General features: G+C 70.5%; 54 protein-coding genes and 2 pseudogenes (2 of these 56 running past the window's edge). 30 read left to right on the top strand and 26 right to left on the bottom strand.

Going from position 1 to position 56,735, the window contains the following annotated elements; all coding sequences use genetic code 11:
• The 5 genes in view from ABD086_RS15575 to gcvT are tightly spaced (at most 22 nt apart) and all read right to left on the bottom strand, a layout consistent with a single transcriptional unit that may run on beyond the window.
• On the bottom strand, positions 1 to 767 hold the 5' portion of the coding sequence (locus tag ABD086_RS15575) for a thymidylate synthase (protein ID WP_343908486.1). It extends 28 nt beyond the left edge of the window; only the first 767 of its 795 coding nucleotides appear in the window; its start codon is at positions 765 to 767; the stop codon falls past the left edge of the window.
• A 10-nt stretch (positions 768 to 777) separates the two neighbouring features.
• Positions 778 to 1,614 (bottom strand): PhzF family phenazine biosynthesis protein, encoded by an 837-nt coding sequence (locus ABD086_RS15570; protein ID WP_343908485.1) that lies wholly within the window; start codon positions 1,612 to 1,614, stop codon positions 778 to 780.
• A gap of 20 nt (positions 1,615 to 1,634) precedes the next feature.
• A complete protein-coding gene (locus tag ABD086_RS15565; protein ID WP_343908484.1) occupies positions 1,635 to 3,161 on the bottom strand; it encodes a sigma factor-like helix-turn-helix DNA-binding protein in 1,527 nt (508 codons plus the stop codon).
• 22 nt (positions 3,162 to 3,183) lie between these two features.
• Positions 3,184 to 3,441: a hypothetical protein gene (locus ABD086_RS15560; protein ID WP_343908483.1), complete on the bottom strand. Its 258-nt coding sequence runs from the start codon at positions 3,439 to 3,441 to the stop codon at positions 3,184 to 3,186.
• On the bottom strand, positions 3,442 to 4,560 hold the full coding sequence (gene gcvT, locus ABD086_RS15555) for a glycine cleavage system aminomethyltransferase GcvT (protein ID WP_343908482.1): 1,119 nt from the start codon (positions 4,558 to 4,560) through the stop codon (positions 3,442 to 3,444).
• 43 nt (positions 4,561 to 4,603) lie between these two features.
• Between gcvT and ABD086_RS15550 the strand changes: the two genes are divergently transcribed.
• Complete coding sequence (locus ABD086_RS15550; RefSeq protein WP_343908481.1) at positions 4,604 to 6,103, top strand: leucyl aminopeptidase; 1,500 nt, start codon at positions 4,604 to 4,606, stop codon at positions 6,101 to 6,103.
• Here ABD086_RS15550 and ABD086_RS15545 read toward each other — a convergent pair.
• Positions 6,100 to 6,462, bottom strand: a complete 363-nt coding sequence (locus ABD086_RS15545; protein WP_343908479.1) for a hypothetical protein — start codon at positions 6,460 to 6,462, stop codon at positions 6,100 to 6,102. The genes ABD086_RS15550 and ABD086_RS15545 overlap by 4 nt on opposite strands.
• Before the next feature lie 74 nt (positions 6,463 to 6,536).
• Between ABD086_RS15545 and lpdA the strand changes: the two genes are divergently transcribed.
• The 3 genes and pseudogenes from lpdA to ABD086_RS15530 all read left to right on the top strand — a co-directional run bounded on the left by lpdA (position 6,537) and on the right by ABD086_RS15530 (position 10,874).
• Complete coding sequence (gene lpdA, locus ABD086_RS15540; RefSeq protein WP_425571638.1) at positions 6,537 to 7,937, top strand: dihydrolipoyl dehydrogenase; 1,401 nt, start codon at positions 6,537 to 6,539, stop codon at positions 7,935 to 7,937.
• A 36-nt stretch (positions 7,938 to 7,973) separates the two neighbouring features.
• Positions 7,974 to 9,757, top strand: a pseudogene (gene sucB, locus ABD086_RS15535) (2-oxoglutarate dehydrogenase, E2 component, dihydrolipoamide succinyltransferase).
• 220 nt (positions 9,758 to 9,977) lie between these two features.
• A complete protein-coding gene (locus ABD086_RS15530) occupies positions 9,978 to 10,874 on the top strand; it encodes a TIGR01777 family oxidoreductase (protein WP_343908477.1) in 897 nt (298 codons plus the stop codon).
• On the opposite strand, the gene ABD086_RS15525 is transcribed toward ABD086_RS15530, so the two are convergent.
• Positions 10,852 to 11,256 (bottom strand): hypothetical protein, encoded by a 405-nt coding sequence (locus ABD086_RS15525; RefSeq protein WP_343908476.1) that lies wholly within the window; start codon positions 11,254 to 11,256, stop codon positions 10,852 to 10,854. The genes ABD086_RS15530 and ABD086_RS15525 overlap by 23 nt on opposite strands.
• Positions 11,257 to 11,322: 66 nt before the next feature.
• Here ABD086_RS15525 and ABD086_RS15520 point away from each other — a divergent pair, with 66 nt between their 5' ends.
• The 4 genes from ABD086_RS15520 to ABD086_RS15505 are packed head-to-tail and all read left to right on the top strand — an operon-like array spanning position 11,323 to position 14,644.
• A complete protein-coding gene (locus tag ABD086_RS15520; RefSeq protein ID WP_343908475.1) occupies positions 11,323 to 12,213 on the top strand; it encodes an alpha/beta hydrolase in 891 nt (296 codons plus the stop codon).
• Positions 12,210 to 12,914 carry a lipoyl(octanoyl) transferase LipB gene (lipB, locus tag ABD086_RS15515; RefSeq protein ID WP_343908474.1) on the top strand — a complete coding sequence of 235 codons (705 nt, stop codon included), beginning with the start codon at positions 12,210 to 12,212 and terminating at the stop codon, positions 12,912 to 12,914. Before ABD086_RS15520 ends, lipB begins: the two co-directional genes overlap by 4 nt.
• A gap of 18 nt (positions 12,915 to 12,932) precedes the next feature.
• The gene (gene lipA, locus ABD086_RS15510) at positions 12,933 to 13,892 is read left to right on the top strand and encodes a lipoyl synthase (RefSeq protein WP_343908473.1); all 960 of its coding nucleotides are present in this window, start codon (positions 12,933 to 12,935) and stop codon (positions 13,890 to 13,892) included.
• 32 nt (positions 13,893 to 13,924) lie between these two features.
• Positions 13,925 to 14,644 (top strand): DUF4191 domain-containing protein, encoded by a 720-nt coding sequence (locus ABD086_RS15505; RefSeq protein ID WP_343908471.1) that lies wholly within the window; start codon positions 13,925 to 13,927, stop codon positions 14,642 to 14,644.
• Positions 14,645 to 14,812: 168 nt separating this feature from the next.
• Here the strand turns inward: ABD086_RS15505 and ABD086_RS15500 are convergent, their stop codons facing one another.
• Together ABD086_RS15500 and ABD086_RS15495 are read right to left on the bottom strand one after the other, a co-directional pair.
• Positions 14,813 to 15,685 (bottom strand): SCO4651 family lipoprotein, encoded by an 873-nt coding sequence (locus tag ABD086_RS15500; protein WP_343908470.1) that lies wholly within the window; start codon positions 15,683 to 15,685, stop codon positions 14,813 to 14,815.
• A gap of 83 nt (positions 15,686 to 15,768) precedes the next feature.
• Positions 15,769 to 16,182 (bottom strand): RDD family protein, encoded by a 414-nt coding sequence (locus ABD086_RS15495; protein WP_343908469.1) that lies wholly within the window; start codon positions 16,180 to 16,182, stop codon positions 15,769 to 15,771.
• A 190-nt stretch (positions 16,183 to 16,372) separates the two neighbouring features.
• Here ABD086_RS15495 and glnA point away from each other — a divergent pair, with 190 nt between their 5' ends.
• The 13 genes and pseudogenes from glnA to ABD086_RS15430 all read left to right on the top strand — a co-directional run bounded on the left by glnA (position 16,373) and on the right by ABD086_RS15430 (position 27,481).
• Positions 16,373 to 17,791, top strand: a complete 1,419-nt coding sequence (gene glnA / locus ABD086_RS15490; RefSeq protein ID WP_343908468.1) for a type I glutamate--ammonia ligase — start codon at positions 16,373 to 16,375, stop codon at positions 17,789 to 17,791.
• 383 nt (positions 17,792 to 18,174) lie between these two features.
• Positions 18,175 to 18,447 (top strand): helix-turn-helix transcriptional regulator, encoded by a 273-nt coding sequence (locus tag ABD086_RS15485; RefSeq protein WP_343908467.1) that lies wholly within the window; start codon positions 18,175 to 18,177, stop codon positions 18,445 to 18,447.
• A 159-nt stretch (positions 18,448 to 18,606) separates the two neighbouring features.
• Positions 18,607 to 19,740 (top strand): site-specific integrase, encoded by a 1,134-nt coding sequence (locus ABD086_RS15480; protein WP_343908466.1) that lies wholly within the window; start codon positions 18,607 to 18,609, stop codon positions 19,738 to 19,740.
• Between the two features lie 242 nt (positions 19,741 to 19,982).
• Positions 19,983 to 20,573 (top strand): hypothetical protein, encoded by a 591-nt coding sequence (locus tag ABD086_RS15475; RefSeq protein ID WP_343908465.1) that lies wholly within the window; start codon positions 19,983 to 19,985, stop codon positions 20,571 to 20,573.
• 376 nt (positions 20,574 to 20,949) lie between these two features.
• Positions 20,950 to 21,264: a hypothetical protein gene (locus tag ABD086_RS15470; RefSeq protein ID WP_343908464.1), complete on the top strand. Its 315-nt coding sequence runs from the start codon at positions 20,950 to 20,952 to the stop codon at positions 21,262 to 21,264.
• A 98-nt stretch (positions 21,265 to 21,362) separates the two neighbouring features.
• Positions 21,363 to 22,712, top strand: a complete 1,350-nt coding sequence (locus tag ABD086_RS15465; RefSeq protein ID WP_343908463.1) for an ATP-binding protein — start codon at positions 21,363 to 21,365, stop codon at positions 22,710 to 22,712.
• A gap of 592 nt (positions 22,713 to 23,304) precedes the next feature.
• Positions 23,305 to 24,018 (top strand): hypothetical protein, encoded by a 714-nt coding sequence (locus tag ABD086_RS15460; protein WP_343908462.1) that lies wholly within the window; start codon positions 23,305 to 23,307, stop codon positions 24,016 to 24,018.
• A gap of 7 nt (positions 24,019 to 24,025) precedes the next feature.
• Positions 24,026 to 24,964, top strand: coding sequence for a helix-turn-helix domain-containing protein (locus ABD086_RS15455; protein ID WP_343908461.1), 939 nt, complete (start codon positions 24,026 to 24,028; stop codon positions 24,962 to 24,964).
• A complete protein-coding gene (locus tag ABD086_RS15450) occupies positions 24,961 to 25,485 on the top strand; it encodes a thermonuclease family protein (RefSeq protein WP_343908459.1) in 525 nt (174 codons plus the stop codon). The genes ABD086_RS15455 and ABD086_RS15450 overlap by 4 nt, the downstream gene beginning before the upstream one ends.
• A 19-nt stretch (positions 25,486 to 25,504) precedes the next feature.
• Positions 25,505 to 25,954, top strand: a complete 450-nt coding sequence (locus ABD086_RS15445) for a hypothetical protein (protein WP_343908458.1) — start codon at positions 25,505 to 25,507, stop codon at positions 25,952 to 25,954.
• Between the two features lie 117 nt (positions 25,955 to 26,071).
• On the top strand, positions 26,072 to 26,302 hold the full coding sequence (locus tag ABD086_RS15440) for a hypothetical protein (RefSeq protein ID WP_343908457.1): 231 nt from the start codon (positions 26,072 to 26,074) through the stop codon (positions 26,300 to 26,302).
• A 46-nt stretch (positions 26,303 to 26,348) separates the two neighbouring features.
• Positions 26,349 to 27,294 (top strand): annotated as a pseudogene (locus ABD086_RS15435) (IS5 family transposase).
• A 10-nt stretch (positions 27,295 to 27,304) separates the two neighbouring features.
• Positions 27,305 to 27,481: a hypothetical protein gene (locus ABD086_RS15430; RefSeq protein WP_343908456.1), complete on the top strand. Its 177-nt coding sequence runs from the start codon at positions 27,305 to 27,307 to the stop codon at positions 27,479 to 27,481.
• Between the two features lie 34 nt (positions 27,482 to 27,515).
• On the opposite strand, the gene ABD086_RS15425 is transcribed toward ABD086_RS15430, so the two are convergent.
• On the bottom strand, positions 27,516 to 28,382 hold the full coding sequence (locus ABD086_RS15425) for a hypothetical protein (protein ID WP_343908455.1): 867 nt from the start codon (positions 28,380 to 28,382) through the stop codon (positions 27,516 to 27,518).
• A 220-nt stretch (positions 28,383 to 28,602) separates the two neighbouring features.
• Between ABD086_RS15425 and ABD086_RS15420 the strand changes: the two genes are divergently transcribed.
• Both ABD086_RS15420 and ABD086_RS15415 read left to right on the top strand, forming a co-directional pair.
• The gene (locus ABD086_RS15420; RefSeq protein ID WP_343908454.1) at positions 28,603 to 28,968 is read left to right on the top strand and encodes a hypothetical protein; all 366 of its coding nucleotides are present in this window, start codon (positions 28,603 to 28,605) and stop codon (positions 28,966 to 28,968) included.
• A 91-nt stretch (positions 28,969 to 29,059) separates the two neighbouring features.
• Entirely contained in the window at positions 29,060 to 30,481 is a 1,422-nt protein-coding gene (locus ABD086_RS15415) for a hypothetical protein (protein WP_343908453.1), read from the top strand.
• A gap of 133 nt (positions 30,482 to 30,614) precedes the next feature.
• Here ABD086_RS15415 and ABD086_RS15410 read toward each other — a convergent pair whose 3' ends face one another.
• The 7 genes from ABD086_RS15410 to ABD086_RS15380 form a co-directional block, all read right to left on the bottom strand.
• Positions 30,615 to 31,649, bottom strand: coding sequence for a hypothetical protein (locus tag ABD086_RS15410; protein ID WP_343908452.1), 1,035 nt, complete (start codon positions 31,647 to 31,649; stop codon positions 30,615 to 30,617).
• A gap of 304 nt (positions 31,650 to 31,953) precedes the next feature.
• Entirely contained in the window at positions 31,954 to 32,982 is a 1,029-nt protein-coding gene (gene dprA, locus ABD086_RS15405; RefSeq protein ID WP_343908451.1) for a DNA-processing protein DprA, read from the bottom strand.
• Positions 32,979 to 33,143 carry a hypothetical protein gene (locus tag ABD086_RS15400; protein ID WP_343908450.1) on the bottom strand — a complete coding sequence of 55 codons (165 nt, stop codon included), beginning with the start codon at positions 33,141 to 33,143 and terminating at the stop codon, positions 32,979 to 32,981. The genes dprA and ABD086_RS15400 overlap by 4 nt, the downstream gene beginning before the upstream one ends.
• A 13-nt stretch (positions 33,144 to 33,156) precedes the next feature.
• Complete coding sequence (locus ABD086_RS15395; protein ID WP_343908449.1) at positions 33,157 to 34,185, bottom strand: DUF4192 domain-containing protein; 1,029 nt, start codon at positions 34,183 to 34,185, stop codon at positions 33,157 to 33,159.
• 16 nt (positions 34,186 to 34,201) lie between these two features.
• On the bottom strand, positions 34,202 to 34,591 hold the full coding sequence (locus tag ABD086_RS15390; RefSeq protein WP_343908448.1) for a single-stranded DNA-binding protein: 390 nt from the start codon (positions 34,589 to 34,591) through the stop codon (positions 34,202 to 34,204).
• Positions 34,592 to 34,716: 125 nt separating this feature from the next.
• Positions 34,717 to 35,133 (bottom strand): hypothetical protein, encoded by a 417-nt coding sequence (locus ABD086_RS15385; protein ID WP_343908447.1) that lies wholly within the window; start codon positions 35,131 to 35,133, stop codon positions 34,717 to 34,719.
• Positions 35,134 to 35,294: 161 nt separating this feature from the next.
• The gene (locus tag ABD086_RS15380) at positions 35,295 to 35,750 is read right to left on the bottom strand and encodes a hypothetical protein (RefSeq protein ID WP_343908445.1); all 456 of its coding nucleotides are present in this window, start codon (positions 35,748 to 35,750) and stop codon (positions 35,295 to 35,297) included.
• Between the two features lie 308 nt (positions 35,751 to 36,058).
• Between ABD086_RS15380 and ABD086_RS15375 the strand changes: the two genes are divergently transcribed.
• The 6 genes from ABD086_RS15375 (at position 36,059) to ABD086_RS15350 (ending at position 40,195) form a co-directional block, all read left to right on the top strand.
• Entirely contained in the window at positions 36,059 to 37,636 is a 1,578-nt protein-coding gene (locus ABD086_RS15375) for a ParB/RepB/Spo0J family partition protein (protein WP_343908444.1), read from the top strand.
• A gap of 112 nt (positions 37,637 to 37,748) precedes the next feature.
• Entirely contained in the window at positions 37,749 to 38,753 is a 1,005-nt protein-coding gene (locus tag ABD086_RS15370; protein WP_343908443.1) for a DUF932 domain-containing protein, read from the top strand.
• A gap of 77 nt (positions 38,754 to 38,830) precedes the next feature.
• Positions 38,831 to 39,298 (top strand): hypothetical protein, encoded by a 468-nt coding sequence (locus tag ABD086_RS15365; protein WP_343908442.1) that lies wholly within the window; start codon positions 38,831 to 38,833, stop codon positions 39,296 to 39,298.
• Positions 39,295 to 39,597 carry a hypothetical protein gene (locus ABD086_RS15360; RefSeq protein ID WP_343908441.1) on the top strand — a complete coding sequence of 101 codons (303 nt, stop codon included), beginning with the start codon at positions 39,295 to 39,297 and terminating at the stop codon, positions 39,595 to 39,597. Before ABD086_RS15365 ends, ABD086_RS15360 begins: the two co-directional genes overlap by 4 nt.
• Positions 39,594 to 39,845, top strand: coding sequence for a hypothetical protein (locus ABD086_RS15355; protein ID WP_343908440.1), 252 nt, complete (start codon positions 39,594 to 39,596; stop codon positions 39,843 to 39,845). Before ABD086_RS15360 ends, ABD086_RS15355 begins: the two co-directional genes overlap by 4 nt.
• The gene (locus ABD086_RS15350; protein WP_343908439.1) at positions 39,842 to 40,195 is read left to right on the top strand and encodes a hypothetical protein; all 354 of its coding nucleotides are present in this window, start codon (positions 39,842 to 39,844) and stop codon (positions 40,193 to 40,195) included. Before ABD086_RS15355 ends, ABD086_RS15350 begins: the two co-directional genes overlap by 4 nt.
• 61 nt (positions 40,196 to 40,256) lie before the next feature.
• On the opposite strand, the gene ABD086_RS15345 is transcribed toward ABD086_RS15350, so the two are convergent.
• Both ABD086_RS15345 and ABD086_RS15340 read right to left on the bottom strand, forming a co-directional pair.
• Positions 40,257 to 40,784 (bottom strand): hypothetical protein, encoded by a 528-nt coding sequence (locus tag ABD086_RS15345; RefSeq protein ID WP_343908438.1) that lies wholly within the window; start codon positions 40,782 to 40,784, stop codon positions 40,257 to 40,259.
• Positions 40,765 to 41,151 carry a hypothetical protein gene (locus ABD086_RS15340; RefSeq protein ID WP_343908437.1) on the bottom strand — a complete coding sequence of 129 codons (387 nt, stop codon included), beginning with the start codon at positions 41,149 to 41,151 and terminating at the stop codon, positions 40,765 to 40,767. The genes ABD086_RS15345 and ABD086_RS15340 overlap by 20 nt, the downstream gene beginning before the upstream one ends.
• Positions 41,152 to 41,464: 313 nt before the next feature.
• On the opposite strand from ABD086_RS15340, the gene mobF reads away from it, so the two are divergent.
• A complete protein-coding gene (gene mobF / locus ABD086_RS15335; RefSeq protein WP_343908436.1) occupies positions 41,465 to 47,383 on the top strand; it encodes a MobF family relaxase in 5,919 nt (1,972 codons plus the stop codon).
• A 21-nt stretch (positions 47,384 to 47,404) separates the two neighbouring features.
• Here mobF and ABD086_RS15330 read toward each other — a convergent pair whose 3' ends face one another.
• The 7 genes from ABD086_RS15330 to ABD086_RS15300 all read right to left on the bottom strand — a co-directional run.
• Positions 47,405 to 50,101 (bottom strand): ATP-dependent DNA helicase, encoded by a 2,697-nt coding sequence (locus ABD086_RS15330; protein ID WP_343908435.1) that lies wholly within the window; start codon positions 50,099 to 50,101, stop codon positions 47,405 to 47,407.
• Positions 50,098 to 51,423, bottom strand: coding sequence for a DUF6884 domain-containing protein (locus ABD086_RS15325; protein ID WP_343908434.1), 1,326 nt, complete (start codon positions 51,421 to 51,423; stop codon positions 50,098 to 50,100). The genes ABD086_RS15330 and ABD086_RS15325 overlap by 4 nt, the downstream gene beginning before the upstream one ends.
• An 11-nt stretch (positions 51,424 to 51,434) precedes the next feature.
• Positions 51,435 to 52,211, bottom strand: a complete 777-nt coding sequence (locus ABD086_RS15320) for a TatD family hydrolase (protein WP_343908433.1) — start codon at positions 52,209 to 52,211, stop codon at positions 51,435 to 51,437.
• Positions 52,208 to 53,506, bottom strand: a complete 1,299-nt coding sequence (locus ABD086_RS15315; RefSeq protein WP_343908432.1) for a hypothetical protein — start codon at positions 53,504 to 53,506, stop codon at positions 52,208 to 52,210. The genes ABD086_RS15320 and ABD086_RS15315 overlap by 4 nt, the downstream gene beginning before the upstream one ends.
• Entirely contained in the window at positions 53,503 to 53,943 is a 441-nt protein-coding gene (locus ABD086_RS15310; RefSeq protein WP_343908431.1) for a hypothetical protein, read from the bottom strand. The genes ABD086_RS15315 and ABD086_RS15310 overlap by 4 nt, the downstream gene beginning before the upstream one ends.
• 382 nt (positions 53,944 to 54,325) lie before the next feature.
• Positions 54,326 to 56,137 (bottom strand): KAP family P-loop NTPase fold protein, encoded by a 1,812-nt coding sequence (locus ABD086_RS15305; RefSeq protein WP_343908430.1) that lies wholly within the window; start codon positions 56,135 to 56,137, stop codon positions 54,326 to 54,328.
• Between the two features lie 476 nt (positions 56,138 to 56,613).
• On the bottom strand, positions 56,614 to 56,735 hold the 3' portion of the coding sequence (locus ABD086_RS15300; protein WP_343908429.1) for a hypothetical protein. The gene runs 586 nt beyond the window's last position; only the last 122 of its 708 coding nucleotides appear in the window; its start codon lies off the right edge, out of view; its stop codon occupies positions 56,614 to 56,616.

Genomic DNA, 56,735 nt, shown 5'->3' with positions numbered 1-56,735 from the left:
GGGTGCGGGTCGTACCCCTCGATCGCGATGTGCTCGAGGTCGAACGCGTCGAGCTCGGTCACCGAGGGGTCGAGGACCAGCGTGGGCAGGGGTCGCGGCTCGCGGGTGAGCTGGAGCTGCGCCTGCTCCAGGTGGTTGAGGTAGAGGTGTGCGTCGCCGAGCGTGTGCACGAAGTCGCCGACCTCGAGGCCGGTGACCTGGGCGACCATGTGGGTCAGCAGCGCGTAGGAGGCGATGTTGAACGGCACGCCGAGGAACACGTCCGCGGAGCGTTGGTAGAGCTGGCAGGACAGTCGTCCGTCGGCGACGTAGAACTGGAACAGCGCGTGGCAGGGCGCGAGCGCCATGTCCGGGATGTCCGCGACGTTCCAGGCGGAGACGATGTGCCGGCGCGAGTCCGGGTTGTCCCGGATCTGCGACACCACCTGGGCGATCTGGTCGACGTGCCGGCCGTCGGGCGTCGGCCAGGAGCGCCACTGGTAGCCGTACACCGGCCCGAGGTCGCCGTTCTCGTCGGCCCACTCGTCCCAGATCGTGATGCCGCGGTCCTGGAGCCACTTGACGTTCGTGTCGCCGCGCAGGAACCACAGCAGCTCGCCGAACACCGACCGCGTGTGGATCTTCTTCGTGGTCACCAGCGGGAAGCCGGCGGCCAGGTCGAAGCGCATCTGGTGGCCGAAGACCGAGCGGGTGCCGGTGCCGGTGCGGTCGCCCTTCTCGACGCCCTCGTCGAGGATGCGCTGGAGGAGGTCGAGGTACTGCTGCACGGCTCCGACCTTAGTCCAGCGAGACCGTCCCGGAGATCGTCGTCCGCGTGTCGCCGCCGACCCAGATCGTCCCGTCGACCAGCTCGACGTGCACCCGCCCGGCCCGCTGCAGCACGGTCCCCTGCGAGGCGACGTACGACGCGGGCAGCCGGTCGCCCGCCAGCCACTGCCCGAGGCCCGCGTTGAGCGAGCCGGTGACCGGGTCCTCGGTGATCCCGTGACCGGGGCAGAACGCGCGCACCTCGACGTCCGCGGGACCGCCCGCGGGGTACGGGCCGACCACGCCGATCTCGAGGTCGCCGAACGCCGCCCAGTCCGGGCGCAGGTCGAGCACCGCCTGGGCGTCGCGCAGCAGCACCCCGACCCAGCCCGGCCCGTTGTCGATCCACGCGGTGTCGAGCAGCTCCGAGCGCGGGACCCGCAGGGCGGCGGCGATCGCGTCGACGTCCGCCTCGTCGACCGGTCCCGACCGCGTCAGGGGCGGCGCCGCGAAGGACAGGCGGCTCTGCCCCTCGCCAGGGGCGCGGCGGATCCGCACCAGCCCGGCGCCGCACTCCTGCACGAGGTCCTCGGCCGCCGGCGCTCCGCCGGCCTCGAGCCAGGCGTGCGCGCTGCCGAGCGTGGGGTGGCCGGCGAACGGCAGCTCCCCGCCCGGCGTCCAGATCCGCAGCCGGTAGTCCGCGGCGGGGTCGGTGGGCGCGAGCAGGAACGTCGTCTCCGAGAGGTTCGTCCACCGCGCGAACGCCGCCATCTGCTCGTCGCTGACGCCGTCGGCGTCGTGGACGACGGCGACCGGGTTGCCGAGCAGCGGCTCGGCGGAGAAGACGTCCACCTGGCTGAAGCGCATGCTCGCAACCTAGCGGGAGCTCACTGCGCGAACATCGCCCGGTCGGCGGCGGAGCGGACCGGCGCCACGTCGCTGCAGACGTTCGCCTCCAGCTCGCAGGTGCGCAGCACGTACAGCCGCGCCCGGGCGCCGTCCAGGTCGACCCCCTGGAGGTCGCTGAGGTTCGCCACCAGGTAGTCGACCTCGTGGTTGCTCCCGAACGCGGCGTCCACCACCCGCTCGTCCGGAGCGATCCCGGACGGCAGCCGGTCGCCGGAGCGCGTGCTGTAGATCAGCGGCGTGTACGGCGCGCCCGGCGTCCAGGGCCCGGGGATCCGGGTGAGCACGAAGTTGCCGCCGGGCGACACGATCGCGCCCTCGCCGCGCCGGACGAAGGAGACGCTGAAGAACGGCTGGACCATCTCGATCCGCCGGCCCTGCTGGTAGACCCGGGTCGCGGTGCCGACGTCGACCAGCCCGGGGTCGGGCAGCGGCACGGGCTGCTCCTGCGTCGGCTGCCAGGCGACGCTCCCGTTGTCGCTCGTCGAGTACACCCGGTCCTGGTCGATGGCGATCAGCCGGGTCTCGGGCGGGACGAGCAGGCTCCCGAGCTCTGCGCCGAGACCGATCGACCACACCACGATCCTGGTGCCCGGGTCGCCGGGCTCGAGCCAGGCCGCCCAGCCGTTCTCGGCCGACCCCAGGATGGTCGAGCCCACGCTGGTCCGGCCGACCATGTCGACCTCGCCGGCCGGGGAGACGATGCCGACGGCGCCCCCGGTGTCGACGAAGACCGCGCTCTCCCCGATCCCCGCCAGCGCGGTCACGCCCGGGATCTCGACCGTCACCTGCCGCAGGTGCAGGCGGCCGTCGTACCAGCCGATGTCGATCGGGTTCCGCGACGGGACGACGTGGAAGTCCGGCTCCGGCCGGGCGGGCTCGCCGGAGCGGTTCGCCAGCCACGTGGCACCGCCCAGCACGACGGCCCCGGCCGCCACCGCGGCGACGACGATGCGCAGCCGGCGCCGGCGCTGCTCGCGGGCGCGCGCCACGACGGCGTCGTAGGGCGCGGGCGAGACGTCGACGGCTCCGGCCGCCGTGCGGAACGCCGTCTCGGACCGCAGCGTGGCGGGCTGGATGAGCGCCAGGCCGTCGCGGAGGTCGTGGGCGACGCCCTCGAGCGGGACGTCGAGGACGTCCGCGACCTGCTGCTCGTCGAGGCCGGCGACCAGGTGCAGCACCACCGCCTCGCGCTGCGCGGGGGCCAGCAGCGCCAGCTGCTCCTCCAGCTGGTGGCGCAGCGCCTCCGCCTCCGTCGGGAGGTCGGCGGGCACGTTGGCCGCGACCGCGACCGGCCGGGGCAGCCCGTCGAGCACGAGTCCGTAGGCGTGGGCGTCGACGTCGTCGACGTCGTGCAGCCGCCGCCAGGCCGTGCGGCAGCGCGCCATGCCCGTGACGACGACGTCCTCCGCCTCGCCCGGCGGCAGGCCGATCAGGACCAGCGAGCGCACCAGGGACGGCCACCGCGCGGCCAGGTACGCCTCGAAGTCAGCGTCGTCCCCGGGCATGGGGACATTGTCCGCCCCGGGGTCAGGCGTGGAGGGACATCGGCCCGTAGACCTGGCGGTCGTGCTCGAAGAGCGTGACCGCGTCGACGCCGTGCTCGGCGAGGTCCGCCCAGATCTCCCCGACCCACGACTCGGCATCGGCCTGCGAGGCGAACCGCTGCCCGGCGAGCTCGCCGGGCACGCTCACCTCCGCGCCGGCGCCGTCCTCGAGGCGCCACCACCAGGGCCGGTCGGCGTTCGCGGGCTGGCGGAACGTGGTCGGGTGCTCGGGCAGGTTCATTCAGGACTCCCGGACGGACGGATCGAGGAACGGGGGCTTGGTGAGCTGGAAGATCTCGCGCCGACCGCGGATGTCGACACCGACCTCCGCGTCCGGGTTGACGACCGACGACACCAGGGCCAGTCCGATGCCCTTGCGCAGCGTCGGCGAGAACGTGCCCGAGGTGACCTCGCCCAGGGGCACGTCGGGGGTGAGGCTGACGGTCATGTGCGGGCGCGGGATGCCGCGGCCGACGGACACGATGCCGCGCAGCACCCGCTTCGGGCCGGCCTCCCGCTCGGCCACCAGCACGTCACGGCCCCAGAAGGCGTCCTTCTGCCAGCCGACCGCCCAGCCCAGCCGGGCCTCGTTGGGCGTCACGTCGAGCGAGATGTCCTGGCCGTGCAGCGGGTAGCCCATCTCGGTGCGCAGTGTGTCCCGGGCACCCAGGCCGCAGGCGAGGATGCCGTACTGCTCCCCCGCCGCCATCAGCGCGTCCCAGAGCGGGCCGGCGACGGCGTTGGGTGCCACGACCTCGTAGCCGCGCTCGCCGGTGTACCCGGTGCGGCACACGACGACGGTCTCGCCGCCGACTCCCTCGATCTCGGGGGCAGCTTCAGCGAACGACATGTAGTCGTGCCCGACCGGCAGCCCCACGGCCGCGAGCACCTCGTCGGAGTTCCTGCCCTGCACCGCCAGCACCGCGAAGTCGCGGTGCCGGTCGGTCACGGTGACCCCCGCGGGCGCCTCGGCCGCGAGCCGGCGCACCACCTCCGCGGTGTTGGCGGCGTTCGGGATCAGGAACACCCGGTCGTCGCCGTACAGGTAGGCGATCAGGTCGTCGACGATGCCGCCGGAGCCGTCGTCGCAGCAGAGCGTGTACTGCGCCTTGCCGGGCAAGATCCGCCGGAGGTCGTTGCTGAGCGTGCGGTTCACGAAGTCGGCGGCGCCCGGCCCCTCGACGACGGCCTTGCCGAGGTGGCTGACGTCGAAGATGCCGACGGACTCGCGGACGGTGGTGTGCTCCTTCACGACGCCCGCGGGGTACTCCAGCGGCATCGACCAGCCGCCGAACTCCGCGAACTTCGCGCCCAGCGCCTCGTGGCGGTCGTGGAGGGGGGACTGGAGGAGCGCTGCCATGGCCCGGAACCTACCTGACTCGCCACGTGACTATCGTGGCCCGGTGACCTCGTACACCCTGCGCAGCGCCAACCCCGCCAAGACCCGATGCGACGCCGTGGTCGTGGGGGTGGTGCAGGGCGCCAAGGGTCCCGAGCTCGCCGACGGAGGCGCCGAGGTCGCCGAGGCCTTCGGCCGCAAGCTGCGCCCGCTGCTCTCCGGGCTCGGCGTGACCGGCAAGTCCGGCGAGGTCGTCAAGATCCCCACCGCCGGCGCGATCGCGAGCCCGCTGCTGGTGCTCACCGGCCTGGGCAAGCGGCAGGACGCCACAGCGGTTCGCCGGGCCGCCGGCGTCGCCGCGCGCGCGGTCACCAACGTCGCATCGGTCGCGGTCGCCCTGCCCGCCGGCACCCCCGAGCTGGTCCGCGCGGCGACCGAGGGCTGGGAGCTCGGCGGCTACACGTTCACGACGTACAAGAAGGAGCAGGCGAAGGACGCGCCGGCCGACGTGGTCGTGCTCAGCCCGGTGGCCCGCAAGAAGGACGCCGTCGCGGCGTTCGAGGAGTCCCGCGTGGTAGCCCGTGCGGTCGCCGGCACCCGCGACTGGGTGAACACCCCGCCCGGTGACCTGACGCCGCCGGCGTTCGCCGACGCCGTCGTCGCGGCGACCAAGGAGGTCACCCAGGGCCGGGGCGCCCCGAAGATCGGCGTCCGGGTGCTCGACGAGAAGGAGCTCGCCGCCCTCGGCTGCGGCGGCATCCTCGGCGTCGGGATGGGCTCGGCCGCGCCGCCGCGGCTGGTCGAGCTCACGTACGCCCCGAAGGGCGCCGAGCGCCACCTCGCGCTGGTCGGCAAGGGCATCACCTTCGACTCCGGCGGCCTGACCATCAAGCCCGCGACGAGCATGCACGAGATGAAGTCGGACATGGCCGGTGCGGCCGCCATCGTCCAGGCGACGTACGCGATCGCCCGGCTGGGCCTGCCGATCAAGGTCAGCGCCTTCGCGCCGATGGCCGAGAACATGGTGTCCGGCTCGTCGGTGCGTCCCGGCGACGTGCTGACGATGTACGGCGGCACGACCGTCGAGGTGCTCAACACCGACGCCGAGGGCCGGCTGATCCTGGCCGACGCCCTGGTGCGCGCCACCGAGCAGCAGCCCGACGTGATCCTCGACGTCGCCACGCTGACCGGGCACATGGTGGTCGCGCTCGGCGACCGGGTGTCGGGCGTGATGGGCTCCGAGAACGTCGTCGCCGACGTGCTCGCCGCCGCGCAGACGGCGGGCGAGGAGATGTGGCCGATGCCGATCCCCGAGGCGATGTCGGAGCGGGTGCACAGCAGCAAGATCGCCGACCTCGCGCAGCACGACTGGATCCGGTGGGGCGGCGGGCTGTTCGCGGCGGCGTTCCTCCGCGAGTTCACCGCCGGCCGGCCGTGGGCGCACCTCGACATCGCCGGCCCGTCGTTCAACTCGGGCGGGGCCTGGGGCCACCAGACGCCGGGCGGCACGGGCGTCGCGGTCGCGACGCTCGTGGACTTCGCGCGGGCGCTGGCCGGCCGTTAGGCGTCGCCCATGAGCTTCTTGCGGCGGTTGTAGTCGCGCATCCGCTGCGGGATCCCGACCACGGCGGCGTCGTACGACGGGATCTGGTTGCGGTTGCAGAAGTCGTGCGCCCACTTCACCGACGGCACCCGGCGGCGGGTCCACTCGCCGTCGTGCGCGACCAGCAGCAGCGTGACGTCGCTGACCGCGGTCCGGGGCTCGACGAACCCCTCGACGCCGCGGCGCTCCGCGGTCCAGGTCTGCAGGTGCTCGAGGTCCATCGAGTCGGCCGCGCGCACCCGCGTCGATCCGGTGCGGAACCCGTCGCGCGCCGGGCGGCTCATCTTCGGGGCGCGCCGGAACCGGTCCATCCATGACATGCGGACAAGTGTGCCCTGCGGGGCTACCGGAGCGTAGGAACCTCGGTGTGGACACGTTGACGCCAGGTGCAAGGATGGTGCCCGTGGCCGATCCCGACTTCGACGTACTCATCCTGGGCGCCGGCTCCGGCGGCTACGCGTGTGCGCTGCGGGCGGCACAGCTGGGACTGACCGTCGGACTGGTGGAGAAGGGCAACGTCGGCGGTACCTGCCTGCACGTGGGCTGCATCCCGACCAAGGCGCTCCTGCACGCGGCGGAGGTCGCCGACCAGACCCGCGAGTCCGAGCAGTTCGGGGTGCGCGCCAGCCTCGAGGGCATCGACATGGCGGGCGTGAACGCCTACAAGGACGGCGTCGTCCAGCGGCTGTTCAAGGGTCTCACCGGCCTGATCAAGGGCCGCGGCATCACGGTCATCGAGGGCGCCGGCCGGCTCACCGGGCCGCGCGAGGTCACCGTCGACGGCAAGGCCTGGACCGGCCGGCACGTCGTGCTCGCCTCGGGCTCCTCCTCGCGCAGCCTGCCCGGCCTCGAGGTCGACGGCGAGCGGGTGATCACCTCCGAGCACGCGCTGCGGCTCGACCGGGTGCCGGCCTCCGTGGTCGTGCTCGGCGGCGGCGTGATCGGCTGCGAGTTCGCCAGCGTGTGGCGCTCCTTCGGCGCCGAGGTCACGATCGTCGAGGCGCTCCCCCGGCTGGTCCCGGCCGAGGACGAGGCGTCGTCGAAGGCGCTGGAGCGGGCGTTCCGCAAGCGCAAGATCGCCTTCCGCACCGACACGCGCTTCCACAGCGTCAAGGCCGGCGACTCCAGCGTCGCCGTGACCGTCGAGGGCGCCGGTGGTGAGCAGAGCGTGATCGAGGCCGACCTGCTGCTGGTCGCGGTCGGGCGCGGCCCGGTCACCGAGGGCCTCGGCTACGACGAGCAGGGCGTCACCATGGAGCGCGGCTTCGTGCTCACCGACGACCGCTGCCGCACGAACCTCGAGGGCGTGTACGCCGTCGGCGACATCGTCCCCGGCCTCCAGCTCGCGCACCGCGGCTTCCAGCAGGGCATCTTCGTCGCCGAGGACATCGCCGGGCTCGACCCGCGGCCGATCGACGAGGCGGGCATCCCGCGGGTGACGTACTCCCACCCGGAGGTCGCCTCGGTCGGCCTCTCCGAGGCGGACGCCGCGACGGCGTACGGCGCCGACGGCATCGAGACCGTGAGCTACGACCTGGGCGGCAACGGCAAGAGCCAGATCCTCAAGACGCAGGGCTTCGTGAAGCTGGTCCGCCGCAAGGACGGGCCGGTCGTCGGCGTCCACCTGGTCGGCGACCGGGTCGGCGAGCTCATCGGCGAGGCGCAGCTGATCTACAACTGGGAGGGGTACCCCGAGGACGTGGCCCCGCTCGTCCACGCCCACCCGACGCAGAACGAGGCGCTCGGCGAGGCCCACCTGGCCCTCGCGGGCAAGCCGCTCCACGCACACTCCTGACACCCGATCGAGACGAACCAGAAGCGAAGGAACTCCATGGCCACCGAAGTCAACCTGCCGGCACTCGGCGAGTCCGTCACCGAAGGCACCGTCACCCGCTGGCTCAAGCAGGTCGGCGACACGGTGGCGGTGGACGAGCCGCTCCTCGAGGTCTCCACCGACAAGGTCGACACCGAGATCCCGTCCCCGGTCGCCGGCACGCTGCTGGAGATCAAGGCGAACGAGGACGACACCGTCGAGGTCGGTGCGGTGCTCGCGCTGATCGGCGACGAGGGTGAGTCGTCGGGCGGCGGCGAGGACTCCGGCTCGCAGGAGCAGGAGTCGGCCCCCGAGCCGGAGCCGGAGCCGGAGCCCGAGCCGGAGCCCGAGCCGGAGGAGCAGAAGGCCGAGGAGCCCGAGGCCGCCGAGGAGCCCGCCCCCGCGGCCGAGGAGGCCGAGAAGCCGGCCGCCGAGACCAAGCCGTCCGGTGGCGGCGGGACGGCGGTGACGCTGCCCGCGCTGGGCGAGTCGGTCACCGAGGGCACGGTCACCCGCTGGCTGAAGTCGGTCGGCGACGAGGTGGCCGTGGACGAGCCGCTGCTCGAGGTCTCCACCGACAAGGTCGACACCGAGATCCCGTCGCCGGTCGCCGGCACGCTCCTGGAGATCAAGGTCCAGGAGGACGAGACCGTCGAGGTCGGCGCCGAGCTGGCCGTGGTCGGCGAGGCCGGCGCGGCCCCGGCCCAGGAGGAGAAGCAGCCCGAGCCGGAGCCCGAGCCCGAGCCCGAGCCGGAGCCGGAGCCGGAGCCCGAGCCCGAGCCGGCGAAGGAGGAGCCGGCCAAGGACGAGGAGACGCCCGCGCCGGCGTCCGCCCCCGAGCCCACGCCCGAGGCTGCCCCCGCGGCCCAGCAGGGCGAGCCGTCCGGCGACGGACCCGGGTACGTGACCCCGCTGGTCCGCAAGATGGCCGCCCAGCACAACGTGGACCTGTCGCGGATCACCGGCACCGGTGTCGGCGGCCGGATCCGCAAGCAGGACGTCCTCGACGCGGCGGCCCGGGCCCAGCAGCCCGCCGCCCCGGCGGCCGCACCGGCCGCGGNNTGCCGAGCGACGCGACGACGCCGTCGCCGCTGCGCGGCAAGACCGAGAAGCTGTCGCGGCTGCGCAAGATCATCGCGTCGCGGATGGTCGAGTCGCTGCAGAACTCCGCGCAGCTGACCCAGGTGATGGAGGTGGACGTCACCAACATCGCCCGGCTGCGGGACAGCGTCAAGGAGGACTTCCTGGCCCGCGAGGGCGTGAAGCTGACCTACCTGCCGTTCTTCGCCAAGGCCGCGATCGACGCGCTCAAGGTGCACCCCGCCCTGAACGCGACCATCGACACCGAGGCCGGCGAGGTGACCTACTTCGACCGCGAGCACCTCGCGATCGCGGTGGACACCGAGAAGGGCCTGCTCACCCCGGTGATCAAGGACGCGGGCGACCTGTCGGTGGCCGGCCTGGCCAAGAAGATCGCCGACATCGCCGGCCGCACCCGGTCGAACAAGATCGGTCCGGACGAGCTGTCCGGCGGCACGTTCACGATCACGAACCTCGGCAGCTTCGGCGCCCTGTTCGACACCCCGATCATCAACAAGCCGCAGGTCGCGATCCTCGGCCCCGGCGCGGTGGTCAAGCGCCCGGTGGTCATCGACGACCCGAACCTCGGCGAGACGATCGCGGTGCGCTACATGGTCTACCTGTCGCTGACCTACGACCACCAGCTGGTCGACGGCGCCGACGCGGGCCGGTTCCTGCGCGACGTCAAGGAGCGCCTCGAGGCCGGTCAGTTCGAGGTCTGAGCACAGCCGGTCGCGACGAAGGAGCGTCCGGCGTCGTGCGAAGAGGTTGAGGAGGCCGGTGGGCAGTCCCGAGCGGAGCGAGGGACTGCCCACCGGCCGTCTCGAAACCCCAGTGCGCGAGCCGTCGGTGGCGCCCGTCCCCTGGGCGACCAGGTGAGACAGGGCCGGTGACCAGGCCGCGACGCGCCCGGCACTTGTCGCCCCATGGCACGCTGACCGCATGCCGAAGACCGTCGTGATCGCCGGGGCGTCCGGCTTCCTGGGCACCCACCTCACCGAGGAGCTGACGAGCCGGGGCCATGCGGTGATCGCCCTGGTCCGCCGCCCGACGTCCGCGCCGGACGAGTCGGCGTGGGACCCCTACGCCGGGGTGTACGACCGCGACCTGGTCGAGCGCGCCGACGTGGTGGTCAACCTCGCGGGGGCACCGACCCTCGGCAACCCGCACTCGACGAAGTGGCAGCGCGAGCTGCGCGAGAGCCGGGTGACCACCACGCGGGTCCTGGCCGACGCGGTCGCGGCCAGCGACCGGAAGCCGGCGTTCCTCGCCGGCAACGCCATCGCCTGGTACGGCGACCACGGGGCCGAAGTCGTCACCGAGGAGTCGGACAGCCGCGGCGACAGCTTCATGACCGACGTGACCCGGGAGTGGCAGGACGCCGCGACCCCGGCCGTCGGCGCGGGCGCGCGGGTCTGCTTCCTGCGCACCGCGCCCGTCATCGACCGGCGCGGCGCACCGCTCAAGCAGCTGCGGGTCCTGACCAGGCTCGGGCTCGCGGCGCGGCTCGGCAGCGGCCGCCACTACATGGCGATGATCAGCATGCGCGACTGGGTCGGCGGGGTGACCCACCTCGTCGAGCACGACGACGTCAGCGGGCCGGTGAACCTCTGCAGCCCCGAGACGCCGACGAACCGGGAGTTCACCGACGCCCTCGCCCGGGCCCTGCACCGCAAGGCGGTCCTCGCGGTCCCGTCGTTCGCGATCGAGATCGGCGCCGGGAAGCTCTCCCCCGAGGCGCTCGGCTCGATCAACATGCGCCCCGCCGCGCTGGAGGCCGCGGGCTACCGGTTCCGGGACCGCACCGTCCACGAGGTCATCCGGACCGGACTGAGCTGACCCGCCACTCCCCCGCCACCCGCCGGAACGTCACGACGTGCCCGGTCGGCCGGTCCCGCGGCAGCGGCACGGCACCGGGGACGGCGACCCCGCCGATGACCCGGTCGGTCACCTCGAGCACCAGCCGGGCCGGCGCCTGGGCCCGCACCGAGACGCGCAGCAGCTGGGTGCGCATGCCGGCCACCCGCAGCCCGCGCGCCGTCCACACCCGGAGCATCGCCACGTCCCGGCGGCCGGCGACGGACCCGCTGGTGTAGAGCGTGCGCAGGCCGGCGGCGTCACCGGCCGACCACGCGGCCGCCCGGCGTTCGTCCCACGCGTGCAGGACGTCGGCGGGCTGGGGGCCGAGCGCGAGCACGGCGGGGAGCAGCAGCGGCAGCACGAGGAGGGCCTACCCGTTCCGCGGGTCGTCACCGCGGTCCTCCACAGGCAGTGGGACACTCGGCGGGTGCTGAGCCGTCGCACGCTCCTGCTCGGGGGCACCGCCGCCGCCGTGGTCGCCGGCACTGCCGTCGGAGTCGAGCAGGGTGTGCTGCCCGGGCGGCCCTGGCTGCAGGCCACGCTGCACCTCAACGGCGCCGCCGGGACCATCCCGGACGTCGAGCCGGGCCCCGTCGAGACGGGGACCTTCGTCTCGGCCGCCCGGCTCGGCGCCGAGACCGACTGGATCCTGATCCACCCGCCGGGCCACCACCAGCACCTCCCGCTCGTCGTCGCCCTGCACGGCCTCGGCGAGAGCCCCCGGACCCTGACCGGACCGACGTTCGGCCTGGATGGCTACCTCGCCGCGGCCGTCGTCGACGGCGTCCCGCCGTTCGCGATCGCGGCGGCGGACGGCGGCACGTCGTACTGGCACCAACGCCCGGACGGCGAGGACGCGTCGGCGATGGTCACCGACGAGCTGCTGCCGCTGCTCGGCCGCCACCACGGCGTGCGCACCGACCGGTTCGGGCTGCTCGGCTGGTCCATGGGCGGGTACGGCGCGCTCCGGCTGGCCGGTGAGCTCGGCCCGGACCGGGTGGCGGCGGTCGTCGCGGCGAGCCCGGCGATCTGGAGCGACCCAGGCGACGCGTCGCGATCCGGGTTCGACGACGCGGCCGAGTACGAGCGGTACTCGGTCGTCGGCCACCAGGACGACCTGGACGGCATCCCGGTGCGCGTCGACGTCGGCACCGGCGACCCGTTCTACCGCGACGTGCAGGACTACGTGGACTCGTTCCCCGACGGCGCGGACGTGACGAGCACCTTCGAGCCCGGGGCGCACGACCCGGCGTACTGGCGCCGGATGCTGCCCGACGAGCTGGCCTTCCTCGGCCGCGCAGTACGCTCGGCGTCGTGAACTTCGAGGAGGCCGGGCTCGTCGACTACCTCGCGGCGTGGGACCTCCAGCGGGAGGTCCACCAGCGGGTGGCGGACGGCGCGCAGGACGACACCGTGCTGCTGCTCGAGCACCCTCCGGTCTTCACCGCGGGCAAGCGCACCGAGCCCCACGAGCGGCCGCTGGACCCCGGCGGCGCGCCGGTCGTCGACGTCGACCGCGGCGGCAAGATCACCTTCCACGGGCCCGGCCAGCTGGTCGGCTACCCGATCGTCACCCTGCCCGACCACGTGAAGGTCGTCGACTACGTGCGCCGGGTCGAGGAGGCCCTGATCCGCGCCTGCGGCGATCTCGGCGTCGTGACCGCGCGGGTCCCGGGCCGCTCCGGCGTGTGGCTGCGGGCCGACGACCGCGGCCCCGAGCGCAAGGTCGCCGCGATCGGCATCCGGGTCAGCCGCGGCGTCACCATGCACGGCTTCGCGATCAACTGCGACGTCGACCTGGGGTGGTACGACCGGTTCGTCCCGTGCGGCATCGCCGACGCCGGCGTCACCTCCCTGAGCCGCGAGCTGGGCCGCGACGTGACCGTCGCCGAGGTGACGCCGTACGTCGAGAGGCACCTGCGCGAGTACCTCGCGTGGACGCCGTACGACGCCACCCCGGACTACGACCCGCGCCCCGAGCCGGGACGCCACCCGCGGATCGAGCTCGTCACTCCCTGACGCGTACACTCGGTCCACGTGACGCAAGCACCTGGCACCTCCCAGATATCGGCTCAGGGTCGCAAGCTGCTCCGGCTCGAAGTGCGCAACGCGGAGACCCCGATCGAGCGCAAGCCCGAGTGGATCAAGACCCGCGCCAAGATGGGACCGGAGTACAAGCACCTGCAGAGCCTGGTGAAGTCCGAGGGACTCCACACGGTCTGCCAGGAGGCCGGCTGCCCCAACATCTTCGAATGCTGGGAGGACCGCGAGGCGACGTTCCTCATCGGCGGCGACCAGTGCACCCGGCGCTGCGACTTCTGCCAGATCGACACCGGGAAGCCGCAGCCGCTCGACCGCGACGAGCCGCGCCGCGTCGCCGAGTCCGTGCAGACGATGGGCCTGAAGTACGCCACGATCACCGGCGTCGCGCGCGACGACCTCGAGGACGGCGGTGCCTGGCTGTACGCCGAGACCGTGCGCGCCATCCACGAGCTGAACCCCGACACCGGTGTCGAGAACCTGATCCCCGACTTCAACGGCAAGCCGGACCTGCTCCGCGAGGTGTTCGAGTCGCGGCCGGAGGTGCTCGCGCACAACGTCGAGACGGTGCCGCGGATCTTCAAGCGGATCCGGCCGGCGTTCCGCTACGAGCGCTCCCTCGACGTGATCACCCAGGCCCGCGACTTCGGCCTGGTCACCAAGTCGAACCTGATCCTGGGCATGGGCGAGACCCGCGAGGAGGTCAGCCAGGCGCTGCGCGACCTGCACTCCGCGGGCTGCGAGCTGGTCACGATCACCCAGTACCTGCGCCCGTCGGTGCGGCACCACCCGGTCGAGCGCTGGGTGAAGCCCGAGGAGTTCGTCGAGCTCAAGGACGAGGCCGACCAGATCGGCTTCTCCGGCGTGATGTCCGGTCCGCTGGTGCGTTCGTCGTACCGCGCCGGCCGGCTGTACCGTCAGGCGATGGACGCCCGCGCGGGCGTCGCGACCGCCTGAACCTCCTGACCCAGAACGAGGCACTGCAGAAGATGGCCAAGGAACCGAAGCCCGTCGACCCGGAGAAGATGAGCCGGACGGCGCAGTTCGTCGAGACCTACCGGATGGCCAAGCGCTCCGACCCGCGCCTGGGCCTGTGGGTCTTCGGGTCCCTGCTCCTCGGCCTGGTCATCGGCTTCGTCGTCTTCTGGGTGCTGCTGCCGACCGACGGCGTGCTGGGCGTCATCATCTCGGTCGTCGGCGCGCTGCTGCTCGGCACGCTGCTGGCGATGATCGTGTTCGGCCGCCGCGCGCAGAAGGCCGCCTACACGCAGATGGAGGGCCAGCCCGGCGCCGCCGCGGCCGCGCTGCGGATGCTGCGCCGCGGCTGGAAGTCCGACCCGGTCATCGCGTTCAACAAGCAGCAGGACGTCGTGCACCGCGTCGTCGGCCCTCCGGGGATCGTCCTGGTCGGCGAGGGCAACCCGAACCGGCTGCGCGCGCTGCTGACCTCCGAGCGCCGCAAGCACGAGCGGGTCGCCGCCGAGACGCCGATCCACGAGGTGATCTGCGGGAACGGCGAGGGCGAGGTCCCGCTGCCGAAGCTGGTCAAGCACGTCCAGAAGCTCGGCCGGCAGGTCAAGCCCGCCGAGATGACCGACATCCTGAACCGGCTCAAGGCGCTGGACGCCAACCGCTCGAACATCCCGCTGCCGAAGGGCCCGGTGCCGACCAGCATGAAGGGCATGCGGCAGAACATGCGTGGTAGGTGACGCGCCAGCGGCACCTACCGTCGGTGGTCGAGCAAGCCGCGCGACCGAGCTTGCGAGGTCGCGACCGGCGTGTCGAGACCCAGTGAGACGAGAGCAGGGCGGTGACCACGGTGGTCACCGCCCTGCGTCACTTCTGGGGTCTCGATGAGCTCAACCGACGACCCGCGATCACGCGCTGGGCGCGCCCGTCGCTCCCATCATCGAACCCAGGTCCGGCATGTCGGTGACCTGGTCGGCCGGCGGGGCCGCGATGTCGACGTCCTTGCCCCAGTCGGAGACGGTCATCTCCATCGAGGCGTCGGTGCCGCCCATCGGCAGCTGGTCCATGCTCATCTTCGTGAAGCGGTTCTGGTCGTCGAGCCAGAGGTCGTAGCTCACCGAGTCCGGCAGCTGGGCCTGGGCGCCCTCGGGCAGGTTGCCGCCCATCGAGGCCATCATCTTCTTCATGTCGACGGTGAGCTCGTAGTGGTCGAGGCCGTCCTCCTCTCCGACGTAGGTGACCTTCGAGATGCCGTCCTGCATCGTCTCCAGCGCCTTGGCCGGATCCATCTGGTCCATCATCTTGTCCAGGCCCATCGCGGCCAGCGGGCCCTTGGGGTCGGACGGGTCGATCTTCCAGAACTTGCCCTGGGTCAGCGGGCCCATCGACAGGTAGATGGTCCCGTCGACCATCCGGATGTCCATCTCCCCCGTGCTCTTGTCGCCGGCGGCACCTGGGAGCGTCATCTTCATCGCCATGCTCGGGGGCGTCGAGGTGTAGTCGACGTCGCCCGCGGCGGTCACCGAGCCGGTCGAGCCGGCGGAGATGTGCATGGTCATGTGCGCGGTGGTGCTGGCCTCGACGCCGTCGGTGACGGTCTTGACGAACTCGGCCGGCGGGACCTGGTCGCCCTCGGACAGGTCGCTGCTCAGGGCCACCTGCCCCGATCCCGACGCGGAGGCGCCCGAGTCGTCGTCACCGCAGGCGACCAGCCCGGTGGCGAGCAGGGGCGCGATGGCGGTGGCGGCGAGCGTGCGGCGGACGGTGATCAGGCGGGTCACGGTGGGTCCCTTCCGAGAGCGGTGCGGTGCCGGGGTGTCTGACCAGCATCTCCCCCGGCGCAAGGGCGCCGAAACGACAGGCGTCAGTGCTGTGGAGTGCTCGCCTCCTGCAGCGGGACGGTCGCCGACCCGGCGGCGATGTCGTGCAGGCCCCGGCGGTCGGGGCGGAACACCAACGGCGGGATGACCAGCGCGACCAGGATGGCGCGAGCGAGCGAGCGGAGCGGGTCGAGGTGGCCGCCGTCGTCGACGCTCACCACGCGCAGCCGGGTGGCGAGCTTGCCGAACGAGCCACCGGCCGTCCAGGTGAGCAGCGCGGACTCGAGCACGAACACGAGCAGGACGTAGAACCCGCCGGGGCCGCCGGTCCTCGAGTAGTCGGACCAGCCCATGAAGAGGACGACGACGAACGTGCTGGCGATCCAGTCGACCAGCAGGGCCAGCACCCGCCGCCCCCAGGACGCGGTCTCGTACGGCAGGGTCTGCGGGCTCGGCACGACGGCCAGCGTAGGGCGGTCGCTGCCGAGTCCGGCGGCCGGGCACCTGTTACATGCCGGAAACAAACCGGATACGGTCGAGAAATCGCCCGTGCATACGTTGCGGAGGACGTCCGGTGCAGCGCCGCCCCGGCCGCGTGTTTCGCACCGCTCAATCACGGCTGACCCGGCGTGCAGCCAAGGAGGACGAATGTTCCAGAACAGCGACGAGCTGCTCAAGTACATCAAGGACGAGGGCGTCGAGATGGTCGACGTGCGCTTCGTCGATCTGCCCGGTATCGAGCAGCACTTCACCGTGCCGGTCTCGTCGTTCGACCAGGACGTCTTCGACAACGGTCTCGCCTTCGACGGCTCCTCCATCCGGGGCTTCCAGGCGATCAACGAGTCGGACATGGCGCTGTTCCCGGACCCGACCACGGCGTACGTCGACCCGTTCCGCGTCGCCAAGACGCTGAACCTGAGCTTCTTCATCCACGACCCGATCACCGGCGAGGCGTACTCGCGCGACCCGCGGAACATCGCGCGCAAGGCGCTGGCGTACCTGTCGACCACGGGCATCGCGGACACGGCGTTCTTCGCCCCGGAGGCGGAGTTCTACATCTTCGACAACGTCCGCTACTCCACCGCCGCGAACGAGGGCTTCTACCACATCGACTCCGTCGAGGGCTGGTGGAACGCGGGCAAGGAGGGCGACAACCGGGGCTACAAGACGCGGTTCAAGGGCGGCTACTTCCCGGTCTCGCCGTACGACCACTACGGCGACCTGCGCGACGAGATGGTCAAGAACCTCGAGTCGTGCGGCCTGCTCGTCGAGCGGTCCCACCACGAGGTCGGCACCGCGGGCCAGGCGGAGATCAACTACCGCTTCGACACGCTGCTCAAGGCCGCCGACGACGTGATGAAGTTCAAGTACCTCATCAAGAACACGGCCTGGGAGGCCGGCAAGTCGGTCACGTTCATGCCGAAGCCGATCTTCGGCGACAACGGCTCGGGCATGCACGTCCACCAGTCCCTCTGGAAGGACGGCGACCCGCTGTTCTACGACGAGACCGGGTACGGCGGTCTCTCGGACGTCGCGCGCTGGTACATCGGCGGCATCCTCAAGCACGCCCCGGCGCTGCTGGCGTTCACCAACCCGTCGGTGAACTCCTACCACCGCCTGGTGCCGGGCTTCGAGGCCCCGATCTCGCTGGTGTACTCGTCGCGGAACCGGTCCGCGTCGGTCCGCATCCCGATCACCGGCTCGAACCCGAAGGCCAAGCGCGTCGAGTGCCGCTTCCCCGACCCGTCGGCGAACCCGTACCTCGCGTTCTCCGCGCTGATGCTCGCTGGCGTCGACGGCATCAAGAACAAGGTGGAGCCGCCGGCCCCGATCGACAAGGACATCTACGAGCTCCCGCCGGACGAGATGGCCGAGATCGACCAGGTCCCGACCTCGCTCGGCGCCGTCCTCGACGCGCTCGAGTCCGACCACGAGTTCCTCACCGTCGGCAACGTCTTCACGCCCGACCTGATCGACACGTGGATCGACTACAAGCGCACCCACGAGATCGCCCCCGTGCAGCTGCGCCCGCACCCGCACGAGTTCGAGCTCTACTACGACATCTAACCAGGCCTCCGGCTGCGGTCGTTCAGCAACGCCGAACGACCGCAAGGAACAGCCGCTGACCTGCACAAACGCCGCCGAGCGACCTTTTGGTCGTTCGGCGGCGTTTGCTGTTGGTAGCCGCTCGTCTGTTACAAATCCGGTACAAATTTGGGTAGCGCCATCCCCTGCCACACGGTCCTCAGGGGCCTCCCCGGGTAGATCGCGGGCCGGGTCGGTTGCCCGAGCCTCCAGCCTGGCATCGCACGGTCCGGCGACCACCGCCGCGATGCCCGAGCCATCGTCCTGCCGCATCATTTCCACCGACGTGATCGCTCCCACGCCGCCGTCGGACATAGGTGCCCGTAGACCAACTGTCCGTCAACGCCGCGAGGAGGGGCTTGATGATGGCAACGAACTCGAACGTGCCCGCTATGGAACCGGGAATCTTTGGGCCGCGGCGGCGCGGAGGCCGCGGCAGCCGGCCACCCAGGCTGGTCGACGCCCAAGAGCTGTGGGACATCGACGATGTCGCGTCCTACCTTGGCGTGACCAAGCAGACCATCTACTCCTGGCGGACGACGGGCTACGGCCCGGCCGGCTTCCGTGTTGGAAAGCACCTGCGCTGGCGGGCAGCAACCGTGATCAATTGGACGGTGCAACTCGAGGAGAATCAGTGATACCGAGGGGCCATCAGCCTCAGGCGGAATCGGTTCCAGCGCCACCAGGCCGCAGATGCTCGTCAGCCCTGCTAGTCACCCGGTCGGACTCTGCCAAGGACAGCCATGGCCAGCGTTAGTCCCGGTAGGCCAGCGGACGACGGGAGCCCTCGTTACGTTGTGAACTATCGAGATCCCGAGGGGCGGCAGCGCCGCAAGACCTTCAGACGCAAAGCTGAGGCGGTCGCGTTCCGCAATACCGTTGAGGCGGACAAACTCCGTGGAACCTACCTTGATGTCGACGCCGGCAGAATCTCGTTTCGGACCTATGCCGAGGAGTGGCTCGGCAACCGGACCTTCAGCCCACTGACCTATGAGGCGACGGAGTTGCGACTCAGGCTCCACGTGTTCCCGACGCTGGGACACCTCGAACTGCGACAGATCAAGCCGTCGACGATTCAGAAGCTCCTGCGATCGATGGAGATGGCCGAGACCTACCGGCGCGTCATCTTCTCCAATGTGTCTGCCATCTTCTCGGCCGCGGTCGACGACGACATGATTGCCAAGAATCCGTGCAAGGCCAGTTCAGTGACAAGGCCCGCAACGTCGCGTCGCAAGGTGGTGCCTTGGCCGTCCGAATGGGTCTCCGCCATGCACGACGCGCTTCCGCCCCAATACAGGATCGCAGTCACGTTAGGTTCCGGGCTGGGACTACGCCAAGGCGAGGTATTCGGGCTCGCGGTCGAGGACATCGACTTCCTCCGCGGGGTCGTCGAGGTCAGGCGACAAGTCAAGGTGTTCGGAGGCAACCGCCTCGTCTTTGGCCTGCCGAAGGGCGATAAGACCCGCACCGTCCCCCTGCCCGAGAGCGTCGCAACGGAGCTCAGCAGCCACCTCGCCACCTACCCGCGACGTAGCGTCACGCTCCCGTGGGGAACGCCCCAGGCGAACACGAAATCGAGCGCAGGACTCATACTCACCACACGCGAGCGTTCTGCCCTCAACCGCAACTACTTCAACACACGGCTCTGGAAGCCCGGCCAAGCCCATGTGGGTATCGAGCAATCGCGTGACAACGGCATGCACGCCCTCCGCCACTGGTACGCCTCTGTGCTCCTAGACGCCGGCGAATCGATTCGCGCTGTGTCCGAGTACCTTGGCCACAGCGACCCCGGCTTCACCCTGCGCACCTATACCCATCTCATGCCCAGCAGCACGGAGCGAACCCGGGCAGCAGTGGATGCGGCCTTTGCAGCCGGGCGCCACGTGGGAGAAAGGGTCGACAGAGAACTCGAACAACCCTCTCGCGGCTAGCGGGCGCCAGCCCGAACAACGGCGTGTCTTGGAGCCGCCGGCCCACTGTCCGTCACCGTCGCTCCCGCCCTACGGTCCGACAACGTTCCCAGCTCCCACGCCCGTCGCGATCGGCGCTGACGCCCGTTCGCACCTGGATGGCAGAATCCCGGTGATGACTACGCCAGACCCCTACTCCACTGCGGCCGGCTGATCGCGTGGCTGCACGATCATGGCGCGACAAGCGCATCGACGATCTCCTGGTGGCCGTCTCCGACCTCGGCATGACGATGTCCCGCTCGGCTGCCGGCGAGTTGCTCGACGAACGGGTTCAGTTCGTCGCTGAGCGGATGCGCGTCACAGACACGACCGCCCGCCGGTACCTCACCGAGGACGCCCTCGTCGGCATGGCTAGGGAGATCGTCTTCGGCTTCGTCGAGGAGACACCGGGTGCGGACCTAATGAGCTCACCGCGGACCGCCGCGGTTCCCGTTAGGTTCGCCGGCAGGATCTTGGCGGGGTTGGGCGAGGTTGTCCGCATCCTCCTCGTCGAGCGCGACGATCTCGAGCACACCCGCGATCGGGTGGCTCAGATCGCACACGCGCAGAGCCAACTCGGACTGCTGGTCCACGATCAGGTGGCCACCACCGGCTTCTACGACGAGCCGTCGGTCCAGATGCCCCCGGCGCTTCTCCTGCGCGTGGCGCGCATCCTGGAGACCGCCGCAGACCTGGTGGAGGATGGCCTGATTGGCTACCAGGTTGATCCGGAGGAGAGCGCTGGGCTCCCATCAGCATTCCGCCGCGACGTTCTCCTGATGCGCACTATGGCCGGGCAGGAGTCGAGCGCGTGACCGAGGCCGAAGCACGAGTCCTCACCCTGTGCGCCACGGTGCAGGAGATCCCGCCCGACCACCGCGGCGGCGGCGGCGGCTAAACCCTCGGCCGAGACGAGTTGACCGTCCAGGAGTCCGGCTACGACCAGGCGCTCGCGGCCGCCCGACGCCGCGTTCGTGACGGGTGGCGAATCATCGCTCTGCGAGTCGAGCGCAACTAGCAGCGGATGCGAACCCGCCCGTGCCCCTCCGCCGGTGCGCTCAGCGTTCTGCGTCATGACGGTGGCGAACCTGTCGGCTCGCCTGCCACGCCGCCGATCTGGCGTAAGCCCTCGCACATCTGATCGCTCCCAAGGTCTGGGATCACCTAGGGGACCAAACAGAGGAGGACCCAATGAGCACTTCACCCGCGGAGCAGCCGGGCACCGGCATCGTCACCTTCACCCAGCAGGGCGACCGCGCCCTCGATCGCCTCGCCGCCGATCTGGTCGACCACTGCGACGGCTCCACCGCCAGCGTCGCCGACATCCTCGAGCAGGTGCTGTCGGCCGACATCGCCGAGCTTGCCAACAAGGTCGGCGAATCCCTTGTCGCCGGCGAGGCCGTTCCAGCCCCCGAGAGTCCCGACGATGCAGCCCGTCGACGCCTCGTGGCCGACCGGTCCACCGCCGGCGGCGCTCCTCCCCTGTCACCCCGGATCGGCCGTTGACACGCCCATCACATGCGCGAGCGCTCCTCCGGCCGAGTGAGCCGACTGCCACCTAGACTGACCTAGAAAACCCTCTAAATCTAGGTGAGTCTAGGAAGGTGGCGCTGGTGGATCAGAGCCCGTACACGCCCGGTGCTGGCCACAACCCGCCCGTCCTGGCGGGACGCGACGGCCTTCTCCGTGACTGGCACCTGGTGCTCAACGACATTGTCTCTGGCGGCCGCGTCCGTGCCCAGGACATGATCCTCGCCGGCCCACGCGGCGTGGGGAAGACCGTCACGGTGAGCGCGTTCGCGGACCTGGCCAAGGAGCAAGGCTTCGAGGTGGTCAACCTCCAGGCTGTGTCGGGCCACGCTGGTCTGGTAGAGGCGCTGCTCCAGCGCGCTCGCACCCGCATGGCCGAGGAGGCCGGCCCGTGGCAGCGCGCCCGCAAAGCCTTCGAGCGGGTCGGCGGAGTCAACCTCAGCATCGCGGGCATAGGTGCCGGGATCTCCACTCGCCAATCCGACGCTCCCGCACCGGGCATGGATGCGGGAACGCTCGCTGACGCCCTGGCCACGCTGGCGGCCGAGGTCCGCAAGGACGCCCACAGCGGCGGCCTGCTGATCACCGTCGACGAACTCCAGGTCGCCTCTGGCCCTGACCTCGCCCTGCTCGCGGCGACGCTGCACCGACTCAACGTCGACCACCCCTCCGCGCCGGTCCTCTTCGCCGGCACCGGACTGCCCTTCACCCCCGATGCGCTCCGCAAGGCTGGCGTAACCCACCCTGACCGCCTCTTCGTGCTGGAGCCCATCCCCCTCACCCTCGAACCCGATGACGCCCGATACGCCGTGGTGGAGCCAGCACGCCAGGCCGGTATCGCGTGGACCCCCGAGGCGGCGGCAGCCGTGGTCGAGGCCAGCAACGGCTACCCGGCCCACCTGCAGCTGTTCGCCCACGCCATCTGGACATCCGCGCCCGGGCCCGACCAGATCACCCTCGGCGACGTCGAAGCCGCACTCCCCCAGATCGCCGACATGCTCGAGCGCCGCACCCTTGGCCCCCGCTGGGACCGAATCAGCGATCGACAGATGGAGTTCCTTGCCGCCCTCGCTCTGCACGGCGGGCGCGCCTCGACAGCAGCGATCGCCAAGACTCTCGGTCGCTCGCAGCAAGAGCTGTCTTGGCTCCGTGAGGAGCTCATCGAGGAGGGCGACGTCTACGCACCCAAGCGCGGCCAGCTGGCGATGGCGGTCCCGCTATTCAACCGATTCGTTCTGAGCCACTACGAACGCACAAGGCCCGAGGCAGCGACCGAACTGCTGAGCCTGCAGCAGATGATCGCGAACGCCGGGCTGGACCCCTCAACAGCGCACGCGGGCCCGGACATGCTGCGCCGAAGCGAGCAGAACGAAACCCGCCAGTTGCAACCGCCCAGCGGCGGATCTGGACGGCCGCGTTCCTGAGTGGCGGCGCGCACCGCTAACGAGCGGTGGTGGCATAACAGTCTTGGAGCGGCCGAACACGGACCGCGACAGCCCGCGCGGCGCTAGAGCTGGGAGCGGACACTCGCAGCATGGGCCCTGTCACGTCGGACAGCAGCGCGAAGGGGCTGCAGCGGCGCTACGTCGGCCATCTCGTCGAGCAACTCGGAGGGGTCTACCGTCAGTGTCTCCATCGTCGGGGCGCAGTAGGCGCTCCACTCGCTTGACCGCCGCGGCGAGCCGGCGATAGGCCTCGACATCGTCGACGACGGCCAAGAGTCGACGCCCCGGTACCAGCCCTGACGCGGCCGCGCTGAGCATCAGTGAGATTTCTTCGCGTCCGGTGATCGCCCCGGAGGGTCGACCTTCCTTTGGTGACTGAGAGATGACCCCGGTCCGCCAAGGAGCTGCACGTGAGCACGCCCACCGACTCCCCGTCCGCCGCGGCCGACCGTGACCCGGTTCAGGAGGCCCGCGCCCACCTCGAGCAGGCCCTGGCTGCGCTCGATCGACTCCGCGAAGTTCTACCACCTCCCAGCACTCCCCCGCCCGAAACCGCAGGCGGTGAGTCGGCATGACTACCGACACCACCCTGAGCGCCGCCGACGCCGTGTTCGAGGCCGAGCAAGCCGTGAGCAGGGCCCGCTGGGTGGTGGAGGAGATCCAGGAGACGATCACCTCCGCGCTCCGCGTGCTCGACGACGCCGAGCTCGACTCAGCCAAGGCCAAGCTGTCCGAGCGCGGCTCCTTCTACCTCGAGGCCGCCGGCGAGCACCTAGGACGTTTGCGCACGCGGTGCAACGACATGCCTGACCTCACTCACGGCCTGTTCGTGCACCTGAACCGCGCCTCGCAGTCCGTCACCGACGCCCGCACCATCCTCGACCTGGCCGACACCTCCGATCCCGTCATCGCCAGCGAGGTCGCGCAGCTCAAGCCGCGCATCGCGGTCGTCGGCGAGATGGTCGCCCTGGCCAAGCCGGTCGCCCAGCTGGCTGCCCAGCACGTCGAGACCGCGCACCAGGCCAGCCGGGACGTCACTGCACTGGGTCTGCTGGAGCCGGTCAGCCTGGAGCGAAGCATCGCGACCGCCGGCAAGGAGCTCGGCCGCGCCGACGAGGACGTGCGCCTGCTCGGCAATGTCGTCGACCACGCCGCGGCCAGCGCCCGAGAGTCGGCCGGCATAGCCAGCGAGATCACCGACAACGCCCGCCGGCGGATGTCCGAGCAGAGCCGGGACCCGATCACAAGCCCCTCGCAACCGGCGCCCAGGCCCCCGGGACGATAGGGGAGCCATGGACCTCGACCAGGGCGGCCGCCAGCTGGCCGGCCTCATCCTCGACGCGGCCGGCCGCGGCCAGCACGACCAAGTGGCCGACCTGATCGCACCGCTCGATGCCGAGCAGCTGCGATCCCTGGTGACGGTGCTGGTAGTCCAGGTCGACCAGAGCGCACCGGCCTCCTCGGCCGCCGGCCCCGCCGCGGTGTGCGAGCTGGCCGTCAACGCCGCGGCGCCGATGTTCGGCACCACCCCGGAGGCGATCCTCAGCGCCGAGCGCAGCCGACCGGTCAGCGACGCCCGCGCGGTGGCTATGACCGCCGCCCGCGAGACCGGCCTGTCCCTGCCGGCGATCGCCGAGCACTTCAACAAGGATCACGGCTCGGTGATCCATGCGGTCCGCCGCACCGCTGAACGGCCCCGGCTGGCCGACGCCGCTGCCCGGGTGAGCGAGCACGTCAACAGCCGCTACACCGCCCGCCTCCCCCGAGGCGAGGAGAACGTGGTCAACCTCCACCAGCAGCCGCCATCCTCGACGTTCCAGCCCGATGGCCTGGTCGAGCACGCCGTGGTGGCGGCCGCCGCGGCCTTCAACACCACACCCGAGGTCCTCCTGGGTGCCGACCGGAGCCGGGTGGCCGCGGATGCCCGCGCGGTGGCCATGACCGCCGCCCGCCAGCACGGCCACAGTCTGCCCACGATCGCCCGCCACTTCGACCGCGACCACACCACGGTGCTGCAGGCGACCCGGCGCATAGAGAAGACCCCGCCGCTGCGGGACCTGGCCGCGAAGATCGCCGCAGATCTCCCCGAGCAGCCCGCCAGCACTCACGCCGGCCTGGTCGGTGTCGACGAGCAGGTCCCCGAGAGCGGCTACCGCTCCCCCGGGGTGCGCGAGCAGCAGCGTGCGATCCCTGGCGCCGGCGAGCGGGCGCAGCTGAGAGTCGCCAGGTGAAGGCCCTGATCGGTCTGGCCGCGGCCGCGATCCTCGCGCTGACCGCCGGCGGCATCAAGGCCGCCTTGCCCGGAGCCCAGACAGGCCACGACTCAGCGGAGGGCAAGACCACCCAGGTGCGTGTCACTGCGGTCGTCGACGGCGACACGATCCGGGTCGAGACCCGCGGCGGACGCCAGCTCGGCCGAGTACGCCTGCTCGGCATCGACGCCCCCGAAGTCGCCCACCCACCGGAGCCGGCCGAGTGCTACTCCGACCAGGCAACCGACCTGCTCGAGGAGCTCGCGCCGGTCGGCAGCACCGTTGAGCTCGTCACCGACACCGCCCAGCCCAACCGCGACCGCTACGACCGGCTGCTGCGCTACGTCGACCACGACGGCCACGACGTAGCCCGCGAGTTCCTGGCCCGCGGTGCCGCCCGCCGCTTCGAAGCCGATCAGGCGCTCGCCCGCGAGGAGTCGTACTCCGCGGCCGCCGACGATGCCCAGGGCGCTGAGCGCGGCCTATGGGGCACCTGCTGAGAGCAAGGGAGACTGGGTCATGGACGAGCAGCTGACGATGGCCGCGAAGACGCTGGCCCGGTGGTGCTACGTCCGTGGCGTCGACGAACGAGTCCTCGGCTGCGGTGAACAGCTGCTCAAGGCGGCGGCCGACGAGGCGCTCGGTCGTACGGCGCCGGCGCACCTCGAGCAAGCGCTGTGGCAACAGACCGCCGCGCTGCTGCGTCAGCGACGCGACTGGGACCGTGACCACCAGGTGAGCCCACCGACGCCCGCGGAATGCCTGCCCTGCGCCGTGGCGGTCGACCACTGCCCCACCCACGCCGGCCAGCGATGTCGCGCCTGCGGTGGCCAGCTGCACCGCATCGTCGTCGACGAGGGCTTCGACACCCACCCGTGCTGCGACAGGCCGGGCGCCAACGGATCCCGGGCCTTCCTCGAGCACACCGCGCAGCTGCTCGGCGCCACGCTGCTCGCGCAGCCGGCCTGAGCGGCCCGGGGCGCCAACACGGATCAGCCGAAATGATCGCTCCCACCCCTGGCCCGCACTTAGGAGACCAAGGACTGGCGCAGCCGATGCCGGTCCACGGGATCCATGGGAGTGCACATGAGTGATGCCGCTCGCGAGGAAGCCGCGCTCGAGGAAGAGGCCCGGCAGCGCGCCGAGGTGATCAGGGCCACCGACGAGGCCGCCGCCCTGGCCGCGGCCGCCGACACCGGCCCCTCCCCCGACGCCGAGATCGCGCAGGTCCACCGATCCGGCCGCCAGCACGACCACACCGACACGGCCGCCTACCAGCGACCCCAGCTCGGTCGCCGCCGCGGCCCGCGCCGCTAGGGCGTGTCTCCCAACCCTGAGGTGAGGGTGGCGTGAGCATCGACGGGTGACTTCGAGACACGCGGCGTTGTCAGATGCGGAGTGGGACCGGATTGAGCGGTTGCTTCCGTCGAACGTGGGGAAGCCAGGCCATCCGTTCGTCGAGAGCCGACGCGTGGTCGAGGGGATCATCTACCGCTACCGCACCGGGATCCCGTGGCGGGATTTGCCGCGCGAGACTTACGGGCCGTGGCAGACGGTGTGGAAGCGGCACCGCCGCTACGCCGCGGACGGCACCTGGGACAGAGTGCTGGCCGCGCTGCTGGCTCAGGCCGACGCCGCGGGCAAGGTCGAGTGGACGGTCTCGGTCGACGCCACGATCAGCCGTGCCCACCAGCACGGCACGAACACGACTCGTCCCGAGCAGGACACGGGGGGCTCGATCGAGTTACACGAATCTGCCGGCCGGGTTCATCGCGAGCCCGCTCGGCGGTGACCGAGAACCCGCAGGTCACGGGGTCGGTCGCTCCCGCGGCGGACTGACCACCAAGATCCATGCCGCGGTCGACGGGCACGGCCGCCCGTTGGCGCTGGTGGTCACCGGCGGACAGCGCAACGACGGGGCGATGCTGGCCGAGGTGCTGGCCGACATCCGGGTGCCTCGGCTCGGACTGGGTGCTGCGCGTACCCGCCCCGACGTGGTCGTGGCCGACCGCGCGTACACCAACGGCGTCAATCGACGCATGCTGGCCGCACGCGGCGTCAAGACGGTCATCCCGCAGAAGAACACCGAGATCGCCGCCCGACTGCGGAGGGGCTCGGCCGGGGGAAGGCCACCCGCCTTCGATGCCGAGATCTACAAGGGCCGCAACGTGGTGGAGCGCTCCTTCAACCTGTCCAAACAGTGGCGAGGGCTGGCGACCCGCTACGACAAGCTCGCCATCACCTACCGGGCCGCGGCCGTCCTCCAGGCCTGCATCCGCTGGCTTCGCCTATTGAGAGACACGGCCTAGGAGGTCCGCGATGGCTACCGCACTCGCATCAGCAGACTCAAGCCGCAGCCCCGGCCGCACGACGGTCCGCTGGGTCGACTGCTCCCACAAGCTGGGGTCGCTGCCGTGCATGAACCACAAGCCGCACCAAGGCAACGGCCGCGGCTGCGTGCACCACTCCACGTCCGGCTTCCAGGACGACGAGTAGCCCCGCGGACCCTGCAGCGGCACGAGAGAGCTCGTCAGCCGTGCACCAGGTGCAGCCGCGGCCGCTGAGACTGCTCAACGACCGTCTCCAGGCGTTGCAGCCGCTCGAGCGTCATCGGATGCCCATGACGCCGAAGCAGACCAGCCAGCACGGAGCCCAGGCCGAGGGAGACCACCAGCTGGTCGGCCGCGGCCTCCGAGCGTGCCTCGATCCGCCGGCCGGCCGCCGGCACCAGGTAGGTCAGGGCGATCACCGCGCCACCCAGGATCCCCGGAGCTGCCCGGCCCTCGGCGACCGACTGCACGATGCAGATCACCCCGACGACGCCCCGCAGCGTCCACGCCAGCCGCATGAACGGGAGCCAGGCGAAGGCCCTGCCCACGCCGCGGAACGTTGCGACCACCAGCCGCCACGGCGTCGTCGCCGCCAGCACAGCGAGCTCCAGCCGCGGCCGGATCGCTCGCCGCCGGCCGACGGCATGAGCGATCGCGGCGGCCGCCTCCGCAGCGGTCACTCCCCCGCGGTACGCGGCATCGACCAGTCCGGGGGTGACCACGACGGCGCGATCCGGGATCGCCATAGCCACCGGGATGCTCGGAACCTGACGCCGGCGTACGAACAGCGCGTCGACGTCGACGCCGCGGCCGCCAAGCTCGGCGAGCACGGGCGCCATCACCTGGAGCTCAGCTGCGGTCGCGGGACGCGACCTGGTCAGTGCCGCGATCGCCGGCACCTCGAGCTGGCCGATCGCCAGAGCAATGAGGACGCCGGCTGCGGCCAGGAACGCCAGCAGGCCAAGGGCCGGCGGGAGCAGGGCGCACACCACCACGGTGAGGACGAAGCTCACCAGCAGCGCCGGCGCCAGCGTCACCACCCTCAGCACGGTCATCGGGAACCTCATCATCACGACCCTCCTCCATCTGTCAGCACTAGTGCGAATCTCTTGACTTTGCTCGCGGTGATCGTCCGGCGACCGCCGAACGACATAGGCGAACGAGACCAGTTTGTGCCCAGCCGCCGACACGACCCCGAGTTATCCACAGCCCCCCGCTCAGCGGAGCGAGGACTGACCCGGACGTGGGTTCATGGACCAGACCGACCTCCGACCGAAAGGAACACCCGTGGACACCCTCAACGCTGACGGCACTTGGGGCCGCCTCGGCTCGATCGCCCTCTTGCTGCACCAGGCCGCTAACCAGGTATGGAGCGACGCCGACCGGGCCACAGCCGACTCGCCGCTGCACGACCTCGGCCTCGGCGTCTATCTCGCGCACTCCCAGGCCAGTGCCCTGCTGCCCGACGACTACGTGCTGCCCGACCTCGACGCGGACGAGGAGCTCGAGGAGCGCACGCCGCTGCAGCTGCTCACCGAGGCCGAGGAGCTGACCCGTCCCCTGCCGCTGCACCGGCCCGACCTGGTGCACGGCTCCCAGCTGGTCCTCGACCTGTGCGACCTCATCCGGGAAGCCCGCGGCCTTGGCTACTGACCTGCGCCTGGCGTTCGCCGACATCGATGAGGCGCTCTTCGACGTCAACCAGATCCCGATGACCTCGCGCGACGTGCGCAGCGTCGGCGAGATGCTCTTCGACGTCGACTACCTCGCACGTCAGCTCCTCATGGACGTCGACGGCGACGCTGCAGGCACGCTGCTGCGCAGCTGGCCGACGATGGTCGCGGCCGCCGAGGATCTATGGGCGTCGCTGCCAGGTCGACGTCCTGGCGTCGACGAGCGCGACCGGCCCATCACCAGCCTCTCCGCCCAGGCCGCCACCATCGAGACGAGCCTCTCCGGCCGGACAGCCTGGCCTGGCCAGGGCCCGACCAGCCCCCGCATCGACCAGATGACCCAGACCTTCCTCAACGCCGCGGCCCTGGTCCGCCGCTACGGCGCCGAGATCCCCCTCGAGCAGCCCGACGCCCACCGCGACCTCGAGGCAGCACGCACCCGGATCATGCACGGCCTCTACCTCACCGCCCACGCGGTCAACGTCGCGCTCCACGAGCACGGCCGCGACCGCGTCAACGACGCCCGTAGCGCCGGGCGCCGGATCCACCTGGCACAGCACCACTCCCCCTACGCGATCGCGCCCACCGGTGTCTGGGTCGACCGGATGTCCGCCTGCGAGAACACCGCCCGCAGCTACCTGACCGACCGGTTCCCCCAAGCCCTTGCCGGCGAGGCGATGCGACCCATCGACGACCCCGGACGGCTGGCGCAAGCTCTGGCCAACTGGGACATCCAGACCCACCGCGCGCTGGCCCGGAATCTCGACCCCTCCGACATCCTGCTGATCACCCGCACCCAAGGGCTGATCGCTGGCGCGAGCCTGGTCCTCGTCGACGCGGCCGCGGACGCAGGCGTGCTCGAGCGGTCCGACCGCCTGGTCCCCGCGATCGCCGACGCAGGGCGGTCCTGGAGCAACCTGGCCAGCCGCTGGGGCGACCTTGCTCCCCCAGGAGCCCGCCTCGACGAGCCGCTGGCGCGCGCGGCCGCGGAAGTCCGCGCGGCATACCGCCAGATCACCCACGACAAGACCACGTTGGCCAGCCCCAAGGTCATCGGCGACCGCCCTGGACTCCCCCAAGCCGTGCGCGCAACGCTCCGTACGATCGAGGCCGGCTCCGAGCTCGCGATCGTTATCGCCGAGAAGGCCGACGCACCCGACCTCGTCGGGCCGGCCCGGGCATTGTCCCGTCGGGCGCACAACGACGTTGAGGCCGGCTTGGCAACGGCGCCGGCATTCGGCCGCGACGTCGTATGGGTCTCGCCCGCCGACATCCTCACCAAACGACTGGTCCCTGTCCCGGCGCCAGTCTCGGAGGCGATGCGCGCAGCCAGTAGTGCCACGAGTGCTGCCGCGATCGCCGCTTCCGCGGTCGCGGCGCTGCACGCTCTGAGGGGAGGAACGTCGCCTGTCGGTTCGGGTAGGTGCATGGGTCGTGAGGTCAGAGAGCCCCACGCGATGTCCGGCACGCGGCCTTCCGGTCCTGCTCGATAGACTCAGATTGGAATGTTGTGCACAGGACGGCCATGGACAGAGTCCCGCTCATGGCCACGCCTCATAGGCAACTAGAGGCCCCGATCCACTACCGCCTGCCCGCTGTGCAAGGCATGGTGGACGTTGCCGTGGGTCAGCCCTCTTCGCGAACGTGAAGCCGCTCGAGGCGCTCGAGTGGAGTGCCCGGCAGGTCGGCGGGGGTCGGCGTGTCCCTTACCGCGGCATCGATCAGGCGGCACTCCAGGGAATCCCAGAAGCCTTCCTGGCGACTGGCGCCCATCCGGTAGGTATCGACGTTGACCGTCACGTGCACCGGCACGTCGAGCCCGGGTGTAGCGGCCGCCATCATTTCGATGCGTGTCTTGAGCGCCTCGCCGTAGGCGGTCCATTCATGGACTCGTTGCTGCTGCAACTGCTCCTCGAGGTTGGCGATCACAGCGCAGCGGGCGTCTTGTTCTGCCGTAAGGCGGTCGTGCTCGGCCCCGAGCTCGGGAGTCTTAGGAATTGCGGCGCCGGTCGCCCAGCCGGAACGCAGGCTCTCCTCGAGTTGCTGGTGGAACCTCGCTGGGTCCTTCGGGTCCAGCCCTGCCCGCCAGTCGTCCCATGACCACGCTGGCGCCTCGGGATCGCGCGCGACGAAGTCTCCGGATCCCGTCAGGTCGTAGAGCCACAGGTAGTGATCGTGGTCGATGTCGCTGGCCGTCCCGGCGACCCCGTAGCGGCGGTCGATCTCGGCCTCCGCGGCGTCGTACTGCTCCACGGTCTCGTGGACACGGTCGACCACCAACTCCTCGATGTAGAGCGTGATCTCGATCGGCTCGGTCCGGTGCTCCCACAGTTGAGCCTCTCCGGCGCCGACGGTGGAGAAGAGCAGCTGGCGGACACCTTCGGCCTCCCATGACCCGGGCCGGCCGTTGAGGATGGCGTCGATCCCGCCAATGTTGGCCGCCGCGCCGGCGAGCGCGAGGGTTACGAACTCGGCCCAGTCCGTCTGATCCGGTACCGCCATCGTGTCATCGACCCACTTGCCGTCCTCCGTGCGCCGCAACCGCGGCCGGGGAATACGGGCAGCGTCGGTCAGGGCGCGGATCGCGTCGGCCAGCCTCGCCTGATACGCAGCGTGGTACTCCTGCGCTGGAGCGGTGGTCTCCTCGGGGATGCTGCTCATCTTCGTCCCCTTGTCGCGAGCCCCTCCGTCCCGAGAATGAGCCACGCGCCCGCCAATGCGCCAAGCCAGCGCCAGCGAACGGCCTCGAGGCCGAGGTCGCGGTCGAGGTCGAGCCATTGGTCCGGCCTAGCCGGGCGCTCGCGGGACGCTGCGTCTTGGTGCGGGATCTTCTTCGACGGATTTCTCATGGTGACTTCCTCCCGAGTTCGGCCTGGTCGACGTCGTCGTCCCGACCTAGGAACTCTCAGCAGAGTAGATGCGGATTCCGACCCAAAGCGGTTATCCACAGGTGCCAGCAGAGGCGTCACCGGCGGGGCGCGGCCACCGGTCCTGCAGTGGTGGAGGCCGCCCGCGGCGATCGCACGGGTCCTGGGACGAAGGATTCGTCGAGCTGCTCAGAGCCGCCGGTTGCCGTGGCAGCCGCGTGGGTGGTGAGGTCGGTGATGACGTCCTGAGCGTTGATGACCATGCTGGCTTGGCCGAGGCGGATCAGCTGGTTCACGCCCGTGGAGGCCGCGCTAGTGACGGGGCCGGGGACGCCCATGACGGGTCGGTGCAGGTTGGTGGTCCAGTGGGCCGTGTGGATCGCGCCGCTGCGGAGTGCGGCCTCGACGACGACCGTTCCCTCAGACAGGCCGGCGACGATCCTGTTCCGGGCTAGGAAGCGGGTTCGGGTGGGTCCGGCTCCCGGGGGCGCCTCGGAGACGACGAGGCCGCGTTCGGCGATCGCCACGAGCAGCTGGGCGTGCGCGGCCGGGTAGGGCCGGTCGACGCCGCCGGGCAGGACGGCGATGGTCGGGCCGCCGCCGAGGAGGGCGCCACGGTGCGCGGCCTGGTCGACGCCGTAGGCGAGGCCGCTGATGACGGTGTGGCCCATGGTGGCGAGGTCGCGACTCAGCTCGGTTGCCTGCTCGGTGCCGTAGCTGGTGGCAGCTCGTGATCCGACCACGGCCACGGCGTTGCCGGCGAGCTGGCGCAGGTCGTGCGCTCCGCGGACCCACAGGCCGACGGGTTCGCCGCCGCGGTCGTCGAGGGCGCCGGTGTTGCGGAGTGCGTCGAGCTGGGTGGGCCATTCGGCGTCGCCGGGGACGATGAAGCGGACGCCCCGATCGGCGGCCTGCTCGAGCACCCGTGCGGGGTCGAAGCGGCCGAGCTCCTGGGCGAGGGCGAAGCCCCAGTGGTTCTCCACCTCGTCGGCGGCCTCGAGGTAGCCGAGGACCTTGCCGGCGCCGAGCTCGCTGACCAGGCCGGTGACGCGGAGATCTCCGGGCTCGATGGTCCTGCTGAGGGTGACGCGGGCGAGACGGTCGGCGTCGTCGACGTCGGTGCTCATGCCTGGCCTCCCCACAGCAGGTCGAGGTCGGGTTCGTGGATGATGTCGAGGCGCTTGTCGGGCGCGTAGGCCGCAGGCTCGGGCACCACCAGGCGGCGCAGCTGGCGCTCGGTGGCGCTGGGCTGGGCCTGGTCGATCGAGTCGGTGTCGTCGTGGTTCATCGCGGGGTCCTCCTCAGCGGCCCGGGGCGGGGCGGTCAGTGGCGGGCTGGGTGCGCGGCAGGTCCCGCTGCTGGCTGGGAGGCTTGGGCACGAAGGACTCGTCGAACTCGCCCGCGAGGTCGCGCATCTGGGTCTGGTATCGCTCCCACTCGCGCGGGTGGATGCCGTTCTGCAGGGCGGAGGCGACGATGGCAGCCATGGAGTAGGGCCGGTCGGCCGGCACCTGGTCGAGAGCGCACCAGGCTTTGGCTCCGTCGCCGTGCAGCCAGCTGGCGAAGCCGAGCATCGAGGCCGGCGCCGCGCGCACCTCGTCGGGAGCGCGGCGGGTGAGGTCGTGCCAGAGGGCCATGTGGGAGGTGTGGTTCTCCCGGCTCATGTCCTCCCAGAGCTCGTCGCGGGTGCCGACCGTCTCCAGCGCAACGAGCATCCGTGCGCCGTCGACGTCGGAGATCCGGTTGCCGTCGGTGCGGAACTGCTCGAGCCGGTCCAGTGCCCAGTCCCGCTCGACGGCGCGAGTGCTGTCGGCGGCCGCGGCTCGGGCCGCGGGGATCAGCTGGGCGATCGGCTCACGGTCACCGACCATGGATGCGGCCAGTGAGGCCCGACTGGTCGCAGGCTGGGCGGCGCCGGTCAGCACGGTCGCGGTCGCGATCCGCTCGGCGGTCGCCTGGGTCTGCAGCCCGGTCTGGCCGGTGTTGAACTCGCGCCACCGTTCCCCGTCGGCCCACAACCGGATGTGGGTGGTGATGCCCACGGTGTCGAGGCGGTTGGACAGATGCTGGCTGGCCAGCTCGGCGCTGCGGCGATCCTCGGTGAAGCAGAGGATCGCCAGGCGCGAGCCGGGGCGGGCGTGGCGGGCGTAGGGGCCGCTGAGGGCGTCCCAGACCTGCTCGCGGTCGGCGGCCGTCTTCGGCAGGTCGACGCGGGTGATCGGGAGCCCGGGCCGGAAGGGTACGAGGACGATCGACTCCTCGGGCTTGAAGCCGAGGACGTGCGGCACTGCGGCGAGCAGCTCGTCCGGGGACTGTACGACGAGATCCATCGGAACCTCCGCGCGGTCAGCTGGCCTGGGCGGGGCGGGCGGCGCGCTCGATGCGCGCGGAGACGTACTTGAGCGAGACGCCGACCTCGCCGAAGCGGTTGTCGACGACCACGACGTCCTTGGTGCGCTTCTCCCCGGTCTCCTTGTCCGGCCAGCTCTCGGTGCGCTCGAGGCCGTGGACGAAGATCGGGTCGCCGGAACTGCAGCTGTCGTGCACGTGCGTGGCGGCCGAGCCGAAGATCTTCACGTTGTGGGCGGTGGGCTCGTCGTTGACCCACTCCCCCTCGTCGTTCTGCACGCGCCGGTTGACCAGGACCCGGCAGCTGAGGAAAGGCTTGTTCTCGCGGGTGTAGAGCAGCTCGGGAGCCTCGGCCAGGTTGCCGGCGAAGGTGACGGTGGTGGACATGACTTCCTCCTAGGTGACTGCGAGACGTTCGGATCGGTCCCGCAGTCACCTAGGTCCCATCGGGGTCCGGCAGCGATCACTTCGGCCGAACTTGTTCGGATCCGCTCGTGCTCGCGCGGGGTTGCTCAGCAGGGCACGAGGTAGTCGAAGCGGTACTTGAAGACGACGACGCGGATGCCCTTGTAGGTGGTCCGCCTGACGCCGGAGAGGTGGTAGTCGCCAACCCTGCACTCCGAGCTGGCCAGGTGGTTGTTCAGCCGCCACTGCCGGTTCTTGAGCGCTCGGGAGGACTTCGTCGACCAGCCGCGCTTGACCAGGCAGCCGCGGAAGGTGTGCCGCATGCCGTCGTGGGCGTAGGAGGTGTCGAAGACGCTGTCGGAGGCCCAGATGACCATCCGGCAACCCATGTCCTCGACCGGCTCGGCCGCGGCCGCGGGTGTGGCCGGGGCCAGGCACAGTGCGGAGGCAAGGACGGCAGCGAGGGTGGCCAGGGCGGCCCTGACAGATGCGCCGCGGCGATCGCGGCGGGGTGAACTGGACATGCGTTCCTCCTCGATTGGGGCGGGACGCAGGCCTGGCCCCGCGGTCACCTAGGTCCGCGAAGGAGTCCGGGGCGATCAACGAGGGCGCAAAGAAGCGCCCCGACCGGCTCTCGGGTACCGGATCGGGGCGCTGAGAAGCACGCTAGGCGAGGGCAGCTGACCTACCGTGCTGGCCGGCGCCGCGGCGGCCGGTTGCTGAGCTTCTGCGGAGGCGGAGGCAAGTCGCGGCCCAGCCGCCGGCGGGCGTCCTCGGCCGAGGCGATCACCGCCTCCTGCGCGAACGCGGAGCGGGCGAGCATCCGACCGAGCTCCTGGCGGTCGGACACGAGTGCGTCTTCGACCGCCTCCATGGTCGAGGCCGGCAGGTCATGCTTCTTGTTGAAGCTCTTCCGGGTCACGCTGACCAGGGCGGGATGCTTCTCGCCCGCGGCCGCGAGCTCGGCCCGCTGCTGTGGCGAGCGCCGGGCGTGCAGCTCGAGCGCCTGGGCGAGCCAGCCGACGAACGAGCCGGGCGAGTCGGCGGCGGTGTCCAGGTCGGCGACGTAGGCCGATCGGGCGAGGTCCCACACGCCGGGCTTCCAGTAGATCCCGACCGGGATCGTGGTCTGGCTCGTCACCTGGCCACTCCCCTGGTCACATCCTCCGGCGAGCTGCAGCGGCTAACACCAACGCCGCTGCATTCCCGGTCGGGGTCCTGCGCTGCCGTTCTCACCCTCGCTCGCTTCCTTCCGTTCCAGCCAGCTACGAGGTGCAGCTGCGCCGCGCCGCCGCAGCGGAGTCCGCGCCCCGGTGACGCGGGGTTATCCCCACCCTCACCGGGTGCCCACCTTTCCACAGGTCCGCCCTGTGGCCCGGTAGGCGTCGGTCCCCGCTGGGAGACTTAGTCCTGTCAGTTCTTTCTATTCTACTCACGGAGGACCGCAGCATGACCGACACCATCCAGACCCCCGCCGACACCGCCGCCGACGAGGCCACCACCGCCGTCAAGGCCGAGGAGTTCGCGCACCTCGACCCCGCCGACATCATCATCGGCACCAACGTCCGCACCGACCTGCGCCCCGACCACAAGGAGTTCCGCAAGTCGATCAAGGAGCGCGGCGTGCTGGAAGCCGTCACGGTCTACCGCAACGAGGACGGCCAGCACGTCCTGCTGCGCGGCCAGCGCCGCACCGTGACGGCTGCCGAGGTCGGCACCCCCACCGGCCTGATCCCGGCCCGCGTCGTTCCCCAGCCCGACGACGCCGACCGGATCGGTGACCAGATGGTCGAGAACATCCACCGCGCCGGGATGCGCGAGGCCGAGATCGTCGCAGGCGTGGAGCAGCTGGCCCTGCTCGGCGTGAGCGCCGCACAGATCGCCAAGCGCACCAGCATCGACCGCCCGACCGTGAACGCCGCCCTGGCCGTCACCAAGGCCGACCAGACCCGCAACCGGCTCGACTCCGGTGACCTGACGTTGGAGGAGGCCGCGATCTTCGCCGAGTTCGAGCACGACCCCGAGGCCGTCCAGCGCCTGGAAAGCACCAAGCGGTGGCGGCGCTCGCTCGCACACGAGGCCCAGCGGCTGCGCGACGAGGCAGCCGAGCGCGAGGCCGACGCCGCCGAGGTCGAGCGGCTGCGCGCCGAGGGCCTGCCGGTGCTGAGCGCCGAGGAGGTCGCGGAGGCCGACGAGGTGCTGCGCATCGAGCGGCTGGTCACCGCCGAGGACGAGCCGCTGCCCGAGGAGGAGTGGCCCAACGTTCCCGGCGCTCGCGTCCACGTCGTCAAGGAGTGGGTCTACCCCGAGGACGAGTACGACGAGGAGAGCCAGGAAGGCACCGACGACGAGGCCGAGGACTACGAGCCCGCCGAGCCCTACCAGCAGTACGTGCCGGTCTGGGTCGTCACCGACCTCGACTCCTCCGGCCTGCGTCGTCGCGGCGGCGGGTCCGGCGGCACCACCACCACCGACAGCGGGGACGAGGGCGAGAGCGAGGAGGAGGCCGAGGCCCGGCGGGAGGAGCGCCGCCGCGTGATCGCCAACAACAAGGCGTGGGCGAGCGCGGAGACGGTGCGCCGGGAGTGGCTGGCGACGCTCGTTGCCCGCAAGACCGCCCCGAAGGGCGCCGAGGCCCTGATCTGCGAGGCCGTCGTCACCGGCCACCACTCGCTGAGCAAGGCCATGGACCACCGGCACCCGACGCTCTTCACGCTGCTCGGGATCGACGTCCCGAGCGGCTACTACGGCGCTGGCCACGACGAGTGCCACAAGATCGCCACCAAGGCGAGCACGCCGAAGGCGGCGACCATGACCACGCTCGCCGCCGTCGTCGCGGCGTGGGAGGCCACGACCGGCAAGCACTCGTGGCGCAACCCGACCGCGTGGGACGCCCGCGTGCTCGGCGCGCTCGTGGAGTGGGGCTACCAGCCCAGCGAGGTCGAGCGGATCCTGCTCGGCGAGGAGCCGCAGTCGAGCACCGAGGACGACAGCGACGACGCCGAGGCCAGCGACAGCGCCGCCTGATCGGCTCCCCTCCCCCGAGGGCGGTTCTCCCTGTGGAGAACCGCCCCTGAGTGGAATAGAAACCATAGAATGAACTCAGTTCGTTTGTTCCGCTACCCGGGAGGACCCCGACATGTCACACGAGATCGAGACCCACGGCACGCAGGCCGCAGCCGTCTTCGCCCGCAAGGACGCCTGGCACCGCCTGGGCACTACCGTCCGCGGCCGCGCGTTCACCGCCGAGGAGGCCATGAGGCTCGGCCACCTGGGTGGCTGGGACGTCCGCAAGTTGCCGCTCACCACTGCCGAGGTCAGCGAGGGCGGCGTCACCGCGATCGAGGTCCCCGGCTTCGCCACGGTGCGGACCAACCCGTTCACCGGGGCACCCGAGGCGCTCGGCGTCGTCGGCGGCGGCTACACCCCGCTGCAGAACGAGGACCACGCCGAGTTCCTGAACCTGCTGGCCGACGAGTCGGGCGCGATCTTCGACACCGCCGGGTCGCTGCGCGGCGGTCGGCAGGTGTTCATCACGATGCAGCTGCCGGACTCGCTCACGGTCGGCGGCACCGACCGCGTCGACCTCAACATCGCCGCGCTCAACAGCCACGACGGGTCCAGCGCGTTCCGCATCCTCGTCACCCCGGTTCGCGTCGTGTGCGCGAACACCCAGAGCGCGGCCCTGCGCAACCACGAGTCGTCGTTCTCGATCCGGCACACCCGCAACGCCAAGGCCGCCGTGCAGGCCGCCCGCGACGCGCTCGGGCTGACGTTCACCTACGTTGACGCGTTCCAGGTCGAGGCCGAGCGGCTGATCCAGCAGACCATGACCGACGCCGCGTTCGACGCCCTGATCGACGCCACGTTCGGCAAGACCGAAGGCAACGCGACCAAGCGAGTCCGCGAGACCGAGCGCCGACGCCGCTCCCGGCTGCACTGGCTGTTCTCCGACGCCGAGACGCAGGCAGGCATCCGCGACACCGCGTGGGCCGGCTACCAGGCCGTGGCCGAGTACGTCGACCACTACGCCCCGGTCCGCACCAAAGGCGACGAGCACGCCGCCCGCGCCACGCGGGTTCTCACCAGCGATGACCCCGACCGGATCAAGCGCCGCGCCTGGACAGCGCTCGCCCCGGCCTGACCGTCACGCCAAGTTCCTCCGGTGGCGGGCTGAGACCCCGAGTCCGGCCCGCCACCGGCCCAACCGAAGGAGGAGCCATGTCGAACACGACCGCCCACACCGACCTCGCCACCGAACAGGTCCGCGCATGGGAACTCCGGCCCACCGACACGCTGGTCGACGAGGACACCGGCCTTGCGCTCCCTATCACCACCGTGACCGTGGATGAGCCCGGCCGCGCGGGACGCAAGGTCCACATCGCAGCCCTGGTCCTCGGCGGCCGCACCCTGCCGCTCAACCAGTTCGTCACCATCGCGAAACGAGACAACACCCCGACCGGCGCAGCCGCCGACGTCGAGGCCAGCGCCGCCAAGGACCAGCACACCCTCAGCGAGACGGCCTGCGACCTGATCGTCATCGAGCACCGGCTGCGCGACGTACGCCGCTGGACCCCCGAGACCGCCCGCACCCACCTGGACGCCGCCCTGTCCAGCGTCGCTACGGCGCTGGACGCCCTGCACGCCGAGCACACGCACCGCACCACCACCGAACAGGAGCAGTCATGACCGACCACGACACAGCTTCAACCACGACGGTGATCAGCGAGCGCGACCAGCGCCGCATCCTCGCCGCCATGACCGCGATGCCCTACGCCGCCACCGAGCGCGTCCCCAAGCCGTGGGTCGCCATGGGTGCCGCCGTCGACGCCGACGCCGTCGTGGCCTTCCTGGAGGGCCTCGCGACGGTCCTGGGCGAGGTCGCCGCCGAGAGCGACAAGCACCGGCGCCGCCTGTTCTCCCTCGAGGCCGAGGTGGAGGCTTTCCGCCGCCTCATCGGCACCGCGCCCGCCGAGGTGACCCCGTGAGCGCGCACATCGAGTGGCTGGCAGCCCGAGAGACCAGCGTCCAGGTGTTCACCCCCGGCGAGGACTGGGTGGGTGCCGGTGAGCACCGCCAGCCGGTCCTGACGCTGGCCGGTGACGACGTGGTCGCGATCCAGGGCACGCCCGCCGAGTTGCGGGCACTGGCCGCCCGGATCACCGCCGTGGCGACCGCCGCATCCGGACGGCTCGACCCCGCCGCCGCGACCGCGCGGGAGGACCAGCCCGCATGAGCGACGACGACGCCACGCTCCGCGCCCTGGAGGAGCGCGCCACCCACGGCACGTGGACTCCGGCAGGTGACAAGATCCGCGCCACCGCCGCCGACGCCCTGATCCCGGACAACATCCTCGTGGCCTACTACACCGGCCACGATCACCGGCTCGGCCTCAAGACCACCGGCCACGCCGCCGACGTGGAGTTCATGGCCGCCGCGCGCACCGCGCTGCCCGACCGGCTCGACCGGCTCGACCGCATCCGCGCTCTTCACGCCAAGTGGGGCGAGCAGTCGCCCGAGGACGCGGACGGCTACCTCGACCTGTGGGAGACGCTCGGTCGCCTCCTCGACGGCGAGCCAGCCTGACCAACAACCGCAACGCCGCCCGCACTCTCGACGGCGCGGGCGGCCTTCTGCGTCTGGCTGGTCACCACAGGGTCAGTTGCTCGCCCAGCAACTCCTGGAGCCGCGCGAGGTCGTCGGCTACGAGCTGCGGGTCCTCACGCGCCAGGTCTCGCAGTTCCCGCGCCCGCCGACGCGGCCCACGCGGGTCGGCCAGCGGGCTGTAGGGCAGTCGCCGCTGGACGGCCCACTCCTGCCGGTTCTTGCGTGCCGTCGAGACCACGACGTGTTCCGGCGCGATCCGCTGGCACAGAGGGTTGTGACAGCGGTGCCCGAGCAGCCGCGCCTCCGCGAGGGCGTCCACGCCGTGCATGACCGCGTACGCGAACCGGTGGGCGATGATCACCCGCCCCGGCGCGTACCAGAACCGGCCATGGCCACCGCCGTCGGTGCGCTCGCGCTCGGACCGGCCAGCCACGGCCCCGGTCCACCACAGGCACTCACTGCCGGGCACCGTGGCGACCTTCGCCCGGTAGCGCGTGATCACTGCCGGGTCCGCCAGCGCCGCCGCGACCGCCGCGAGGCCGGCGTCATCAAGCCGCCGAACCGGCACCCGCTCCCCCGTTCCCGGCCGCCGCGTCGGGCTCCCGCTCGACGGCAGCGCCGCCCTCAGCCTCCGCGCTGCCGTCCGGTGCGGCCAGTCGCCGCAGCCGCGTCGCCTCCCGCAGGGTGATCGTCTCGCCGCACCACTCGACCGCCTCGCTCAGTGACAGCCCCTCGACCTCGGTCAACTCCCGCAGCGCATCCCCGGCGCGCTTCTCGGTCTCGGCCACCGCCGCGTCGCGCTCACCGATCGCGACCATGACCTGTTCGGCCAGGTCGATCACCCGGCGCTCGCGCTCCTCGCGCTCCTTGCGCCGCTTCTCGGCCATCTCCCGCGCCGTACGCCGCGCCTGCTGCTTGATCGTCTGCTGACTCATTCGGTCCTCACTCGTGTCGACATGGACTCTGACAGTCACCTACGACAAATCCCGGTCCCTGTGCGATCACCACCGGCCAAGAAACCTTCCGAATCCGCCAATCTCGACCCCAGCCAGCCCCGCCCACCTCAGCCAGTCCGAACCCGACGCCCGAGCCGTCACCCACATCCCTCAGCGTCCCCCCAGATTTCCGCGACCTCCCAAGTGCCACACACCTCTTGCATTCTCGGTCTGCCGAATAGAAAGAACACATCAAAAATCCGGCCGGAAGTGATCGCACCGCACACCCCCGCGCACGTAGGTGACCGTGACGATGAGCCTCCACAAGCTGACGGCGGGGTCGGGGTACGACTACCTGACCCGCCAGGTCGCAGCGATGGACGCCACCGACAAGGGCCACACCGGGCTGGCGAGCTACTACACCGAGAAGGGCGAGACCCCCGGTGTGTGGGTCGGCTCCGGCATGGAGGGACTCGAAGGGCTCGACGCCGGCGACATCGTCACCGCCGACCACATGCAGGCGCTGTTCGGCTCCGGTCACCACCCGCTGGCCACCCAGCGGACCAAGGACCTGGACCTGCGCATCGGCCGCGTTGGCGTCGACCGGCCGACCGACGCGGACTACAAGACCGCCCGCCAGCTCGGCACGCCGTACAAGGTCTACGACAACGACATCAGCCCCTTCCGGATCGAGGTCGCCAAGCGCATCGCGGCCCTCAACGAGGCCGCCGGCCTGCCGGGTGACTGGCCGGTCCCCGCGGCCGACCGGGCCAAGATCCGCACCGAGGTCGGCACCGAGTTCTTCCGTGCCGAGCACGGCCGCGAGCCCACCGACGCCCGCGAGCTCGCCGCCGCGATCGCCAAGCACTCCCGCCCCAAGACCAACGCCGTGGCCGGCTACGACCTGACCTTCTCCCCGGTCAAGAGCGTCTCGGTGCTGTGGGCGATCGCCGACCCGAAGACCGCCGCGGTGATCGAGCGGGCCCACCAGGCGGCGGTCAAGGACGCCCTGGGCTTCATCGAGTCCAAGGCGCTGTTCACCCGCCGCGGCACCAACGGCGTGCGCCAGGTCGACGTCTGCGGACTGGTGGCCACCGCGTTCACCCACCGCGACTCCCGCTCCGGCGACCCCGACCTGCACACCCACGTCGCCGTCGCGAACAAGGTCCAGACCCTCGACGGCAAGTGGCTGGCCATCGACGGCCGACCGCTGCACAAGGCGGTCGTCTCCGCGTCGGAGACCTACAACACCGCGCTCGAGCGGCACCTGGTCGACGCCCTCGGCGTGCGGTTCGAGGAGCGGCCGAACGAGGACGCCCGCAAGCGGCCTGTGCGCGAAATCGTCGGCGTCGACCCCGACCTCAACCGTCGCTTCTCCAAGCGCCGCGCCAACGTCGAGGACCGCCGCAAGGTCCTCGCAGCCGCGTTCCAGGCCACCCACGGGCGGCCGCCCACGCCGGTGGAGACCATCCAGCTGTCCCAGCAGGCGACGCTGGAGACCCGCGAGGCCAAGCACGAGCCGCGGTCGCTGGCCGAGCAGCGCGAGACCTGGAGCCGTGAGGCCATCGAGGTACTGGGCACCCCGCAGCGGGTCAAGCAGATGGTGGACGGCGCGCTGAAGCCGAAGGGCGCGGCCCGCTCCCTGGCCGACTCGGCGTGGTTCGCCAAGACCACCGACCTGATCGTGGCGACGATGGAGGGCGGTCGCAGCACCTGGCAGTACTGGCATGTCTACGCCGAAGCCCAGCGACAGGTCCGGGGCGCCAACGTGCCCACCAACCAGGTCACCCAGGTCGTCGACCTGCTCGTCAGCGAGGTCCTCGACGGCCGCTCGGTGAGCATGGCCCGCACCTGGGACACCATCAGCGAACCGGTCGAGCTGCGGCGAGCGGACGGGGCCTCGGTCTACACCCAGAGCGGCGCTGAGCTGTTCACCTCGGGCAAGGTGCTGGCCGCCGAGGAGCGCCTGGTCGAGGCCGCCGGCCGCCACGACGGGTACGCCGTCGAGGCGTCCTCGGTCGACCTGGCGCTGCTCGAGCCGACCGCCAACGGCATCACCCTCAACGCCGGACAGGCCACGCTGGTCCGCGAGGTGGCCACCTCCGGCGCTCGACTGCAGCTGGCGATCGCGCCCGCCGGATCCGGCAAGACCACCGCGATGCGAGCCCTGGCCAGCGCCTGGGCAGACGGTGGCGGCACCATCATCGGGCTGGCTCCGTCAGCGGCGGCCGCGGACGCCCTGCGCTCCCAGATCGACACCCAGACGGACACCCTGGCCAAGCTGACCCACTCCCTCGAGCAGGCTCGCGAGTCCGGCGCCGCGATGCCCGCCTGGGTCGCCGGCATCGACTCCTCCACCCTCGTGGTCATCGACGAGGCCGGGATGGCCGACACCCTCTCGCTGGACGCGGCGGTCTCCTACATCCTCGAGCGCGGCGGCAGCGTCCGGCTGATCGGCGACGACCAGCAGCTCTCCGCGATCGGCGCCGGCGGCGTGCTGCGCGACATCATAGCCACCCACGGAGCGCTGCAGCTGACCGAGCTCGTCCGGTTCAAGGACCCCGCCGAGGGCGCCGCCTCGCTCGCGCTGCGCGAGGGCAAGCCCGAGTCGCTCGGCTTCTACCTCGACCGCGACCGCGTCCACGTCGGCGACCTGGCCACCATGACCGAGGACGTGTTCGCGGCTTGGCAGGCCGACCGCGGCGCCGGTCTGGACTCGATCATGCTCGCCCCCACCCGCGACCTGGTCAGCGAGCTGAACCAGCAGGCCCGCGCCCACCGGCTCGAGGGGATCGACCCGGCCGACGTCGCCGCCAGCGGCCCGGTTCGCCGTCTCGCGGACGGCAACGAGGCCTCGATCGGCGAGCTGATCATCACCCGCGAGAACGACCGTCGCCTGCGCACCTCGGCCACCGACTGGGTCAAGAACGGCGACCGCTGGAACGTGCTGGAGATCCACGACGGCGGCGAGCTGACCGTCCAGCACACCCAGCACGGCCGCACCGTGCGGCTGCCCGCTGACTACGTAGCCCGGTCCACCGAGCTCGGCTACGCGTGCACCGTGCACACCGCCCAGGGCGTCACCGCCGACACGATGCACGGCCTGGCCACCGGCAGCGAGTCGCGCCAGCAGCTCTACACGATGATGACCCGCGGCGCGCACGCGAACCACGTCTACCTCGAGGTGGTCGGCGACGGCGACCCGCACTCGGTAATCCACCCGACCCTGATCCGGCCGCTCACGCCGACCGACATCCTCGAGTCGATGCTGGCGCGCGACAACACGCAGCGGTCCGCGACCAGCCTGATCCGCGAGCAGGCCGACCCGGCCACCCGGCTCGGCGAGGCCTCCCATCGCTACCTCGACAGCCTCTACGTCGCCGCCGAGGACCTCCTGCGCCACGACATGATCGCCGGCGCCGACGGCACCCCGGTCAACGTGGTCGACGCCCTGGACAACGCTGTCGAGACGCTCGTCCCCGGCCTCTCGGAGGACTCTGCCTGGCCGACCCTGCGGGCCCACCTGCTGCTGCTCGGCGCCGCCGGCGAGAACCCGGTCGACGCGCTCCGGGCCGCGGCCAGCGACCGGGAGCTGGAGAGCGCGCACGACCGCGCCGCGGTACTCGACTGGCGCCTGGACGCCTCGGGCCTGCGCAACGCCGGCGCCGGCCCGCTGCCGTGGATGCCCGCGGTGCCGGCCCGCCTGGCCGAGGACCCGCACTGGGGTGCCTACCTCTCCCAGCGCGCGCACCTGGTCGAGCAGCTTGCCGAGCAGGTCCACACCCGCGCGACCGACGAGGGCGCCCTGCCGGTGTGGGCGCAGAACGGTCTGCGGCCCGAGGCCGCCACGGTGGCCGACGTCGAGGTCTGGCGGGCCGCGATGCAGGTCCCGGCCGACGACCGGCGCCCGACCGGCGCGCCGCAGCTGCAGAAGGCCTCCGCGACCTGGCAGCGCCGCCTCAACCGCGCCGTCACCGGCGACCACACGCCGGCGCTCAAGGAATGGCGCCAGCTGCTCTACTCGCTCGCCCCACAGGTCCGCGACGACGAGTTCACCCCCCTGCTCGCCGAGCGCCTGGCCGCGATGTCTCGCGCCGGCGTTACCGCCCACCAGCTGCTGCGCACTGCCACTGCCCCCGACCACCCGGCCGGGCCGCTGCCCGATGAGCACGCCGCGGCGGCCGTTTGGTGGCGCATGGCCCGTCAGCTCACCCCGGCCGTGGCCTCCCAGATCGGCCACGGTTCCCACGGTGAGGGCGTCACCACCGAGTGGACGCCGCGGCTGGCGGACCTGTTCGGTCCCGAGCGCGCCGCGAGCATCCAGGCCAGCACCTGGTGGCCCGCGCTGGTGGCGAACGTGGACCACGGCGTGCAGCGCGGGTGGCAGGTCGAGGCCCTGCTGGGTGCAGGGCGGGCGATGCCGAGCGACGGCTGGGAGGGAGTCGACGAGTGCCAGGCGCTGGTCTGGCGGACCTCGATCGCGCTCGAGACCGCCCCCGACGAGCACGTGCACGAGTACCACTTCGACGAGCCGCCCACGGACCTCTGGGATGGGATCGAGCCGGACCCGGCGACGCTCGTCGACCACGCCACCGACCTCGACTGGGCCGACTGGCCGCTCGCCGAGGAGCCCGGCCCGTACGACGAGCACCTGGTCGACGCGGTCGACGAGCACCTGGTCGACGTCGACGCCGGCGCCCCGATCGACGTCGACGAGGACCAGTTCGTCGAGCCCGACCTCACCCTGGCCGCTTACATCCGCGACCTCGGCGGCAGCCGGCTGGAGCCCACTGATGCCGACCTGCGACTCATGTACCAGCGGGCCGACGAGTGGCACTCCTCCCCCGTCTCGCGTGAGCACATGCTCGAGATCAACGACATGGCGCAGGCCTTCTTCGAGGCCCGGTTCGCCGACTCGTGGGGCCGCGACTACCTCACCGGTCGGTTCGGAGTCGACCTCGCCGGCGACGAGCGGTTCCGCCCCGGTCAGGCGCCGGCAGGGTGGACCAACCTGATCGACCACCTGCGCGGCCGCGGTGTCAGCGACACCGAGATGGTGGCCACCGGGGTCGCGACCGAGGCCAGCACCGGTCGCCTCATCGACCGGTTCCGCGACCGGGTCATGTTCCCGGTCATCCACCAGGGCGAAGTGCTCGGCTTCGTCGGCCGCCGCCGGCCCGACCTCACCGACGCCGACAAGGGCGGCCCGAAGTACCTCAACACCGCCGACACCCCGCTCTTCCACAAGGGCGCCCAGCTGTTCGGCGTTGTCGACGAGCTCCTCGCCGAGGGCGCGGTCCCAGTGATCGTCGAGGGCCCGATGGACGCCGTGGCGGTCACCCTCGCCAGCCACGGCCTCTACCTCGGTGTGGCACCGCTCGGCACCTCGCTGACCGACGAGCAGGCCGCCCAGCTGGCAGCGGTGGGCCGCGACCCGATCGTGGCCACCGACGCGGACCTCGCCGGCCAGGTCGCGGCCGAGCGCGACTTCTGGATGCTCACCCCGCACGGCCTGGACCCCGGCTACGCCCGGTTCCCCGACGGCCTGGACCCCGCCGACCTGCTCGCGCAGCGCGGGCCTGCAGCGCTCACCGCCGCGGTGGCCAGCGGCCAGCCGGCCTTCCGCTCGCTGGGCGACCAGCTGCTCACCGAGCGGCTCGACAACCTCGCCCCCGAGCAGGCGCGAGTCGCGGCCATGAGGATCCTCTCGGCCCGTCCCAGCCGCGCCTGGGAGCCGGGAGTCAACCAGGTCCGGGCCCGCCTGCAGCTCTCCCAGCTGCAGGCGCAACGCGACCTGCGCGACGCCGTCAAGACCTGGGACGCCGACCCGCGCAAGGCGGCGCTGGCCGAGCTCCACAAGAGCAGCGAGGTTCGCGCCCGCCTCGTTGCCGCGGCCGAGAAGGCGTCCGCCGAGCGGTGGGCTCCGCTGGCCCGCGAGCTCGACCCGCGTCTGCTCGAGCAGGGCGACTGGCCGGCCACCGCGGCGATGCTGCAGGAAGCCCACGACCAGGGCCATGACGTCGACGCCGCCACGCGCGGCCTGGTCGCTGAGAAGCCGCTGGGCGACAGCCCCGCCCGCGACCTGCGCTACCGGTTCGTTTCTCGCCTTGAGATCCCGTTCGGCGACGCAGCGCACCTCGACGCTCCAATCACGCCCCGATCCACCAAGGCGAACCGTCCCTGGCCCAGTGATCCCTTGGATCGTCGACCGCCGCCGGCGAGCCGGAGATAAGTCGGTACCGCTGGGCAGTCCTCACGGGATAGGGGCCAGTCCTCGACGGCTCGAGAGCAGCGCAACGTCCCGATTGCTAGCACGCTTCTTCAAGCTGCTCAGCACTGCGTGCTCGGTTTCGGGCGTCCAGAAGATCAGGAGATGCTCACGAGCCCGGGTGATGGCCGTATAGAAAATGTTGTGCGAGAAGTCGTCCTCGTTGGCGTCGGTGATGACGACCTTCACCGAGTCGTACTCGAGGCCCTGTGCTTTGTGGATCGACACCGCGTAGGCGACCTGGAACGGCACTGAGCCGGCGGTTGAGTCGTCATCGTCGTCGCCGGTGCCGCGCTCGTAGACATCGAACTGCACCGTCGAGTCCTTGACGTAGCGCAGGTCGTAGCCGTCGACGTCGAAGGCCGTGACCGGTCGATCCAGGGCGACATCGAACTGGATCCGGCCCGGGAACGTCTCGATCCCAACCAGCGTGCCCTTCAGGTTGTTGTAGATGACGGGCCGGAAGCGATCGGTCTCGGAGAAAAGCACCGGGTCACCGACCTTGTAGGTCGAGGCGCCCCACACGACCGGCGGACTGGGGTTGCTGCTCTGGAGGAAGCGGTTGACGTTGTTGATGCCGTACAGCCCGTCGTAGTTCAGGCAGAGGATGATCTCGTCGGCCCGCTTGGCGTCGAAGAGCGACTCGTTGAGCACGGTCGAGTAGCCGTTGCGCGCCAGGGTCTCGGCGATGTCGTCCTTGAGCTCGCGCACGGTTGACCACAGGTCAAGGAGATCCGTATTCGTGGTGCGGAACGGCGTCGTGAGCTCGAAGACCGCCGTCTCCGGGATGAACGATCGGGCGAGCCCGAACCAGTTGCCGAACTGGATGGACTCGATCTGGTAGACGTCGCCGACCAGCACGAGAAGCTTGAAGGACGTCCGCTCGAGCACCTTCAGGAGGTCGGCGTTGCTGACCGTGCTGCACTCGTCGATGATCAGGACGTCGTAGTTGGTCGTGTCCGCCGCCCGGCCCTTCTGGCTGCTGATCGTGCGGAAGGTGGAGTTCTGAGCGGTGACCCGCCGCTTAAGGTTGTCGACAGCCGGGTTGGTGTGAGCGAGGAAGAGCTTCTGGTTGCCGTTGAAGTAGCTGGCGATCAGGCTGACCATCGTCGACTTGCCGGTGCCGGCGGCACCGTAGATCAGGGCGACCTGCGAGTCGACGAACAGCTCCTGGAGCGCCTGGACCTTGATCGGGTCGTCCGGAGCCGGGGTCGTCTGGGCAAGCCACTGGGTGACCGCCGCCTGGTATCCGGCGATGCCGGCGGTCGCGTACTGCTGGAGCTTCTCAATGATGGCGACCGTGCCGTCCTCGTAGTCCCGGATGAAGAGGTGGCCCTTGTCCTTCAGCATCTTGCGGTGGGTGTGCTTGTAGTACACCTTCGAGTTGTAGTCCGCCATGAGCTGATCGACGTCGCCGAAACTCGCGAGGTCGGCCACGGGCGTGTAGAGCATGCCGCGATCCTCGACGTTGGTCTTCACCCGGCGGGCCAGCAGCTCATGGGTGCGGTCGGTGGCGTCCAGGGCCTCGGCGAGATCGGAGAAGCGCGGGTTGTGCCAGACGAGCGACGTGCAGAACGGCATCCGCTCGAACGGCTTGCACCCCCACTCGAGGTTCAGGTTCGACAGCCCACCACAGGCATCCGGCGTGTACTGCCGCTTGATGATCTGGTTGTTCATCCGCAGCAGCAGGTAGCGCAGCACGCTGTGACCTGCGGCCTTTGCCTGGATCTTCGCTCGCGCCAGGTCGAGGACCGGGAAGATCCGCGGCTGCTGCGACTTCTTGGTAGCCCAGGCCTTCAGTGCGTCGTACTGCGCGTCCCCCATGTCGATGATGTCGAGCAGGCTCGACGACGTCGTTGTCAGGTACTGCATCAGGTTCCGGTACTCAGAGCTACCGGTCGACGTCTTGTGACGCTGGTCGAAGATCCGGGCGAAGTTGTCGAACTCGCACGGGCGGATCGAGACCTCCCACTCCCGGATGATCGTGATCGGCATCGTCTGGCCCATCACGTGGATCGAGTCGGGTTCGAGGATCAGGTTGGCCGCGTACTTGTCGGTGATGTCGATGTCCGTGAAGCCGATGATCCGATCGGACTTGTTCACGTGGTTCATCGCGTTGTAGAAGGTCACCTCGTAGTAGATGTGCCCCTCCGCGTAGAACGGCCGGACGGCGTGGATGTAGTAGCGGTTCTTCGGAGCCTGGCTAGGCCCCGTCGCCCGCGCGGCCACGATCCGCTCCGCGATCTTGCGGTGATACTCCTTCAGCGACGGATCGAGGTCGACCGGAAAGTCCTCGAGGTTGGCGAGGATGGTCATGCCGAACCGCGTCGCGGCCACGTCGCGGATCCGGTGCAGGTAGTCGTAGTACTTGAGCATCAGGCGCTCGGAGGGGTCGCCGCCCATCGTGTAGTGCGACGTGCTGACCTGCAGCAGCTTGTGGAACCGCTTGAGGAAGTTGAGCTTCCCGCTGGCACTGACGTGGGCCATCGCCGCGGCCACCTTGGCGTACCGGAACTCCTCGTCCCCGCGGCCGGCGTGGAGCCGCACCGCGACGCCCTCGACCAGGTTGCGCAGCTGACTCAGGATGTTCTGCGCGAGCAGGGCGCGATCATGGCTCAGCGCGGCAATGTTCGACGAGATGGCGTCCGCGGCGCTCTCGATCTGCTCGTCGACGGAACTCACGTCGCTGCCCCCTTCCCGTGACCGGTGCCTGCTCCCTCACCCCCGTACTGCTTCCTCAGCGCGGACAGTCGCGTCCGCAGCGGGGTCTTGCTGACCTTGGCCAGGTTGAGCGGCGGGTCCAGCTCGGTGAGGATCTCTGTTTCTACGTCGTCCAGTATGTCTGGGTCATCCACAGGAATCGCGATCACACGCAGGTGGGCATGCATCCACTGCGTCAGTCCCACCTCATCGATCGCGGGCAGACCATGCGCGCTGGCGAGGATGGAGCCGAGACTCCAGCGGAGCGTCGAGAACCCTTGGCGCCGGCCGAGGTGCATGGTGGCGATGCGTTCCCACAGCGTGCTCGACGAGGTCGAGCCGCCCCTGCGTGTCGCACCCGCGAGGCCGGCGTAGACCAACCCGGCGCCAACCGCGTGCCCCAGCCCACGGCTCAGATCGTCGGCACCGGCGTCGTCGACCCACCAGCTGTACATCCCCGGAAACCGCAAGTGCTCGCCCCGCGTCGCGAGAAAGTCACCAAGCGACACCGCGCCGGACGGATCGCGCAGCTGGAACACAACGTCCCGAAGTTCAGGCCGCGAAGCGCCCTGCTGCAGGTACCAGGACAACCGCCGGCCGAAGGACAGGCCTCCCAGCTGGTCGATCACCAGTGCACCGAGGGGCTCGACGGCCTCGCGCACCGACCGCACGTACGCCGATCCCGCGTGGACATCGAGAGTCCGGCCGTCCAGCGATCCGAGCAATGCGGCGAGCTGCGATGCGACCTTCTGGCCCCAGGTGCGGCGGTAGTCGCGGCCCATCTCGGGGAGGTAGCAGTCGTACGGCTCCAGCCAGTCGTCCGGGCTGACCAGGCCGTGCTCGGCGGAGAGGATGAACCACGGGCGCCCACTGCCCTCGGCGTAGGCGCGCATCTTGGCAAAGTAGTCGGAGGTGTAGAGGTCCTTGGCTTGTGCGCCGACGGGGAGCTTGCTCTTCACGCAGCCCACGAGCACGGCGTCGGCCGACGGGTTCGCAACCGTGGGGGCAGGACGGGGCGCGCTCCTGATCGAGGACGGTTTGACCGGCGCAGCGGCGATTTCCGCACTGCCCCTGCCGATCGCGAAGCCGAGCTTGGCCAGCAGACGCCGGCTGTTCTGCGACTGGAAGTCGGTCTTGGCCAGGCCGGTCGCGAGCGCCATGACCTGCTTGACCGGCCAGCGCTCACCGTCGATCTCAACCCAGTACTGATCAATTGGATCGGGCCGATGCTGGGCGATGCGACGGCGCACATCGTCATCGGACAGATCGAACAGTCGGCGGGCCAGGGTGAATGAGATGGTCACCACGGCAGTCCCTACCTCTCTCGCGCGTGGGCGAGCATGGCCTGCACTACCGGCGGGAGGAGACTCAGGAGACCGAGCTCGTCGACCTGGCCGACGAGGGTCCGCCAAAACTGCAGCCGAACCTCCTCCGGCGTGGTGCCGTAGGCCGATGCGATCGCCAGTTCCACGTCGAGGGTCCAGCCGGGCTGCTGTGGCTCATCCGTGCCGCGGTTGCCGCTGGGATGGTCGGTCTCCGGGAGGAGTGAGGTGATCGGCACCCCGGCTGCCTGCAGTCGCGCCACGTCCATGCTGCGGTTGACTGAGAACAGGCAGCCGAGTTCGACGGCTCGGCGGGACTCGGCGTCGGATCCCAGCCACCAGTGGAGGATCACGCCGCGCGCACCGGACTGTTCGATCACCTCGAGGGTGCGCTTGGTGGCGCGGGCGCTGTGGACAGAGACAAGGCGCGGGGTCTGCCCCAACTGCGCGAGGATCGATGCGAAGACCTCGACCTGGCGCTGCATCGGGACACGTGAGGATCCGTCGAGCCCGACCTCACTGACTAGGGGTGTCCTCGCGAGTAGCGCCTCGAATCGCACCTTGTCGTAGCTGGACTGGGCTGCCTGCACTCCGGGGTGGCATCCGAGGCCCCAGACGGTGACCGCGTCAGACCGGCGCCGGGTGCGCTGGAACTCCTCGGTCGACCGGGTTGCGGCGAAGACAACCGCACCAAGCGATTCGAGCTCGCGCGGCTCGATCGTCGGGTCGATGTGCGCGTGAAGGTCGAGTGGCGGGAGCGCGCGGCTCATGACAGGAATGCCCTCATCTCCTCCACGCCACGCTGACAGAGATCAAGGGCGGCGCCGGGGAAATAGTCGTCAGGCAGCGACATCGTCATGACCATTCGGGGCTTGGGGTCGTGGCTGACGAAGTCGTGCATGGCCTCGACGATCGACTTCTGCTCGACGAAGGTCGCGTAGCGATTCGTCGGGTCGTTGCACAGGTACTCGGTGGTGTCGTCAAGGCCCGAGGCGTGGAAGGACGCCCGGCGCACGAGGCAGCCGAAGCAGACGCCGCAGGAAGAGCCTGGCGCGACGCCGCTGTAGCGCGCGTCAGTGTGGGCGCAGGAGTTCGTTGCACTGAGGTACTCGGACGCGGCCGGCTTGCCGATCCGGTCCGCGACCTGGCTGAACATCTGGCCCTTCGCGAGATCCTGGAACGGATTCTGGATCAGTCCGTGGGCACCTGCGGCGGTGAGGAGATCCTGCAGGTCCCTCAGGAACCGTGGATGGGTGGTGTGCGTCGAGAGCGAACCGCGACGCTCCGGGCCAAGAGGCGGGTTGAGCGAGGCGAAGCCGTTCTCCGGAATCAGGAGGGGTTGCCCGGAACGTTCGGCGGCGGCGAGGCCGAGCGCCAGGAACAGGAGCGAGCGGGAGCGGCTGGACGGCTCGCTCTGGAACGAGGTGCCGTCCAGGCGCTTGGCCGTCCGATTGAGGTTCGCCTGGCGGTGCGTGACTGTGATGTCCGGCGCGGCTTTGCGGATCCGCCCGACCAGATCCTTCTGGAACGGCGAGATCGAGGTCGCACTGAAGTGCGAAACGAGCTGCAGCGTCGAGCCCTCGGGAAGGTCAAGGGCCGCCAGGAGGGCTCCCGCGGCCGAGTCCGCACCGCCACTGAGCAGGATGGTGGCGGCCGGGGCGGTCTCGTCGAGCGCCAGCTCGGTCTCCGCCGCCTGGTTCGGGGCCCCTCGGGTGAAGCTGAACGTCCAGCGGTCGCCAGTCAGAAACCCGACGGCCTGAGCGAGAGCCTCGGCATGTGGCTGCCACTGGCTCGGATCGCCCACCTCGACGGTGAGGTCGAAGTCGCGGGCGTTCCAGTCAGAGCCGCGGGCCTGGCGCCGGACAGATCGGTCCGCTGCGAACACCGCGAGGGCGATGCGGGTGAAGTCGACGTTCTGCTGGCGGACCGAGCCGAACGCGGTGAGGTGTGGATCGAGGGTGCCCGTGAAGGTCGAGGTCGTCGACCGGGTCCAGAGGAACACCTCGTCGAACCCGTCAGCGTCGGCGGCGGTCTGCTCGTCGATCGTGAGCAGGAGGCGCGTCATTCGCTGCCCCCAAAGATCTCGCCGAGTTCGCGCACGCCACCCTCGATGGCGGCAGCGATCTCCTGCTCCGACGCCCCCGTGGTGGTGAGCTTGACCTGGCTGGCGTAGACCTCGGCTGCGTCGCGAATCTCCTGCTCGGCTTCGGCTCTCTTCTCGCGGGAGGGCTCGGCGCGGATGCGGTCGCCGACCTCGGTGAGCGTGACGTCCGCAATCATGAGTTCGATGGAACGCCGCACGATTTCGTCGGGCGACGGTGTCTGGTCCGCCGGGGCCTCCAGAATCCACTCGACGATGGACGCGACGATTGCGCGCGACTCATCGTCGGCGATCGTGCTATCTGCCTGGGTGTCAAAGGCGGCCTCGACGATCTTGGTCCCAACCGAGACCATGTCGCCGAGCGCGAGCAGGGCGTCGTAGTTCAGCCCCGCAGTAGCCAACGTGGCTCGGTCACCCGAGGCGTAGGCGTGGGCGAGAGCACCCGCACGTCCGGCGGCACGCGAGGTGGTACCCAGAGACCGCCGGGCCCCACCGCCCGAACGACCCCCGCCTCCCCCGCTGCCAGTTGCGCCGCCCCCGCCGCCCCCGCCGGGCCCGTCGCCACCGCCACCTCGGCCAGTCAGGATGCGAATGGCAGGCCGCAGATCAATACCCGGCGCAGGGGCGCCTGGCGCGTCAGGACCGCCGTCACCACCTGGCTCGCCCGGCGCCTCATCCCCTCCAGGGGCTGCGGGAGCCGCTGGAGGGGTGCCCGTTAGCCAGTCGGCAATGGATTCACGCAGATCGCTGGCGTCCTTCCCGCCGCTTCCGCCAAAGGCCCCGCTAGTTCCCATCCGGCGTCCCCCACGCTTGGCGCACCTTCGTGATGACCTCGCGGACCGGCCGACTCGCCGAACCGACGTCCCAGACGCCCAGCACCGGCTCGAAGGTTGCCTCGGCCTCCGGCTTGAGGAGCATGACGGTTGCGACCTTCACCTCACTTGGCGGCAGGAGTTTCAGCGCCGAGACCGCGGCGTCCTCGATGCCTGGGTGTGTCTTTGAGACTCGCAGGATGCCCGGCACGGAGAACTTCTGGATCGACGGCTGGTCGCGGGTCGAGCTGCCCAGGAAAGCGATGAGGAGCCGGGCGTCGGCTGGCTTTACGGCCTGGAGTGCCTCGTCAGTCACGGCATTGCGGTCGACCTGAAGGCTCGACATCAGGGCACTCGCAATATCGCGCAGTCGCTCGGGCAGCGCGCTGCTCACCAGCTCGATGCCGGCGAAGGAAGCAGCCAGGTACAGGTAGCCGCTGATGTCCGAGGCGTCGAGCTTGGGCGGAAGCTTGGCCCAGCGGATGAGCGAGTCGGAGAAAGGCGCCTCTTCCGAGGCCGGCGCAGCTGGCGCGGGTGGCTTGGCAGTGGCCTTCTTCTTGGGTGCTGTCTGGTCCGCCTCCACCGCGGGCTCGGTTGGCTCGACGGGCACCGCCTCGTTCGCGGCACGGTCGAGGGCATCCATCTGGTCGCGCAGTTTGGTCTGAGCGAGCCAATCCAGGACGGTCTTGAAGTCATCGTCGAGCAGGCGCTCGAGCATCATCAGCTTGGCGACGGCGTCTGACGCCAGCGAGATACCGCGGCGCGATGCGACGGACTGGCGCACGTGGAGGTCGTTGAGGAAGCGCTTGATCCGGCGGGGGTTGCCGCGGAACTTCTCGTAAAGCAGCGGCGTCAGGCGCGAGGCGGTGGCACGTTCCTCTGCGAGGTCGACGTCAGCGGGAAGGGCGAGGTCATCCAAGCTGCCGGCCTGCATCCGGAGGTCAGCGGTCGATGCAACCAGGGCCTCGAAAGCCTCGGCAGTGAGCTTGGCCTCCGCGAGCAGCAGGAAGAGGTAGGCCTGGGTGTCGAACTGGCTCAGCGCGGGGATGGGAATCGTCGTCTGGACGATCTTGTGGAGGTACAGCTCGGCGGGCGACTCACCGGCGCCCCGCTCATCTGACGAACTGCCAAGCCGCTTCTGGATCGCATCGGCCACGCGGTCCTCGTCGGCCGCGATGACGAACGACATGCCCTTGGCCGACAAGAACAGCCGGATGGCCTCAAGCGTCTCGACGACGGTTTCCGGTAGACAACGGTCGAGGTCGTCGACAAGCACGACGACACGCGAGATGTGCTTGAGCCCATCGGACTTTAGGAGCTCTTCGAACTCATCGCGGAACTGGGCGAGTCCGCGCTCCGTTGGCTCCGTCTCGCCCTCGACCGGGTCCTCGTTGATGAGGTCCAGCACGTCCTCGACCTTCGGCAACTGCAGCGTGATCGAGGTTAGTGCCGCCATCTTGAGAGCCTTGGCCCACTTGACCCGCTTCGTCAGCTTGAGCAGCAGATTCTGGGCCTCGACGCCGACGCTGGTGTCGATCTGACCCTTGAGCGCATCGAGCACCTCGGCGATGAGGCTCTCCTTCGGGCCCACCGTCGGGTCGTAGCTCCACGGCTGCGTCGCAACCACGAGCACCTTGGTGCTCTCAGCCTCAGCACGCCGCTGGACCTCCTGCTTCACAAGTTCGAGCACGGTGGTCTTGCCCGCACCCCAGGAGCCCGACAGCCCAAGAGCGACCGGATCGAGCGAGTCATCGAGCACAGCGTCGGTGACCGTCTCAGCCACAGCCAAGAATGAGAGCAGATCTCGCCCAGCGGGCTCGTCAGACCACAGAGGATTCGGGCCCTCGCTCATGAGGGTTCTCCAGTCCAGGGTCGATTCGCGGCGCGAGCGAGCTCCGTCTTCCAGACCCCGAAATCTGGGCGCATCTCACCGAGAAAGGGCATGCCGAAGTTGTACTCCCTGTGGGCCGACGCCTCGATGGAGCCTTGGAGGACACCTGCGGCGCCAAAGATGTGGCGCCCGAGACTGGTAAGAGCGAACTGAGCCATCAGGCAACTCTCCTGTGCACGCCGATCCCGTGATAAACCCCAAGCACCAACGAACCCCTCACGGTCAACCTCAGACGGTCGCGACCCAGAGCTCGACCTGAAGTCGCATGTCCGACCCTAGCCGCGAGGGCCGACAGATTCGCGGCACAGATGTGCCCGACAGAAGTTTGGTTGCACGTAGACAGCCTGCGTCTTGGCCGCGTTCGACGCTCAGCTGCGAGGACCCTTCTCGGTTCGGGTTCGCGGCAGGACGCCGCCCGACTCGCCGTCCTGGATCTCGCCGGTGTCGAGGTCGACGAGGCCAAGCCGCGGCGTGCCTGCAGGTGTCGGTG

The organism is Nocardioides aquiterrae, assembly GCF_039526625.1.
In the GTDB taxonomy this organism is placed as follows: Bacteria; Actinomycetota; Actinomycetes; order Propionibacteriales; family Nocardioidaceae; genus Nocardioides; species Nocardioides aquiterrae.
This window is presented reverse-complemented; position numbering and strand designations above follow the sequence as displayed.

Excerpts from the sequence above, each read along its gene's own strand:
- ABD086_RS15570 (WP_343908485.1), bottom strand. The coding sequence starts at position 1,614 with ATGCGCTTCAGCCAGGTGGACGTCTTCTCCGCCGAGCCGCTGCTCGGC.
- ABD086_RS15565 (WP_343908484.1), bottom strand. The coding sequence starts at position 3,161 with ATGCCCGGGGACGACGCTGACTTCGAGGCGTACCTGGCCGCGCGGTGG.
- ABD086_RS15560 (WP_343908483.1), bottom strand. The coding sequence starts at position 3,441 with ATGAACCTGCCCGAGCACCCGACCACGTTCCGCCAGCCCGCGAACGCC.
- gcvT (WP_343908482.1), bottom strand. The coding sequence starts at position 4,560 with ATGGCAGCGCTCCTCCAGTCCCCCCTCCACGACCGCCACGAGGCGCTG.
- ABD086_RS15545 (WP_343908479.1), bottom strand. The coding sequence starts at position 6,462 with ATGTCATGGATGGACCGGTTCCGGCGCGCCCCGAAGATGAGCCGCCCG.
- lpdA (WP_425571638.1), top strand. The coding sequence starts at position 6,537 with ATGGTGCCCGTGGCCGATCCCGACTTCGACGTACTCATCCTGGGCGCC.
- ABD086_RS15530 (WP_343908477.1), top strand. The coding sequence starts at position 9,978 with ATGCCGAAGACCGTCGTGATCGCCGGGGCGTCCGGCTTCCTGGGCACC.
- ABD086_RS15505 (WP_343908471.1), top strand. The coding sequence starts at position 13,925 with ATGGCCAAGGAACCGAAGCCCGTCGACCCGGAGAAGATGAGCCGGACG.
- glnA (WP_343908468.1), top strand. The coding sequence starts at position 16,373 with ATGTTCCAGAACAGCGACGAGCTGCTCAAGTACATCAAGGACGAGGGC.
- ABD086_RS15485 (WP_343908467.1), top strand. The coding sequence starts at position 18,175 with ATGGCAACGAACTCGAACGTGCCCGCTATGGAACCGGGAATCTTTGGG.
- ABD086_RS15470 (WP_343908464.1), top strand. The coding sequence starts at position 20,950 with ATGAGCACTTCACCCGCGGAGCAGCCGGGCACCGGCATCGTCACCTTC.
- ABD086_RS15460 (WP_343908462.1), top strand. The coding sequence starts at position 23,305 with ATGACTACCGACACCACCCTGAGCGCCGCCGACGCCGTGTTCGAGGCC.
- ABD086_RS15455 (WP_343908461.1), top strand. The coding sequence starts at position 24,026 with ATGGACCTCGACCAGGGCGGCCGCCAGCTGGCCGGCCTCATCCTCGAC.
- ABD086_RS15445 (WP_343908458.1), top strand. The coding sequence starts at position 25,505 with ATGGACGAGCAGCTGACGATGGCCGCGAAGACGCTGGCCCGGTGGTGC.
- ABD086_RS15440 (WP_343908457.1), top strand. The coding sequence starts at position 26,072 with ATGAGTGATGCCGCTCGCGAGGAAGCCGCGCTCGAGGAAGAGGCCCGG.
- ABD086_RS15430 (WP_343908456.1), top strand. The coding sequence starts at position 27,305 with ATGGCTACCGCACTCGCATCAGCAGACTCAAGCCGCAGCCCCGGCCGC.
- ABD086_RS15425 (WP_343908455.1), bottom strand. The coding sequence starts at position 28,382 with ATGAGGTTCCCGATGACCGTGCTGAGGGTGGTGACGCTGGCGCCGGCG.
- ABD086_RS15415 (WP_343908453.1), top strand. The coding sequence starts at position 29,060 with ATGCTCTTCGACGTCGACTACCTCGCACGTCAGCTCCTCATGGACGTC.
- ABD086_RS15410 (WP_343908452.1), bottom strand. The coding sequence starts at position 31,649 with ATGAGCAGCATCCCCGAGGAGACCACCGCTCCAGCGCAGGAGTACCAC.
- dprA (WP_343908451.1), bottom strand. The coding sequence starts at position 32,982 with ATGAGCACCGACGTCGACGACGCCGACCGTCTCGCCCGCGTCACCCTC.
- ABD086_RS15400 (WP_343908450.1), bottom strand. The coding sequence starts at position 33,143 with ATGAACCACGACGACACCGACTCGATCGACCAGGCCCAGCCCAGCGCC.
- ABD086_RS15395 (WP_343908449.1), bottom strand. The coding sequence starts at position 34,185 with ATGGATCTCGTCGTACAGTCCCCGGACGAGCTGCTCGCCGCAGTGCCG.
- ABD086_RS15390 (WP_343908448.1), bottom strand. The coding sequence starts at position 34,591 with ATGTCCACCACCGTCACCTTCGCCGGCAACCTGGCCGAGGCTCCCGAG.
- ABD086_RS15385 (WP_343908447.1), bottom strand. The coding sequence starts at position 35,133 with ATGTCCAGTTCACCCCGCCGCGATCGCCGCGGCGCATCTGTCAGGGCC.
- ABD086_RS15375 (WP_343908444.1), top strand. The coding sequence starts at position 36,059 with ATGACCGACACCATCCAGACCCCCGCCGACACCGCCGCCGACGAGGCC.
- ABD086_RS15370 (WP_343908443.1), top strand. The coding sequence starts at position 37,749 with ATGTCACACGAGATCGAGACCCACGGCACGCAGGCCGCAGCCGTCTTC.
- ABD086_RS15365 (WP_343908442.1), top strand. The coding sequence starts at position 38,831 with ATGTCGAACACGACCGCCCACACCGACCTCGCCACCGAACAGGTCCGC.
- ABD086_RS15360 (WP_343908441.1), top strand. The coding sequence starts at position 39,295 with ATGACCGACCACGACACAGCTTCAACCACGACGGTGATCAGCGAGCGC.
- ABD086_RS15350 (WP_343908439.1), top strand. The coding sequence starts at position 39,842 with ATGAGCGACGACGACGCCACGCTCCGCGCCCTGGAGGAGCGCGCCACC.
- ABD086_RS15340 (WP_343908437.1), bottom strand. The coding sequence starts at position 41,151 with ATGAGTCAGCAGACGATCAAGCAGCAGGCGCGGCGTACGGCGCGGGAG.
- mobF (WP_343908436.1), top strand. The coding sequence starts at position 41,465 with ATGAGCCTCCACAAGCTGACGGCGGGGTCGGGGTACGACTACCTGACC.
- ABD086_RS15320 (WP_343908433.1), bottom strand. The coding sequence starts at position 52,211 with ATGAGCCGCGCGCTCCCGCCACTCGACCTTCACGCGCACATCGACCCG.
- ABD086_RS15315 (WP_343908432.1), bottom strand. The coding sequence starts at position 53,506 with ATGACGCGCCTCCTGCTCACGATCGACGAGCAGACCGCCGCCGACGCT.